The sequence below is a fragment of the Thermodesulfobacteriota bacterium genome (genome assembly GCA_025062045.1).
GTDB lineage: Bacteria > Desulfobacterota > Syntrophorhabdia > Syntrophorhabdales > JANXAF01 > JANXAF01.
The window spans coordinates 1-57,671 of the sequence record JANXAF010000009.1; the positions used below are offsets into that span (position 1 = coordinate 1).

At 42.6% G+C, this 57,671-nt stretch carries 60 protein-coding genes and 2 tRNA genes (1 of these 62 running past the window's edge); 21 read left to right on the forward strand and 41 right to left on the reverse strand.

What is annotated here, in order from left to right; translation table 11 throughout:
• From NZ583_07005 to NZ583_07050, 10 genes are all read left to right on the forward strand, one after another.
• On the forward strand, positions 1–1,939 hold a 1,939-nt coding region (locus tag NZ583_07005), incomplete at its 5' end, for an Eco57I restriction-modification methylase domain-containing protein (protein ID MCS7281358.1).
• Positions 1,940–2,516: 577 nt separating this feature from the next.
• A tRNA-Arg gene (locus NZ583_07010) sits at positions 2,517–2,590 on the forward strand.
• Positions 2,591–2,603: 13 nt separating this feature from the next.
• Positions 2,604–3,533, forward strand: coding sequence for a radical SAM protein (locus tag NZ583_07015; GenBank protein ID MCS7281359.1), 930 nt, complete (start codon positions 2,604–2,606; stop codon positions 3,531–3,533).
• Entirely contained in the window at positions 3,534–4,166 is a 633-nt protein-coding gene (locus NZ583_07020) for a lactate utilization protein (protein ID MCS7281360.1), read from the forward strand.
• A gap of 13 nt (positions 4,167–4,179) precedes the next feature.
• Complete coding sequence (locus NZ583_07025) at positions 4,180–4,770, forward strand: IMP cyclohydrolase (protein ID MCS7281361.1); 591 nt, start codon at positions 4,180–4,182, stop codon at positions 4,768–4,770.
• A gap of 6 nt (positions 4,771–4,776) precedes the next feature.
• Positions 4,777–6,057: a phosphoribosylamine--glycine ligase gene (gene purD, locus NZ583_07030; protein ID MCS7281362.1), complete on the forward strand. Its 1,281-nt coding sequence runs from the start codon at positions 4,777–4,779 to the stop codon at positions 6,055–6,057.
• 15 nt (positions 6,058–6,072) lie between these two features.
• Positions 6,073–7,149 carry a 3-isopropylmalate dehydrogenase gene (locus NZ583_07035; GenBank protein MCS7281363.1) on the forward strand — a complete coding sequence of 359 codons (1,077 nt, stop codon included), beginning with the start codon at positions 6,073–6,075 and terminating at the stop codon, positions 7,147–7,149.
• 89 nt (positions 7,150–7,238) lie between these two features.
• Positions 7,239–7,676, forward strand: coding sequence for a VOC family protein (locus NZ583_07040; GenBank protein MCS7281364.1), 438 nt, complete (start codon positions 7,239–7,241; stop codon positions 7,674–7,676).
• Entirely contained in the window at positions 7,673–8,827 is a 1,155-nt protein-coding gene (locus tag NZ583_07045; GenBank protein MCS7281365.1) for a saccharopine dehydrogenase NADP-binding domain-containing protein, read from the forward strand. The genes NZ583_07040 and NZ583_07045 overlap by 4 nt, the downstream gene beginning before the upstream one ends.
• Before the next feature lie 24 nt (positions 8,828–8,851).
• Complete coding sequence (locus NZ583_07050; protein MCS7281366.1) at positions 8,852–10,117, forward strand: aminotransferase class III-fold pyridoxal phosphate-dependent enzyme; 1,266 nt, start codon at positions 8,852–8,854, stop codon at positions 10,115–10,117.
• 77 nt (positions 10,118–10,194) lie between these two features.
• Here the strand turns inward: NZ583_07050 and NZ583_07055 are convergent, their stop codons facing one another.
• Genes NZ583_07055 through NZ583_07085 form a run of 7 tightly spaced genes read right to left on the reverse strand, consistent with a single transcriptional unit; the run spans position 10,195 to position 16,972 of the window.
• Positions 10,195–11,538 (reverse strand): hypothetical protein, encoded by a 1,344-nt coding sequence (locus NZ583_07055; GenBank protein MCS7281367.1) that lies wholly within the window; start codon positions 11,536–11,538, stop codon positions 10,195–10,197.
• Complete coding sequence (gene pilQ, locus NZ583_07060; GenBank protein MCS7281368.1) at positions 11,539–12,885, reverse strand: type IV pilus secretin PilQ; 1,347 nt, start codon at positions 12,883–12,885, stop codon at positions 11,539–11,541.
• Positions 12,886–12,910: 25 nt separating this feature from the next.
• The gene (locus NZ583_07065) at positions 12,911–13,792 is read right to left on the reverse strand and encodes a pilus assembly protein PilP (GenBank protein MCS7281369.1); all 882 of its coding nucleotides are present in this window, start codon (positions 13,790–13,792) and stop codon (positions 12,911–12,913) included.
• Positions 13,793–13,802: 10 nt separating this feature from the next.
• Entirely contained in the window at positions 13,803–14,402 is a 600-nt protein-coding gene (locus NZ583_07070) for a type 4a pilus biogenesis protein PilO (protein ID MCS7281370.1), read from the reverse strand.
• A gap of 23 nt (positions 14,403–14,425) precedes the next feature.
• The gene (locus NZ583_07075) at positions 14,426–14,959 is read right to left on the reverse strand and encodes a PilN domain-containing protein (protein MCS7281371.1); all 534 of its coding nucleotides are present in this window, start codon (positions 14,957–14,959) and stop codon (positions 14,426–14,428) included.
• Positions 14,956–16,011, reverse strand: a complete 1,056-nt coding sequence (locus NZ583_07080; GenBank protein ID MCS7281372.1) for a pilus assembly protein PilM — start codon at positions 16,009–16,011, stop codon at positions 14,956–14,958. The genes NZ583_07075 and NZ583_07080 overlap by 4 nt, the downstream gene beginning before the upstream one ends.
• A 10-nt stretch (positions 16,012–16,021) precedes the next feature.
• Entirely contained in the window at positions 16,022–16,972 is a 951-nt protein-coding gene (locus NZ583_07085; GenBank protein MCS7281373.1) for a hypothetical protein, read from the reverse strand.
• Between the two features lie 169 nt (positions 16,973–17,141).
• Between NZ583_07085 and NZ583_07090 the strand changes: the two genes are divergently transcribed.
• Together NZ583_07090 and NZ583_07095 are read left to right on the forward strand one after the other, a co-directional pair.
• Positions 17,142–17,858 carry a class I SAM-dependent methyltransferase gene (locus NZ583_07090; GenBank protein ID MCS7281374.1) on the forward strand — a complete coding sequence of 239 codons (717 nt, stop codon included), beginning with the start codon at positions 17,142–17,144 and terminating at the stop codon, positions 17,856–17,858.
• Between the two features lie 3 nt (positions 17,859–17,861).
• Positions 17,862–18,296, forward strand: a complete 435-nt coding sequence (locus tag NZ583_07095) for an NUDIX hydrolase (GenBank protein MCS7281375.1) — start codon at positions 17,862–17,864, stop codon at positions 18,294–18,296.
• A gap of 7 nt (positions 18,297–18,303) precedes the next feature.
• Here NZ583_07095 and NZ583_07100 read toward each other — a convergent pair whose 3' ends face one another.
• From NZ583_07100 to NZ583_07135, 8 genes are all read right to left on the reverse strand, one after another.
• Positions 18,304–19,494, reverse strand: coding sequence for a pyridoxal phosphate-dependent aminotransferase (locus NZ583_07100; GenBank protein ID MCS7281376.1), 1,191 nt, complete (start codon positions 19,492–19,494; stop codon positions 18,304–18,306).
• 76 nt (positions 19,495–19,570) lie between these two features.
• On the reverse strand, positions 19,571–20,980 hold the full coding sequence (gene tilS / locus NZ583_07105) for a tRNA lysidine(34) synthetase TilS (GenBank protein MCS7281377.1): 1,410 nt from the start codon (positions 20,978–20,980) through the stop codon (positions 19,571–19,573).
• 15 nt (positions 20,981–20,995) lie between these two features.
• Entirely contained in the window at positions 20,996–21,217 is a 222-nt protein-coding gene (locus NZ583_07110) for a zinc ribbon domain-containing protein (GenBank protein ID MCS7281378.1), read from the reverse strand.
• Between the two features lie 11 nt (positions 21,218–21,228).
• Entirely contained in the window at positions 21,229–22,104 is an 876-nt protein-coding gene (locus NZ583_07115) for a hypothetical protein (protein MCS7281379.1), read from the reverse strand.
• Positions 22,076–23,989, reverse strand: coding sequence for an ATP-dependent zinc metalloprotease FtsH (gene ftsH, locus NZ583_07120; protein ID MCS7281380.1), 1,914 nt, complete (start codon positions 23,987–23,989; stop codon positions 22,076–22,078). The genes NZ583_07115 and ftsH overlap by 29 nt, the downstream gene beginning before the upstream one ends.
• Before the next feature lie 44 nt (positions 23,990–24,033).
• A complete protein-coding gene (locus NZ583_07125; GenBank protein MCS7281381.1) occupies positions 24,034–26,307 on the reverse strand; it encodes a DNA internalization-related competence protein ComEC/Rec2 in 2,274 nt (757 codons plus the stop codon).
• Positions 26,298–27,803 (reverse strand): uroporphyrinogen-III C-methyltransferase, encoded by a 1,506-nt coding sequence (gene cobA / locus NZ583_07130; GenBank protein ID MCS7281382.1) that lies wholly within the window; start codon positions 27,801–27,803, stop codon positions 26,298–26,300. The genes NZ583_07125 and cobA overlap by 10 nt, the downstream gene beginning before the upstream one ends.
• Positions 27,796–28,551: a HesA/MoeB/ThiF family protein gene (locus NZ583_07135; protein ID MCS7281383.1), complete on the reverse strand. Its 756-nt coding sequence runs from the start codon at positions 28,549–28,551 to the stop codon at positions 27,796–27,798. The genes cobA and NZ583_07135 overlap by 8 nt, the downstream gene beginning before the upstream one ends.
• Positions 28,552–28,655: 104 nt before the next feature.
• On the opposite strand from NZ583_07135, the gene NZ583_07140 reads away from it, so the two are divergent.
• Positions 28,656–29,885: an MFS transporter gene (locus tag NZ583_07140; GenBank protein ID MCS7281384.1), complete on the forward strand. Its 1,230-nt coding sequence runs from the start codon at positions 28,656–28,658 to the stop codon at positions 29,883–29,885.
• Here the strand turns inward: NZ583_07140 and NZ583_07145 are convergent.
• Genes NZ583_07145 through NZ583_07195 form a run of 11 tightly spaced genes read right to left on the reverse strand, consistent with a single transcriptional unit; the run spans position 29,856 to position 37,252 of the window.
• Positions 29,856–31,589: a Na(+)/H(+) antiporter subunit D gene (locus tag NZ583_07145; protein ID MCS7281385.1), complete on the reverse strand. Its 1,734-nt coding sequence runs from the start codon at positions 31,587–31,589 to the stop codon at positions 29,856–29,858. The two genes, NZ583_07140 and NZ583_07145, sit on opposite strands and share 30 nt — an antisense overlap.
• Positions 31,582–31,785, reverse strand: coding sequence for a hypothetical protein (locus NZ583_07150; protein ID MCS7281386.1), 204 nt, complete (start codon positions 31,783–31,785; stop codon positions 31,582–31,584). The genes NZ583_07145 and NZ583_07150 overlap by 8 nt, the downstream gene beginning before the upstream one ends.
• A 2-nt stretch (positions 31,786–31,787) precedes the next feature.
• Positions 31,788–33,278 carry a monovalent cation/H+ antiporter subunit D family protein gene (locus NZ583_07155; protein MCS7281387.1) on the reverse strand — a complete coding sequence of 497 codons (1,491 nt, stop codon included), beginning with the start codon at positions 33,276–33,278 and terminating at the stop codon, positions 31,788–31,790.
• A gap of 2 nt (positions 33,279–33,280) precedes the next feature.
• Positions 33,281–34,774, reverse strand: coding sequence for a hypothetical protein (locus NZ583_07160; protein MCS7281388.1), 1,494 nt, complete (start codon positions 34,772–34,774; stop codon positions 33,281–33,283).
• Positions 34,771–35,160, reverse strand: coding sequence for a cation:proton antiporter subunit C (locus tag NZ583_07165; protein ID MCS7281389.1), 390 nt, complete (start codon positions 35,158–35,160; stop codon positions 34,771–34,773). Before NZ583_07165 ends, NZ583_07160 begins: the two co-directional genes overlap by 4 nt.
• On the reverse strand, positions 35,141–35,599 hold the full coding sequence (locus NZ583_07170) for a hypothetical protein (protein ID MCS7281390.1): 459 nt from the start codon (positions 35,597–35,599) through the stop codon (positions 35,141–35,143). The genes NZ583_07165 and NZ583_07170 overlap by 20 nt, the downstream gene beginning before the upstream one ends.
• A complete protein-coding gene (locus NZ583_07175) occupies positions 35,593–35,868 on the reverse strand; it encodes a hypothetical protein (GenBank protein ID MCS7281391.1) in 276 nt (91 codons plus the stop codon). The genes NZ583_07170 and NZ583_07175 overlap by 7 nt, the downstream gene beginning before the upstream one ends.
• Positions 35,865–36,110, reverse strand: a complete 246-nt coding sequence (locus NZ583_07180) for a DUF4040 domain-containing protein (GenBank protein ID MCS7281392.1) — start codon at positions 36,108–36,110, stop codon at positions 35,865–35,867. Before NZ583_07180 ends, NZ583_07175 begins: the two co-directional genes overlap by 4 nt.
• Complete coding sequence (gene mnhG, locus NZ583_07185) at positions 36,094–36,486, reverse strand: monovalent cation/H(+) antiporter subunit G (protein ID MCS7281393.1); 393 nt, start codon at positions 36,484–36,486, stop codon at positions 36,094–36,096. The genes NZ583_07180 and mnhG overlap by 17 nt, the downstream gene beginning before the upstream one ends.
• Before the next feature lie 18 nt (positions 36,487–36,504).
• A complete protein-coding gene (locus tag NZ583_07190; protein MCS7281394.1) occupies positions 36,505–36,771 on the reverse strand; it encodes a monovalent cation/H+ antiporter complex subunit F in 267 nt (88 codons plus the stop codon).
• A 1-nt stretch (position 36,772) separates the two neighbouring features.
• A complete protein-coding gene (locus NZ583_07195; protein ID MCS7281395.1) occupies positions 36,773–37,252 on the reverse strand; it encodes a Na+/H+ antiporter subunit E in 480 nt (159 codons plus the stop codon).
• Between the two features lie 161 nt (positions 37,253–37,413).
• Between NZ583_07195 and NZ583_07200 the strand changes: the two genes are divergently transcribed.
• From NZ583_07200 to NZ583_07235, 8 genes are all read left to right on the forward strand, one after another.
• Positions 37,414–37,686: a PGPGW domain-containing protein gene (locus NZ583_07200; protein MCS7281396.1), complete on the forward strand. Its 273-nt coding sequence runs from the start codon at positions 37,414–37,416 to the stop codon at positions 37,684–37,686.
• A 70-nt stretch (positions 37,687–37,756) separates the two neighbouring features.
• On the forward strand, positions 37,757–38,965 hold the full coding sequence (locus NZ583_07205) for a homocysteine biosynthesis protein (GenBank protein MCS7281397.1): 1,209 nt from the start codon (positions 37,757–37,759) through the stop codon (positions 38,963–38,965).
• Between the two features lie 8 nt (positions 38,966–38,973).
• On the forward strand, positions 38,974–39,627 hold the full coding sequence (locus tag NZ583_07210) for an MBL fold metallo-hydrolase (protein ID MCS7281398.1): 654 nt from the start codon (positions 38,974–38,976) through the stop codon (positions 39,625–39,627).
• A 41-nt stretch (positions 39,628–39,668) separates the two neighbouring features.
• Complete coding sequence (gene htpX, locus NZ583_07215) at positions 39,669–40,529, forward strand: zinc metalloprotease HtpX (protein MCS7281399.1); 861 nt, start codon at positions 39,669–39,671, stop codon at positions 40,527–40,529.
• A gap of 28 nt (positions 40,530–40,557) precedes the next feature.
• Positions 40,558–41,784, forward strand: a complete 1,227-nt coding sequence (locus NZ583_07220; protein MCS7281400.1) for a methyltransferase domain-containing protein — start codon at positions 40,558–40,560, stop codon at positions 41,782–41,784.
• Between the two features lie 2 nt (positions 41,785–41,786).
• A complete protein-coding gene (locus tag NZ583_07225) occupies positions 41,787–42,476 on the forward strand; it encodes a PASTA domain-containing protein (GenBank protein ID MCS7281401.1) in 690 nt (229 codons plus the stop codon).
• A gap of 1 nt (position 42,477) precedes the next feature.
• The gene (rpe, locus tag NZ583_07230; GenBank protein MCS7281402.1) at positions 42,478–43,140 is read left to right on the forward strand and encodes a ribulose-phosphate 3-epimerase; all 663 of its coding nucleotides are present in this window, start codon (positions 42,478–42,480) and stop codon (positions 43,138–43,140) included.
• A complete protein-coding gene (locus tag NZ583_07235; protein MCS7281403.1) occupies positions 43,127–43,759 on the forward strand; it encodes a DUF3786 domain-containing protein in 633 nt (210 codons plus the stop codon). The genes rpe and NZ583_07235 overlap by 14 nt, the downstream gene beginning before the upstream one ends.
• Here the strand turns inward: NZ583_07235 and NZ583_07240 are convergent.
• The 15 genes from NZ583_07240 to NZ583_07310 all read right to left on the reverse strand — a co-directional run.
• Entirely contained in the window at positions 43,742–44,893 is a 1,152-nt protein-coding gene (locus NZ583_07240; protein ID MCS7281404.1) for an acyl-CoA/acyl-ACP dehydrogenase, read from the reverse strand. The genes NZ583_07235 and NZ583_07240 overlap by 18 nt on opposite strands.
• Before the next feature lie 10 nt (positions 44,894–44,903).
• A complete protein-coding gene (ychF, locus tag NZ583_07245; GenBank protein ID MCS7281405.1) occupies positions 44,904–45,992 on the reverse strand; it encodes a redox-regulated ATPase YchF in 1,089 nt (362 codons plus the stop codon).
• Positions 45,993–45,996: 4 nt separating this feature from the next.
• On the reverse strand, positions 45,997–46,554 hold the full coding sequence (gene pth / locus NZ583_07250; protein ID MCS7281406.1) for an aminoacyl-tRNA hydrolase: 558 nt from the start codon (positions 46,552–46,554) through the stop codon (positions 45,997–45,999).
• A gap of 7 nt (positions 46,555–46,561) precedes the next feature.
• Positions 46,562–47,200, reverse strand: coding sequence for a 50S ribosomal protein L25 (locus NZ583_07255; GenBank protein ID MCS7281407.1), 639 nt, complete (start codon positions 47,198–47,200; stop codon positions 46,562–46,564).
• 20 nt (positions 47,201–47,220) lie between these two features.
• Positions 47,221–48,159, reverse strand: coding sequence for a ribose-phosphate pyrophosphokinase (locus NZ583_07260; protein ID MCS7281408.1), 939 nt, complete (start codon positions 48,157–48,159; stop codon positions 47,221–47,223).
• An 18-nt stretch (positions 48,160–48,177) separates the two neighbouring features.
• Positions 48,178–48,249, reverse strand: a tRNA-Gln gene (locus NZ583_07265).
• Positions 48,250–48,424: 175 nt separating this feature from the next.
• Positions 48,425–49,273, reverse strand: a complete 849-nt coding sequence (gene ispE / locus NZ583_07270) for a 4-(cytidine 5'-diphospho)-2-C-methyl-D-erythritol kinase (GenBank protein MCS7281409.1) — start codon at positions 49,271–49,273, stop codon at positions 48,425–48,427.
• On the reverse strand, positions 49,273–50,754 hold the full coding sequence (locus NZ583_07275) for an Rne/Rng family ribonuclease (GenBank protein ID MCS7281410.1): 1,482 nt from the start codon (positions 50,752–50,754) through the stop codon (positions 49,273–49,275). Before NZ583_07275 ends, ispE begins: the two co-directional genes overlap by 1 nt.
• On the reverse strand, positions 50,717–53,014 hold the full coding sequence (locus NZ583_07280) for a TIGR03936 family radical SAM-associated protein (protein ID MCS7281411.1): 2,298 nt from the start codon (positions 53,012–53,014) through the stop codon (positions 50,717–50,719). Before NZ583_07280 ends, NZ583_07275 begins: the two co-directional genes overlap by 38 nt.
• Positions 53,004–54,365 (reverse strand): phosphomannomutase/phosphoglucomutase, encoded by a 1,362-nt coding sequence (locus NZ583_07285; protein ID MCS7281412.1) that lies wholly within the window; start codon positions 54,363–54,365, stop codon positions 53,004–53,006. Before NZ583_07285 ends, NZ583_07280 begins: the two co-directional genes overlap by 11 nt.
• Before the next feature lie 126 nt (positions 54,366–54,491).
• The gene (gene lgt, locus NZ583_07290; GenBank protein MCS7281413.1) at positions 54,492–55,256 is read right to left on the reverse strand and encodes a prolipoprotein diacylglyceryl transferase; all 765 of its coding nucleotides are present in this window, start codon (positions 55,254–55,256) and stop codon (positions 54,492–54,494) included.
• Positions 55,253–55,879, reverse strand: coding sequence for an HAD family phosphatase (locus NZ583_07295; protein MCS7281414.1), 627 nt, complete (start codon positions 55,877–55,879; stop codon positions 55,253–55,255). Before NZ583_07295 ends, lgt begins: the two co-directional genes overlap by 4 nt.
• Positions 55,857–56,489 carry a hypothetical protein gene (locus NZ583_07300; GenBank protein ID MCS7281415.1) on the reverse strand — a complete coding sequence of 211 codons (633 nt, stop codon included), beginning with the start codon at positions 56,487–56,489 and terminating at the stop codon, positions 55,857–55,859. The genes NZ583_07295 and NZ583_07300 overlap by 23 nt, the downstream gene beginning before the upstream one ends.
• On the reverse strand, positions 56,479–57,522 hold the full coding sequence (locus tag NZ583_07305) for a bifunctional UDP-4-keto-pentose/UDP-xylose synthase (protein MCS7281416.1): 1,044 nt from the start codon (positions 57,520–57,522) through the stop codon (positions 56,479–56,481). The genes NZ583_07300 and NZ583_07305 overlap by 11 nt, the downstream gene beginning before the upstream one ends.
• Positions 57,519–57,671, reverse strand: the 3' portion of a protein-coding gene (locus NZ583_07310; GenBank protein MCS7281417.1) for a formyltransferase. 768 nt of this gene lie beyond the right edge of the window; 153 of the gene's 921 nt are visible here — the last part of the coding sequence; the start codon falls outside the window, past its right edge; it ends in the stop codon at positions 57,519–57,521. The genes NZ583_07305 and NZ583_07310 overlap by 4 nt, the downstream gene beginning before the upstream one ends.

A 57,671-nucleotide genomic window follows, 5' to 3' on the forward strand; every position in this document is an offset into this window, starting at 1 on the left:
GGTAAAAAAACTTCGCTTCTACCAGGGCGAACCCGGCATCCGCGAAGCCGAACTCAAATCTGAAGAAATCGCCATCTTTCGTGACATACTCCACGAAAAGCGCATCGCTTTGCAAAAAGCCATCACTGCACTCACCCGCCAGATCGAAGGCCCGCCCAAACAAGGGGAACTTATTGGCATCGCTCCCGCCCAGGCCAAAGAGGAACATCTCAAACTCCAAAAACAATGGCGCGCCGAGCGCGACGAACACCAGGCTCAGCTCACCCGCATCGAAGCCGCCCTCGACGCACTCGCACGCACCCAAACCGTTCCCTTTGTGTGGGATATCGCTTTTGTCGAAATCTTCGGGAGCGAACGTAGGGGTTTTGACATCGTCATCGGCAACCCGCCTTATGTTCGCCAGGAAAAGATCTCTCCACCTACACTCGATGCAACCGACTTTAGCGGCGAATCTTCTGATCGCTGGAAAGAAGAGAAAAAGACGTACAAAGCAAAACTTCAAGAGTCGATCGCTTCTTCCTGGCCTAAATTTTTCCGTTACAAACCAGGCTCTCGAACTTTCCGAAAACCGGATGGCAAAAGTGACCTATACGTGTACTTCTACTTTCACGGTCTTTCGCTACTTAATCCGCATGGCAGCTTCTGCTTCATCACATCCAACTCCTGGCTTGATGTCGGCTACGGCGCAGACCTTCAGGAATTCTTACTACGCCACAGCCACGTCAAATTCATCCTTGACAACGAACGCAAACGCTCGTTCTCACAAGCTGATGTCAATACCATCATTGCACTGCTTGCGCCGCCAGACGACCGCTCCCAAGCCGGCCTCGAAAAAACCGCACACTTCGTGATGTTCAAAGTACCCTTCGAGGAAGTCCTCGACGCCAACACGTTCAAAACACTCGAAGCGGCCAAAGCGCGCCAAACTACAGACAAATGGCGCATCTCTGTCGTATCTCAATGCGAGTTACTCGAAGAGGGCCTTGCCCACGAACAATACGAGAAAGATGATGTCGCCAAACTTAAAACCGTCCACATAAAAATTGTGCGCTACCAAGCCAACAAATGGGGTGGCAAATACCTCCGCGCACCTGAAATGTTCTTCACCATCCTTGAAAAAGGTAAAGGCAAGCTCGTCCGCCTCGGCGACATTGCAGAAGTGCGCTTCGGCATCAAGACTGGCGCAAACGAGTTTTTTTACCTTGAGCCTACCGGTAAACCCGCTCCAAAAGGTTACATCCACGTCCGAAACAGCGCAGGCTGGGAAGGCGAAATCGAAGAGGAGTTTTTGAAGCCAGTGATCAAAAGCCCGCGCGAATGCCGCACAATTCTCATTAAGCCTGAAGACCTCCGCTACAAAATCTTCATGTGCCATAGGGACAAATCCGAACTTAAACGTACTGCTGCACTCGAGTACATCGGATGGGGCGAAGCACAAGGTTTCCACAAGCGGCCGACATGCAGAAACCGGGTAAGGTGGTGGGATCTGGAATTAGTGAAAGGAAACTCCGTCTTTGTAAAAGAAGCTGACGAGACAACTGCTGTCTTTTACAATCTCAACGAATATGCGGCTGACTGCCGACTCTATTTAGCACAACTGAGCAAGTCGCAGCTAGCGTTCTTGAATTCTCCGGTTGGAGCGTTGTTTTTCGAAATTCATAGTCGCAGTGTCCTCGGTGAGGGAGCGCGAAGCCTAATGGTAGCCGATTACAAGCAGGTGCCTTGCATCGCTGCCCAAGCCCAGGAAATGGATGTATACTTCGAGATGGTACTGGGCGAAGCTCCACGGAGATTCCAATCGTCGATTCCAGATTCATGGCGGATGTTGGACCAGATAGTGTTTGACGTATTAGGGTTGACCCAGGGCGAGCGCGAGGCAGTCTATGAAGCGGTCATCAACCTCGTCCGCGCCCGCCTCGAAAAAGCAAAAAGCGTGTGAAATAGAGGATAAAACACCGAACGATTGTTCGATCGGAAAGACTGAGTTCTGTGAAAAAAAGTTCTTTGTCTCTTCGCAATAAAACGATCAGTCGAAGTTTGAGCAAAAAGTTAATAAATGCTTCTAAATAAGACGATAAAGGATGTTACGGCACATGAAGAAAAACCTTGCGTTATAAGCGCAACGATTCTTCGGCACAAAAAAGCTGCTACAAAAATATTTTGCGATTATTTGGAGTGTCGACTTTCTAGAGTTTTTAGAGAAAAAGAAACGTCCATCATTAGTCGGAGAGGCGCCAGTGGATAGGAAAAAAGGGAAAAAATTGAGACAAATTGATAAAAAGCCTTTCCAGTTGATTTATCTCTTCTTGTGATGTATAAGAATTTACCTTATAATGGCTTTTGGCATGACAGGAGCTGAAATACAGTTTAGCACTAGCCAAAATTGGATTGGACTTAACGCGAAGTCATACGGTTGGACCATTTTGCCGGCTCGTTCGATTAATCAATCACAGAAATTCCAGGCATCTGATAAAAAAATGTCAAAGGTTCCGGATAGGTTACTGAAATCTATAGTTGCCCCTGTAGCTCAGGTGGATAGAGCACAGGATTCCTAATCCTGCTGCCGCGTGTTCGAGTCACGCCAGGGGCAATAAGATCTTAAAATGGCAAGATATGTCTTTGGTCCAGTTCCGTCCAGAAGGTTGGGAATTTCCCTTGGTGTAGACGTTGTGCCATGGAAATACTGCAATTTTGACTGCATCTACTGTCAAGTCGGCAAAACCACCAATAAAAGGATTGAAAGAACCCCCTTCTTTGATAAAGAAGATATAGTCCGAGAGATAGAAGAGCAACTAAAGAGAAGCTCCAAAATTGACTACATAACATTTTCGGGCTCTGGCGAGCCAACTTTAAACGCTGATCTTGGGTGGCTGATCCGAGAAGTAAAAAAGCTAACATCCATACCAGTTGCCGTGATCACTAATGGCTCTTTTTTGTTTCACGAGGAAGTCCGTGGGGAACTTATGGAAGCAGATGTTGTTTTGCCTTCACTCGATGCCGCAAGTGAAGACATTTTTAGGTACGTAAACAGACCTCACATGGATATCGAACTTGAAGCAATAATAGAGGGTTTAAGACTCTTTAGCAAAGACTACAAAGGAAAGCTATGGCTTGAAGTCATGATGATAAAGTACGTGAACGATGAACCGGATGAGCTGGAAAAGCTAAAGGCAGTGATAGATACGCTTTCTGTAGACAAGATTCAGCTTAACACAGTAGTAAGGCCGCCCGCGGAACATTTTGTGGAGGGAATCCAAAGGGAGGATTTGGAAAAAATCCGCGAATTTTTTGGTGAAAAATGTGAGATCATATGCAGTTTCGAAAAGGCGATCTCCTTGGATGAAAAAGATAAATGGGAGGAAAAAATAATTGAGATACTAAAAAGGAGACCTCTTACACTTGAAGATGTATCGAAAATGACAGGGATTCCTATAAGGCAGGCAAAAGCCCAGTTAAAAATTTTAGAAAAGAGAGGGTCCATTCGAAGTTACTGTTTAGAAAATATGGTTTACTATTTCTTTCGGGAGGCATAAATGAAAGATTGGTTTGTTGAGAAGTTGCTCGAGAATACGGTAAAGAAACTGAACGAAAATCTCTTTAAGGCTGCCTATTTTTCTGAGAGAAAGAGTCTTATAGGTGCTATTTTAGATACCGTTCCCGAAAAAGCTACGATAGGGATTGGAGGATCTGTAACCGTAAGGGAGATCGGTATTGTGGAGATACTAAAAGAAAGAGGTCATATTGTCTTCGATCATTGGCAGGATACTCTTTCAGCCGAGGCCAAAGCTGAAGCAAGAAGGTCTCAGCTTAATTGCGACGTCTTCATAACTGGGACAAACGCCATAACTCAAAATGGTGAGCTTGTGAATATGGATGGGGTAGGGAACAGAGTCGCAAGTATGATATATGCTCCCAAGCATGTGATTGTCGTGGCCGGCTACAATAAGATTGTAAAAGACATACCTTCTGCTATTGAAAGGATAAAGTCTGTTGCTGCTCCCATGAATGCCAAAAGACTGAACCTTCCTCTACCTTGTACTGAGCTTGGATACTGCACCGACTGTAAATCTGAAAGAAGGATCTGTCGGATCCTCACAATAATCCAAAGAAAGCCTGCAGAGACAGATATCTCTATCTTTCTTTTGAAGGAGGACATAGGATTTTAAAAAGGAGGATGGAATGCCTATAAAAAGAGCCTTAATCAGTGTATCTAACAAAGCGGGACTTTCTGAACTTGCGCCCTTTCTCTTAGAGTATAAGATAGAGATTCTATCTACAGGTGGTACTAGAAGATACTTAGAAAGCCTTGGGATAAAAACGACAGATATCAGCTCATACACTGGGTTTCCTGAGATAATGGATGGAAGGGTAAAGACGCTCCATCCCAAAGTACATGGAGGCATTTTAAGTGTAAGGGATAACGAAGGACACAAACAAGCGATGGAAGAGCACGGGATCGAATACATCGATCTTTTAATAGTTAATCTATACCCCTTCCGAGAGGTTGTGGAGTCAAAATGTTCTTTTGAGGAGGCAATCGAAAACATAGACATCGGCGGACCAACAATGATAAGAGCGGGTGCCAAGAACTTTAAGTATGTAACGGTTGTTACAGATCCTAACGACTACCCAGAGCTTATTCGAAACATGAAAGAGAATAATGGTGACACGAGTTTAGACTTCAGATTTTACCTTGCGCAGAAAGTTTTCAAGTTAACTTACGAATACGATAAGGCTATTTTCGAATATTTATCCTCGAGAGGTGTCTAAGAAGAGATGAGAGTCCTTGTAGTAGGTGGTGGAGGACGGGAACACTCAATCGTATGGAAACTTCTTCAGTCGAAAAACGTTTCCAAAATCTTCTGTGCACCTGGTAATGGAGGTATCTCTGATCTTGCCGAGTGTGTCCCAATAGAAGCCGATGACGTTTTCCGCATCGTCGAATTTTCAAAAAAGGAGAAGATAGATTTTGTTTGTATAGGACCGGAAAATCCGCTTGCGAATGGAATAGTGGATGAGCTGTCAAAAAATGGGATTTTGGCATTTGGTCCTAGCGAAAAAGCCGCAAAAATAGAAACGAGCAAGGTCTTTGCAAAAAAGATAATGACGAAATACAAGATACGTACCGCCCAGTATGAGGTTTTCGAAAACTTTGAAGAAGCTTTAAATTATGTGAACGGGAAAGAACCTCCCTTTGTGATAAAGGCTGATGGGCTTTGCGGAGGCAAAGGTTCTTACGTCATAAGAAAGAGGGAAGACGCTTACTCGGTTTTGGAGGATCTATTCGTAAAAAAGGTTCATGGGAAGGCAGGTGAACGTGTCATCATCGAAGAGTACCTTCATGGACAAGAAGTCTCTTACCTCGTTTTCTCTGACGGCAAATCGATCCTGCCTCTAATTACTTCCCAAGATCACAAAACACTTTTTGAAAATGACACAGGTCCCAACACCGGAGGGATGGGTGCCTATGCCCCTGTGCCGTTTGTAAGTGATGAAATGGAAGGCTTAGTCAAAGAATCCATAATGTCAAGGGCTATTGAAGCCTTGAGGAAGGAAGGAGTGGAGTACAGGGGTATACTGTACGGGGGAATAATCCTTGTTGGCGGTCTTCCTTACGTTTTGGAATTTAATGCACGGTTTGGAGACCCCGAAACCCAAGCCATTCTTGTGCAAATGGATTCGGATCTTTTGCCTATTATGGTTTCGTGTGCTGAAGGAAATATCAAAGGTGTAACCCCCATTCAATGGAAGAAGGGTTTTGCTGTCTGTGTTGTTATAGCTTCTAGGGGTTATCCTGAAAGGCCAGAGAAGGGTAAGCTTATCGAGGGTTTGGAAAATCTAAAGGACGAAAGTGACATAGTAGTCTTTCATGCAGGGACTAAAAAGGTTGATGGCAAATACTACACAGCTGGAGGTAGGGTTTTAAACGTCGTTGCCAGGGGCGAAGATATAAATGAGGCAATCGAGAAGGCTTACAGTGCAATAGAGATGATCCGTTTTGAAGGGATGCATTTCCGTAGAGATATAGGAAGAAAAGCACAAATGGCCAAAATGTAAAGAAAGGAGACCATTATGAAAAAAACCTATAACATTGCTGTGATCCCGGGAGATGGCACAGGTCCTGAAGTAGTGAGGGAAGGTATAAAGGTTTTAGATGCGGTTTCCGCAAGGATGGGGTTCAAACTAAACTACACCTATTATGATGTTGGGGGAGAAAGATACTTAAGAACAGGTGAGACACTTCCCGATTCTGTGCTTTTAGAGCTGAAAGGACACGATGCAATATATTTGGGCGCTGTCGGGCACCCTGATGTAAAACCTGGCATTCTGGAAAAAGGGATTCTTCTTAGGATAAGATTTGAGCTCGATCAATACATAAACTTACGTCCCGTGAAACTCTTTGAAGGGGTCGAAGGGCCTCTAAAGAACAAAGGACCAGAAGACATAAATTTTGCAGTAATAAGGGAGAACACTGAAGGATTGTACGCCGGTTCGGGGGGTTTTCTAAGAAAAGGAACCCCCGACGAGATAGCGATTCAGGAATCTATAAATACCAGGAAGGGCGTCGAAAGATGTATCAGATACGCCTTCGAATATACGAGAAAAAAGGGTAGACAGAAGAAGTTAACCCTTTGCGGAAAAACGAATGTTTTGACGTATGCTTTTGACCTGTGGGAAAGAGTTTTTTATGAAGTTGCGCGCGAATATCCGGATGTGAAAACGGATTATGGGCATGTTGATGCAATCTGCATGTGGATGGTTAAGAATCCTGAATGGTTCGACGTTATAGTGACCGACAACATGTTCGGCGATATTATCACCGACCTCGGAGCAATAATACAGGGTGGCCTTGGAATTGCGGCAGGTGCTAATATCAATCCGCATGGAGTCTCCATGTTTGAGCCTATGGGCGGATCTGCGCCGAAGTATGCGGGCAAAAATATGATAAATCCCCTTGCTGCGATACTTGCAGCATCGATGATGCTCGAGAACTTAGGTGAGGAAAAAGCAGCTTACGCAATTGAAGAAGCGGTAAAAAAAGCCGTGCGGTGGGATATCAAGTCCCTCGAGGCCGGAAAGATGGGCATGGGAACGAAAGAAGTGGGGGATCTCATCGCAAAATACGTCACTGAGGTTGAAATCGCTTAACAAGCAAAAATCGAAAAAGGAAAATATTCATTGACAAACGCTTTTTCTGCCTGTAATTTTGTATACAGTATACATTTTCAGCAGCTGCAGTGAAGATAGAAAAAGTAGATCATATCTGTTTTGCAGTAAGAAACATAAATGAGATAAAGTCCAAGTACCTTGAGTATTTTGGATTGTCTCCAAGCTTTGAATACTCGGCCGAATCGGAAAAGATAAGGGTTGTAAGGTACGACATAGGGGGTGTGGGAATCGAATTCATAGAGCCAACAGATAACGATAGCGAGGTTGCCAAATTTTTATCGAGAAAAGGAGAAGGGCCATACCTTATAGCGTACAAAGTCGATGATTTAGAAAATGCTCTCGAGGAGCTTCGGAGAAAAAATGTGAAGTTGATAGATCAAAGCCCAAGAGAACTCTTTGGGGCAAAGTACGCGTTTATCCAGCACCCACGGGAATTTCATGGTATTTTAACCGAACTTGTGGAAGGTGAATTTAAGATTCCTAAGAAGGAGGGGAAGGAGAGATGAAAGTTGTGATTGTTGGTGGTGCAGGAAGTGTGGGGCAGGCTGTGGCCAGAGATTTGATCAAATACGATATCTTTGAAAGGATAGTGGTAGCAGACATACTTATCAGTGAGGAAAGGATCCACGAAAGCTTAAAGTCCGCGAAAAAAGTGTCTTTTGAAACCATGGATCTATACGATGAAGAAAAAATGGTGAATGTATTGAACGGAGCAAACGTCGTAGTGAATTGTGCAGGTCCGTTTTACAAAACCGCAATTCCTGTGGTCAAAGCTGCCATAAAGGTTAGAGCAAACTACATCGATATATGTGATGATTACGAGGCTACGGATATGCTTCTTTCGAGTCCAGAAATAGACGAATCTGCCAAAAGCTCAAACATTACGATTCTTACAGGTATGGGGTCAGATCCAGGGACTAATAATCTTCTTGTGAAACGCTACGCGCAAAGGTTGGACGAGGTTACAGACGTTTTACTCTACTGGGTAGTAAGTATCGCTGAAATTTCGGGTGCTGCTTTAGACCACAGTCTTCACATGGTGCTGGGTAAGGTTCCACAGTTTATTGATGGGAGGTTATGTAAGGTTGAAGGAGGTGATGCCCCGGAAATGGTAGAATTCTTACCTCCCCTAGGAACATGCCTTGTAAGGTACGTTGGCCATCCCCAGCCCCTTACGATTCCTAGGTACCTCCCTGGTGTAAAAAACGTAGTTATAAAAGGAGGCCTTGTCCCTTCATGGGTAGACGAGTTCATACTGAAACAAAAAGAGATGGGTCTTTTGGAAAGAAAAACCGTAAAAATAGGAGAAGTTTTCATCGATACTTATGAATTTACGTTGCATCTGTGGGATAAGATTTTGGAATCACGAGAGAAAGGTCCCAAGGCATCCGGTCTTAAGGTTGTCGTTAGAGGAAAGAGAGGGAAATCGATTGTGCAGTATACAGCAAGTATTGCGGGTAGGATGGCGCCAGGAACCGGTCTACCGGCAGCAATAGCAGCAATTATGATGGCCAAGGGAAAAATAAAGGAGAAGGGGGTGCAGGCACCGGAAGGATGTATAGAGCCGAATGAATTTCTGAGTGAATTCATTAGGCGGGGAGCAAAGATCCATGAGTCATGCGAGGAAAAAAAAGTTTTAGATATTGAGGACTTGTAACAAAAAGCTAAGGAGGAAAAAATAATGACTGAGGCTAAACCATTGAATATCAAAAGAAGTTTGGAACTTTACGAGGAAGCTAACGAGCTTATCCCGGGCGGTGTTCTTGGAGCTCGGAAACCAACCGATTTCATAATGGGTGAGTATCCAATATTTTTGGAGTATGGCAAAGGTTGCAGGCTCATAGACGTGGACGGTAATGAGTACATAGACTATATGTGTGGTTACGGTCCAATAATTCTCGGTTATCGTGAAGAAGAGGTAGATGAGGCCGTAATCAAACAGATAAGGGAGAAAGGTTTCTGCTTCACACTTACCCAACCGTACCAAAACGCCCTCGCAAAAAAAATAAGGGAACATGTTCCGTCCGCCGAGATGTGCATATTTTTAAAAACTGGATCTGATGCAACAACAGCAAGCATCCGCATAGCAAGGGCATACACCAATAGGGTCAAGGTCATGAGATGCGGTTATCATGGATGGCACGACTGGTGCGTCGAAATGAAAGGAGGAATACCGAAAAAACTCTATGAGGACGTATTCGAATTCCAGTACAACGATCTTTCTTCGCTCGAAAGACTAATGGAGGAACACGGAAAGGACACGGCTGCCATCATTATGACTCCATTTGGTCATCCTCTACACCAGAAGATGCAAGAACCAAAACCCGGATTTTTGGAAGGTGTGCGTGAACTGGCTGATAGATATGGCGCCGTCCTTATCTTCGACGAAATTAGAACGTGTTTTAGACTGAGAATGGGTGGTGCCCAGGAATTGTACGGTGTAAGACCGGATCTTACCGTTTTAGGCAAGGGTATTGCGAATGGGTATGCGATAAGCGTTGTTTGTGGAAAAAAAGAGATAATGATGGTGGTGAAAGACAAGCTCTTCATATCATCCACTTTTTTCCCCAATAGCGATGGATACATAGCTGCTTTAAAAACGATTGAAATTTTAGAAAGAGAAAATGTTATTTCGAAGCTTTGGGAAAGAGGTGGGAGGTTCCTGGAAAACATTCGCCGTGTGATTTCGAAGTATGACGTTAATGCGGAACTGAGCGGAGTTGCCCCAATGTTTTTCATCACTTTTGAGGACAAAGAGCCGGAATTGCGCAGAAGCAAAAGAAACGAGTTCTACACCCAACTGATAAGAAGGGGATTTTTCTTCGCTCCACACCATCATGCTTACATTTGCTTTAGACACACAGAAGAAGATCTCGATAAGACTGTGGAAGCTATAGATGAGGCACTCAAATGTGTCGCTGAAAAACACAAGAGGAAGCCGGCATAAGCCGGCTCGATTCATTTGTCAGACATAATTACACATAATGGATATTATGTAAACTTTTAGCCAAGCTTTCACCATAACTAGTCTTTGTACACTTCTACGTACTTTTCACCCATCCTTCTTACAGGTATGTTTTTTACCGTTCGCGATACCTTCTCTTCTTTTCGGTAAATTTCAAATCTGATCTCTTCTTTTCCTTTGTCAGTCGAAAGAATCACATCTACGTAAATTGGCATAAGTTTATCGCTGGGGTTCACATCTATAACGATATCCTTTGAGATTCTCCTTTTGGATACGTAGAGGAGTTCGTTTCCAATGTAAAATGCGGGCTGAAAAGATATCGATATGGTATGTAGTCCCTCGTCTAGATACAAAGAAAGACTCTCTTCTTCCTTTATCTTTAAAGGTTTCCCATTCAAAGACACCATTACGTTTTCGGGGCTTATCCTGTTGAATCTTAAATTACGCTCAAAAACCATGTACCTAAACCCAATATCGACTTGAGCTTCCCTTTGTGAGATCCTTTTTTGTTCACGGGAAGACGGAAAGAAGTGCTCCACCTTGTAGCTCAAAATGACTTGTTCTAGTCTAGCCCCTTTGGGAGGAACGTAACGTTCAATAACTTGAGTTACGGTCTCTGAATAAAAAGCCAAAGGAATCCTTGTTACAAATTTTTTCGGACCAAAATTTCTGTCTATAGAGTAAATCGAAAGCTTAATGTTTTGTGACTCAAGAGAGTACGTACCCATAATAGTAACATCCAAACCGATCTTCTCCATTAGATCTTTTAGGCCCTCTATTTCATCCCGGTAGAACGAATCGCTTTCGACCTGGAAGTAATAGTCGGGATGGAATATCATGTTTCTAAGCCTTTGAATCCTTAGTGCATCGGAAACCAACACGAACTGTCGTCTCTTTGAGAGGGCCTCACTAAATGCACCTATGACTCTGCTGGAGAATTGAGTCACTCTGTTTTCTCTGTCAAAAATTCCAGAAATGAAGATAGAAACCTTTCTCAAAGGTGGATATGGTTCAAGAATTGAGTTTAAAACACATGTTACTATTGGTCTTAATTTCTCATCAGAAAACGGAAAAGATGTTGCGCGTACCTCGTCTCCGGCCGTTATTTCCATGTTTGTTTTGAGGATTTCACACAAGCTAAATTCCTGGAAAGCCTCTAAAATGACACAATCACCGACAAAATTCTTAACCATACCGTCCTTTTTTGTAACCTTCAATATGTCTCCTTTTACGAGCCCCTGTCTTTGACCAAGATTAACGACTACGGTTTCACCTGTTGCGGAAAATAATTTTTTGTTATGTGTTCCAATTACCTTTCCGTAAAGGAACGTATCGCAGAATCCGGTGGATGTCGCACACAAAAGGAATGAAAAAATGAGCAAAATGAGAACAAAACCTTTCATTTATCCCCCTTCCATATAGGCGTTTTTAATTATCCTTGGGGTTATAAAAATGAGAAGCTCCGATTTTTTGTCCAGTTTCGTTTCTTTTTTGAAGAACCACTTAAGCAAAGGGACGTACCTTAAGAAAGGTAGACCGGAAACCGAATCAGAATCCTCAACCTCATAAATCCCACCGATAACCGCTGTCTCACCATCCCTTACGATAACTTCGGTGGAGGTTTCTTTTTTATCAATAGGGATACCACCAGGCACCGGAAGGAGCGGACGGTCCTTTGTAGCCCTAATCTTTAATTTTACGTTGTTATCCCTTGTCACCTGAGGGGTAACCTCAAGGGACAACACGGCTTCCTTAAACTCCGTATGTGGCGTTCCCTCCTTCGTGATGATCTGGTAAGGAATCTCCTGACCCTGTTTTATTATGGCAGGTCTGTTCTCCGTTGTTATTATTTTGGGGTTAGATATGACTCTGCCCTTTCCCTCCCTTTCTAAGGCACTTAATTGGAGATCTAGTTTCAACGAGTCCGCTACAGAGCCTATATAGATACCGAGTCTCCCACCTACACCAGGGCCTACTGCCGCGGACAAGTCAACGTTACCAGTGAGCTCTACCATTTTGTTGTCTAGTTCTTTTGCTCTCCACTTGTATGTAGCACCCCATTGGACCCCGAGTTCCTTAGAAAAATCGGACGAAGCTTGCACGATCCTAGCTTCAATCTGAACCTGTGCTGGAGGAAAATCATGTTCCTTTATCATCTTCTTTATAAGGGCCACGTTTTCCTTCGTATCCTTTATGATGATAGCATTGCTCCAGGGTACAGGAGTACAGGCACCGTACTCGGAAAGGAGCCCTCTAAGTTGAGCTTGAGGGGCCCCAGGGGTGGTTCCGACAAGCTCCCCCCTCAATACTTTGGCAACTTCCGTGGCAGAAGTGTAGTTGAGAAAAATGGTTTCGGTTACGAACTCTTCACCCTGTTTGATTCTCTCGAGTCTTTCCTTCTGGATGAATTCTCTTTCTTTTCTCTCTCTGTCCTTCTCCTCCTCATACTTTTTACGTGTAATTATCCGTATGATATTCTCCTCCTCAACTTTTACATTGTCTGTGATCTTTACAATCACATCGAGGGCTTCATCCCAAGTTACATTATCCAGTTTTAGAGTCACCTTTCCCTTCACATCTTCTGCAATGACTATATTTTTCTTCGCTATCTCTGCAAGTCCGCGTAAGACGTTCCGAAGGTCTGCGTCTATGAAATCCATTGATACCAAAGCAGGTTTATGCGGATCCTGGGCCAAAACAAAAACGGGTAAAAGCAAGAGCATAAGAATCTGAAGCAAGTACTTAATCATTTCTCCCTTCCCCTTTTGGTTTTACTCATCTTTTTGTTGGAATATCGACAACGACTGTGCGAACTTCGTCTCTTAATCTATACCCGTAAACAATTCGGTCATCAGCTATATCCACAATCCAGAGATTTTTGTTTATATAATCACCCTTTTTAAACAGAACTCCGTAACCTTGCCTGTCCTCCATTAAGGCGTATTTTTCCCTTTCTGTTTTGAGAACTCCAACGACTTTAAGTTCTTCGAGATCATAGCCCGATTTATCTTCCGTTTCCTTGATCATTCTCTTTCTCTGGCTGAGAATTAACGCGAAAAACGGATCCCTTTTGTCTTTTGAAGTGTAAGTGAAGTTATCGATCTGAAAATCTTTACCGTCATGGAGAGTTTGGACATGTTTTTTCTCATCAGACCTTGATTCCGTACCCCTTCCTTTTTCGGCGACGAATTTAGCTTCTTCCCTTTTTGTTTCACCAGGCGGGAGTATAACCGAGAAACTCTCTATCTTCCATCTTTTGTCGCTGTAGGTCAAAGCTGTCTCTAGATTAGTCCTTGCCTTTTCGTAAAGAGCATAAACTGTGTAATTTGCCTTTGCCACGGCACCTTTTGAACTCAAAGTAAGCTTTATGTTGCCTTTTAAATCGATAATACTTTTTAAGCTTCCAAGCCTTTCGGAATATAGCGCAAATGATCTCTTTAACTCGTGTATGCTCGTTTTTGTTGTAAAGTCTGGGCTAGCCCTCAAAAGGAGTTCTTTCTCACTCCAGTTCTTCGTGATACTTGCCACAGAATCTCTGACAAATTCATTGCATGAACTTTTCAAATCGTTTAGAAATCCTCGGTAAAAGTAAGCTGAGATCACAAAGAGGAAAATGAGTACGGGAAATATTAAGTATACCTTCTTCTTTAGCTTCAAATTCTATACCTCATCTTCTCTGAGAAGTTTCTGACTTCTTTTGTTCTTTCGGTTTTTCTCCCGTGTAAACATAGGTTTTCGCCGTGCATAATCCCTCCAGCATAAGAGCCTGGGATGCGGGAGTTTTGGCTTCCAAAGAGAAATTGACCACATGGATTATCCTTTTTTCCCTTCTTATCCCGTCAAAGAAGTAACCAATGTTGTGGTAAGGCCCAGAAAATCGAATTTCAAACGGGAATTCAGCATAAAAATCCTTCTGTTCCATGGCCTTGGGTTCTAATTTAGTGAGCTTAACCTTCGATTCCGCACCGATGTTAGAAACAGTTCTTAAGAGATTCGGGATGTCTTTGCTTTCCGGAAGTTCCCTTATCACGTCTTCAAACGCTTTTCTAAGTTCCGTATGTTCTCTTTTAATTTCATCGAATCTATTTGCGATGCCTATGAGCTGGCTAAGTTTTCTCTCCAATTCCTGCAGTTCCGATTTCAGTCTCACTTCCTTCTCTATCTTCGGTTTCACGACTAAACTGAAAATGCCAAAGACAATGATCAAGTTTACGAAGAAGATCACAAGGATCCTAATTAGTCTAGGAACTTTTTCTAACTTTTTCAAAAAAGCCTTCCTCTCCATAAAGCTTAAAGGGTGATCTCTCCTTGAAGAATGAATTTTTTTACCGGAAGGCCCTCCTCAACGGTCTCTTCGACGCTTAAAAGTTCCACGTTCCTTACGTATGGGAGTTTTGAAAACTGTTCCATAAAGTCTGCAACAGACTCACTTTCGATGGAACGTCCTTCAATGACAATTTGGGCATCGACTTTCTTTATGCTCCGTAACCAGATTGTTTCTTTAACAATTCCAGAAATATCGTACATGATTCGTGCGGGAAGTGCCCTACCCTTCTTTATCGTCTGTACAATGGTGAGCCTTTTTTGAATCTCTTTTTTCTCCCTTTCCATTGTTATGTATTCTTTATAGACACTATCCAAACTCTCAATCCTCTTTTTTGTTTCTTCGATTCTGGAACTTAGTTCCGATATTCTTTTATTTGTGGAGTACAAAAGGATTCCAACAATGACGAGTCCTAAAAAGAGCAAAAAAGAGAATATCTGAAGGTCTATTATTGTAGTCGGTCTTTTTTCAGGAACTGGCAGAAGGTTGATCCGTATCATTGTAAATCCCTTACGCGGGACGAGAGTTGTAGTGCAACCGGCATAAAAACAGCATACTCTTCCAAAGTGTGATCAAGTTTGTAATCCTTACCGAGAAGAAGGAAAGGATTAATGATTTCCACACTGAGCTCTGTTTCTTCACCTAACCTCTCCTTCAACCCCGGAAGGAGAGAGCTACCACCGGTGAGATAGACCTTTTCTATAATTTCTGAAGCCTTTACCGATTTATAGAACCTTATCGTCTTTGTAACCTCGCCCGTGATGTTGAATATGTAATCCTCGAAGAGGTAAGCAGTCTCTGGGTCTGAACCGATCTTCTTTTTTTCAGCCTCGCTTTGGGAAATCTTGAAGGTTTTTGCTATCTGACCGGTAAGATACTTCCCTCCCATAGCTATCTCACGAGTAAACTCTATTTTAGAGCCTTTAAGTATTGCGATATTCGTGAAAGAGGCACCTATGTCCACAACAACAACTGTTCCCTTCGGTTCGTAAATCTCCGCGACTACATTGGCAACACTTATGATGTCAACGTCTAAAATTCTGAGGTTGAGTCCTGCCCTTTCAAAAGTGTTCATATATCCTTCCACGATTTCCTTTCTCGCGGCAACGATTATCACCTCCATAAAACCTTCCCTTTCCGCTTCGGGTCCGAGTACATCGTAGCTGTAAAAGATGTCCTTTACGGGTAGAGGGATCTGTGTCTGTACTTCCGCATCTATTACGGCTGGAAGATCCTCTTCCCCGACAGCCGGGATAGATATCTTTTTTATCATGGTTGCGTAGCTACTTAGCGCACAACTCGCATCCCGTCCTTTTACGTCCTCTAGTCTCATTAGTCTTTTTATCTCCTCCGCAAGGTATGCCTCATCTACTATCACTCCCTCGTTAAGTAACTCTCTGTCGTAATCTTTTTTTGCCATTCGCTTTAGGTTGAATCCCTTTCTTCTTCTCTCCAAAACACAAATCTTAATGCTTGAACTTCCAATATCCACCCCTATGAGCTCCCTTACTGTCCTTAGGCCGATCCGCTCCAAAAAAGAACTCTTCTTCACGCGTTGCCCTTTAATTCCAATACTTCCTCAACCCTTCTGCAACTTCCTCAGGAGTAAAAACGGCAGTAGTTTCTAAGTGAATTGTGTGAAAGTAATTCGTATCGGAAGCTCCAACGGGCGGTAGAAACCTTCTTCCCAAGATTCTCAGGTTTACCCTAAAAGACTTTTCATTTCCTGGAACGGAAGAAAATAGTGAAAAATTATAACCGAATATGTTTTCGCTCACAAAGTATTTAATAACCCTTTTGAGACCTGTCTCTAAATCACAAAGATCAGTTTCATCGAGATCAAGGATGGATGATTTACTAAAGATACAGCCAATATCCATGTTGCCCTTTGGTGCGTAAGGTGTATACCAGAAGGTCTTTCCTATCGTTCCCACGAACCTTTCCATTTTTTCACTCTCACACTCTTTTAAAAGCTCCCAAAATACTTTTCCGTGGGTCCTAAAAAAGGATTTACTCTTCTCTACCATTAGCCGATGATAATTCGTACCAGTTGCTCCCGCTATTGCCTGAACATGAGGATGAAGTACACTACTTCCAGACATGGGCATATAATTACAGTTGATGGACATATATTTTACTTGCCTATCTCGAGTTGTGATCCTTCTTAAAAGCTCGACAAGGACCCTTATGCCCTTCGTTATGTAACCGTTTTCCACAATTTCTAAGATATCCGGAAAGTGTTTTTCCGAAATTATGGCAACTATACAGTACTTATCAAAGGTCAAAAGATTAGGGATAACAGTGACACCGTCTTCCCTTACCCTTTCACATCCAAATAGATCTTTTTCGAACTTAGACGTCATTTTCTCTATGTTTTCGGGACAAAAAGGGCAACTCTCCGGAGGGGCAAGCCTTGGAAAAATGTCAACTTCCTGTTTTTCAAATTTTTTTTTGGGAAAGTGGATAATCCTGGATGTAAGGTTCGTTAAAGGATCCCATCTTGTTTCTATCACACCTTCGAACGGTTGAAAGGAGTAAAGTGGGCTAAGATACGTAAACCTTTGAATTTTCTTCCTAAAGCGGATCACTGGTTCATTTTTACCAGACCACCATTTCCAAGTCAAGAACTCATCTTTGCTTCATAACAGTCCAAAGATATGATAAAAATTATCCCGAAAGAGAATGGTTCGTGGAAAGGGTCGATCTGAGATTTATGGTGTTGTGATAAGCTGGTTTAAGGATAAAAAAAGAGGGCTTGTCCTCGACTGTCCGGCCGGTACAGGATATCTCGCAATGGAACTCGCCAAGTTAGGTTATTCTGTCATGTGCGGAGAAATAGACCCAAAAGTTTTCGAAATACCGGATATTCCTTGTATTTACATTGACATGACGAAAGAAATACCGTTTTCTGACGGTTACTTCGACTATGTCCTTTGTGTCGAGGGTCTTGAACATACGACAGATCCATATAAGGCTGTTTCTGAGATGTCCAGGGTTTTAAAAGATGGAGGATATGCCATATTTACCATACCCAACTATTGCAACATGGAGAAGCGGATTAAGTACGTATTAACAGGCTACCTTACGAGACCAAAATCGATTAAAGAATACCGCGAGCGGGGAAATTTGTACGATTTTCATAACACTCCCCTCACCATTACAGTGCTTGACTTCATACTGGCGGTAAATGATCTTCAGATAGTATCAATAATGAAGGAAAAGACAAAGGTTCGGCAACTTTTGTTCTATCCTTTGGTTCTTGTGCTCTGGATCTTCAGCTTTTTCTTAAGTGAAGAAGTCAAAAATAGACGAAGAACAGATCTAACACTTAAGCCCGAGGTAATAATGGGAGGCAACACCTTAATTGTTGTTGCGAAAAAAATGAGAAAAGCCTCTTAAGTTATGGCAAGACAGATAAAGACACCTTACCTAGCCGTCGATCTTATAATTGAGCACGAAGGAGGGATAGTTCTTATCAAGAGGAAGAATCCCCCATATGGGTGGGCTCTCCCAGGTGGATTTGTGGAAATAGGTGAAAGCTTGGAAGATGCTGCAATAAGGGAAGCAAAGGAAGAAACATCCTTAAATGTCGAACTTTTAGAACAATTTTACACTTACTCTGACCCGGCAAGGGATCCTAGATTTCACGTTGTATCGGTGGTTTTTATCGCAAAAGGGGTTGGGTCTTTAAAAGGAAGAGATGATGCAGTGTCGGCAGAAGTATTCTCGGAAAATAACCTCCCTCAGAATCTAGCCTTCGACCACAAAAAGATAATAGATGATTATTTCACATACCTAAGGACCGGTATCCGTCCCTCTCCGAAAAAAGTCAAATAGATAGACCTTAACTTAAAGCCTCTACTGCTTTCTGAATCCTCTCAATCCCCTTTTGAATCACATCCATGGATGTGGCAAAAGAAAGCCTCAAATACCCTTCCTTTCCAAACTCGATTCCAGGAACGACCGCCACATGATAATCTTCGAGAAGCATCTGTGTTAGTGTCGTCGAAGAATCAATGACCCTCTCTTTATGTCTCTTCCCTATTATAGCTTTGAAATTAGGAAAAACGTAGAACGCACCCTTTGGATTGAAACATTTTATTCCTGGGATTGAATTTAGCTCCCGTACGATATAATCTCTCCTTCTTTTAAACTCCTCAACCATTCTTGTCACAGAATCCTGCGGTCCTGTAAGAGCACTCAGTGCTGCAGCCTGAGAGATCGATGTTGGATTTGAGGTGCTCTGACTCTGGATATTGCCCATGGCTTTGATAATTTCTTTGTTTCCCGCCGCAAAACCTATCCTCCACCCAGTCATAGAGTATGTTTTGGATACGCCGTGGCAGATTATGGTTCTCTCCTTTATTTTCTCATCTATCGAAGCGATACTTACGTGCTCGTATGAGTCATATGCGATTTTTTCGTAGATCTCGTCAGATATAATGATGAGATTCCTCTCCACTGCTAGTTCGCCAATTTGACGCAACGTTTCCACACTGTAAACCGAACCTGCAGGATTGGAAGGATAATTGAGGATGATGGCTTTTGTTTTGGTACTTAGTAGTGTCTTTAATCTCTTAAAGTCGATTTCAAAATTCTCTTCTTCGTGTGTCTCTAGAAAAACTGGTTTTCCACCACAAAGTTCAACCATGGGCGGATATGAAACCCAATACGGCACAGGGATTATAACCTCGTCGCCCTCATCGATTATGGCCTGGAGAAGATTAAACAATGCATGCTTTCCTCCACATGTTATTATCACCTCTTCCCTCGAGTAAGTTAGCCCGTTATCCCTTTTAAACTTTTCGATAACCGCGTCTTTTAATTCATCGGTTCCCGTTGCCGGAGTGTACTTCGTAAAATTTTCTGTTATCGCTTTGATTGCCGCTGCCTTTATATGTTCGGGAGTGGGAAAGTCAGGCTCACCTGCCCCGAAACCTGCAACATCAACACCTTTAGCCTTGAGGCTTTTTTCTATTGCCGATATTGCAAGGGTTGGAGATGGTTTAAGTGCCTTTGCACGTCCTGATATCATATCTATCTCCTTTTTTAAAATTTTGCGAAGTTGCTATTACAACATTGTGGGTTTTCTGTCAATAAAAAGAGATAGCCTACCATCCAGATGTAGCAACGCCAGAATCATCAAAAGCGTAAGCTTTTAACTCCAGAACGGTCTTTGTTCTGTCCGTGATCTTAAACCTTTCGTCAATTCTCATTCCTACCACCCAGGCGATCTCTCCATCAGAAACGACAATGGGTATTTTTCTTCTTTGCCACCTTGGGACTTTGTTTCTTATAAAAAAATCTTTGAGTTTGACCCATTCCTTTAACCCAAAAGGAATGAAACGGTCTCCCTCACGGAATGTTCTAACAGAAATATTCCTTGCCTTTTCGCCATCTAAATAGGCAACCATTTTAGAAGCACAACGCGGATCAAAATCGGGACCCTTTTCAAATCTTCTGACTTCAATCTCCAATTTGAAAACACCAAGAGGGTTCGTTCCTTCTACCAAGGGAAGCACTAGATCCACTTTCTCCTCTGGAAGAAATTTTCCAAATATCAATTTTTCATAGCATCTTCTTACTTCGAGTCCTAAGGGAAGCTTAACGAAAGCCGAAGGCCTTTGTGAAACTAGTAGTTTCTCTATTAGTTCCATATGGTTTCTCTGCACTATGAACCGATCGTTCAATTTTTCAAGTAAGATCCCTACTACCCTGAACCTTGTTTCCGGATCTAGCAAGCGAAGTTTTTCGATTTGAACTGTGTAGAAGTTATCGCTAGCTATGACGCTATTTTTAAGAAATTTATCAGCTTTTTCGTTAAAGGTCTCGTTAACTCTGGATAAGTCATCAAGAAGAGCCACAATTTTTTGCTTAAAGAGAGGATTTAACTTATAAAGAAGCGGAATTACTCTATGCCTTAAATAGTTTCTCTCGTAGCATAGCTTCTTGTTGGATGAATCTTCAACGTACCTAAACCCCTTTTCTCTTATGTATCGTTCGATTTCGAATCTTTCAACATAGAGAAAAGGACGTATTATGAGGCTCCTTCTTAGAGGGATAGATGAAATTCCACGCAATCCAGTCCCTTTTAGCACCCTAAGTAAAAAAGTCTCCACCTGATCGTCCAGTGTATGGGCAACTGCAATCCGACTATGATTTCCCCTTTCAGCAATGGCAAATAGTGATTTGTACCTCAAATCTCGAGCAGCATGCTGGACTGACATACCATGGTTCTTCATATAAGCATAAACGTCTACTCTTTCTACGTGTAAGGGAATGCGAAACTCTTGGGCAAGCTCTCTTACGAAGCTCTCATCTCTATCCGATTCCTCTTTCCGCAATCCGTGGTTTATATGGGCAAGTTCGAGCTCGAACGACAGCTCAGCTCTAAGCTCGCGAAGGATATGAAAAAGGCTGACCGAATCTATTCCCCCGGATATTGCAAGTAAGACCCGGTCACCTGGTGTTATGAGACCTTCCCTTGTGATTAGCTTCTTTACCTTTTGGGGGAGATCCATTCTTCCAAAGCTAGATCAGGAACAACCGGAGCAACTCGATGAACTACATGTAGAGCAGGAAGATTTGGAACCGGAAGAGGAAGGTCTAAATCTGTAACCCACAGAGATACCAAATGTCGACATCTTTTTTTCGGCCTCTAGCGAGCCACACTTTGGACACTCAGGTTTTTCGTCTTTAAATATTATGCATTCAAACTCTTCACCGCATTTAAGACATGAATACTCGAATATTGGCATAGCCAACCTCCTTAAATGTGTCTTTTTGTCTTCTGTTCTCTTTTTAAATCCGATATGAGACCATGTAAATTCTCGACAAGTTGCGAAGGCACAGTTTTTATGTTTGAGGCTTCTAATGCTTTCTGGGCAGATATTACCGATTGTTTAATCTTTCCCTTAAGATAGCAGGCGAACGCGGAAGCATAATGATAATAAAAAAGTGCCTCTTTCCTCAGATTTCCCGAGTCCAAGGCGTTTCTGAATGCAAGTCTAGCCTCATCGTAATAGTCACTCGAAAGGTAACTCAATCCCGCAAGAAAAAACAATTTCTTTTTCCCATCGCTAAAAAGCTCTCTCACCATCTCACCCAACCTTTTTCTGCCATATACTGAGACGAAGATCTTCTGGTTTTCTAAGATAAAGCGGGGCAAAAGCTGATTGTTTCTGTATGTCAATATGAGGTCTTTAAGCTGCTCCGAAAGTTCTTTTATCAGTTTTTTCAATTCCAGAAATCCCTCTTTCAGCCTTTTTTCGGCTTTGACGATTAGATACTCCATCTCTTTTAAAATCTTTTTCTCTTTTTCTCCCACTTTGTCCTTGACCATAAACGTTTTCGGTCTGTAATACTCCAGTTGATAGACATTTTCTCTTAGCTTCATAGCTTCATGGAAAATATATCCCACTGTTATATCGTAGAGCTTTTCTTTGTAAGATGCGGATTCGGAATTTCTGAAAAGCTCGTGACACATTTCTTTTAACCTGAATAGACAACTTTTTCCCCTATCATCGACAAATTCCTCAACCTTCGAAAATGAGAGAGCATTATTTCTATAGAGCCTTCTTAAATCGCTAAATTTTTTCATGACCAGAATCGATTCCTCAATTAGGTCTATCTGCCGTTTCTCCAAGTTTGACTTCCCCATCTTTTGCGCCGTAAATGATGGCCCGGAGCTCGTTTCCATCTAAGGACTCCTTTTCGAGGAGTGTTTTTGCTACTTTTTCTAAAAGCTCCTTATTCTTTGTGAGGGTCTCTTTGACCTTCTCGTACGCTTCGTTTATCAGCCTTTTTATCTCCTCATCTATCTGTCTTGCCGTTTCCTCACTGTAATCCTTTCCAGTAAAAGTTGGAGCCACATCAAGAAATAGAGGCTTTCTTTCCCTTTCAAATGTTACGTAACCTATCTTTTCACTCATTCCATACTCTTTAACCATCGATTTCGCAATGTCCGTTGCTCTTGCAAGATCATTCTGGGCACCTGTGGAGATTTCACCAAATATTATTTCCTCTGCAACCCTTCCGGCAAGTAGGACACAGAGCCGATCGAAGAGCTCCTTTTTGGTCATGAGGTATCTGTCCTCTGTCGGTAACTGCAGAGTGTATCCGAGAGCCGCGATACCTCGCGGAATTATCGAGATCTTGTGGACTGGATCGGTTGTTTCTAGAAATTCAGCCATAAGTGCGTGACCCGCCTCATGATACGCGACGATCTCTTTTTCTTTCTTGCTCATCACCCTCCTTTTCTTTTCGAGACCGGCAACCACCCTATCTATCGCCTCCTCAAACTCCTCCATTGTAACTTTGTTTTTGCCTTTTCGAGCGGCAAGAAGGGCTGCCTCATTCACCAAATTTGCTAAATCTGCCCCAACAAAACCAGGCGTTCTAGCAGCTATCACCTTTAAATCTACGCTTTTATCTATCTTTACGTTTCTCACGTGTACCTTCAGGATCTCCTCCCTTCCCTTTATATCGGGCCTGTCCACAAGGATGTGTCTGTCGAATCTACCCGGTCTTAAAAGGGCTGGATCGAGTATTTCGGGTCTATTGGTGGCTCCCATTATGATTACACCTCTTTTTGTGTCAAAACCATCCATCTCGGCAAGTAGCTGGTTTAAGGTTTGTTCTCTCTCATCATGGGAAGCCAAAGGATTAAGCCCCCTTGCTTTTCCTAAAGCGTCAAGCTCATCTATAAATATTATACAAGGCGCCTTATCCTGAGCCTGGGCAAAAAGATCCCGAACCCGTGCCGCTCCGACACCCACGAACATCTCCACAAAGTCCGAACCACTCATACTGAAAAAAGGAACCTTAGCCTCCCCGGCAACAGCCTTCGCAAGCAAAGTCTTTCCTGTTCCCGGCGGACCAACAAGTAGGATTCCTTTAGGAATCCTTGCCCCAAGTTCTAAAAACTTCGACGGGTTTCTCAAAAACTCAATTATCTCTTTTAGTTCTTCCTTTGCCTCATCACATCCGGCAACGTCATCGAAGGTTATCTTTATCTCGTCCTCTCCGTAAATCTTTCCCCTGCTTTTTCCAAAACTGAGCACACTTGTAGGTGCACCCCCTGCTCGCCGTAGGAGAAAATTCCATATTAGCAGAATGATGATAAAGGGTAGTATCCAAGAAAAAAAAGCCTTGGCAATCTTATTTTCGTGGCGACCCGCAAATTTGATATTGTGCATCATAAGATCTTTTACGAGGTTTGGGTCTTCAACCCTATTTGTTACAAATTTGCCTTTAGTTCCGTCGTCTTTTATGTAGGTCCCCTGAATCGTTTCCGCATTGATGACAATATCACTTATTTTACCCTGGCCAATCATCGATCGAAACTCGCTGTAAGGAATGTTTTTTACTTCCTCTGTAAAAAGGTAAGTATTAAGAATGAGGATTGCGATGAAAGCAAGGACAAAGTAAAGAAAAGTGAAGTTTTTTTTTGACTTTGGCTGATCTTTCTCTTTAAGTTCGAGAAAGATCTTTTTTTCCTTCTTTTTTGAGCGGGACATATTCTTCTTCATAGTTAAGTTTATCAGAAAAAACCCCTTTTTTAAAGTTAGCACGGCTATTTCGAGAACACGCTCACGAAAAGCTTACTTCCTTCGGTACAAACCCTTGTAAACCCAGAATCCGACGTGCTCAATACAGGGATATTTAAAATCTCGTAGGTTCTAAGAACTCTTTTCGATAACTCGCCTTCTTTCGTTCTTCCCGTGAGAATGGCCATTTTTGGCCTCACTGCAAGCAAAAAGCCGACAGAGCTCGAAGACAAGCTTCCGTGGTGTGGCACCTTAAGAATGTCCGCATTCAGTTTTTCAAATTGGCTTATTAGGCGATTCTCAACTTTTTCGGTTATATCCCCTGTAAACAGAAAAGAAACGTCCCTATAGACTAGTTTGAATACAATAGAGTTGTCATTAGCGTCCTCGTATAAGAAATCTTTGGGAGGGTTGATAACATAAATGTGGAGCTCATTACCTAACGCAAGATAATGTCCTTCCCGCCATACTTCCAAAGTAACGTTTTTCTTGTCTAGAGTTTCGAGGATCTTAGTCATCATTGCGCTTTCTGAGACAAAAGGACCTATCGCAGTACGTCTAACGTCAAAATTTTCAAGGATGCTCAAACATCCTCCTATGTGGTCTCCGTGGGGATGGGTAAGGATCAGATAGTCGAGTCTCAAAATCTTTTTTGAGAGAAGAATGGGCGTAATAATGGATCTTCCGGCGTCAAAGTCTCCGTACGCAGCTCCCGAATCCACCATTAGCCTTATGCCGTTTGGGGCCTCAACGAGGATAGCTTCTCCCGATCCCACGTCTAAAAAATTTACGCATAGCTTGTCTCCGTATATTTCGCTGTACGTGTAAAAGGCGTAAAGAGAGATAACAGGGATAAGAACGGACAAAAATAGAAACCTAACCCCTCTTTTGTCTAGGTAGAGCAGGCAAAGTAGCAGGCCATAGTAAAGAAGACTCTCAAAAAGAAGAGGTCGAAAAAAGGGGAAGATGTAACCGAACTCAGTTATTTCGAGGATTCGCAGATTGAATCTGATTAGGAGATCCGAAATCTTAAGAAGAATATCAGCATACGGAACAAAGGCTCCTAAAAGGGTGAGGGGAACTGTGATGCCACAGAGTAGAGGAACAGAAATCAGATTGTAGAGAAAAGAAAGCGGGTTAAAGCCGTAAAAATGATAGAGTGTAACAGGAAGTGTTCCCAGTAAGGCTCCTTGGCTGCAAATTATCGATCCCACTATCCATTTTAAGGCCCGGTTTTTAATTTTACGGAGGTGTAGGGAAAATCTGTTAAAGAATATAACGATAAATAGGACACTCATAAAGGATAGTTGAAAAGAAGGTGTAAAGAGAGAATGTGGAGATAAAACCAAAATCACAAGACCACTCAATGCAAGTGTCGACAGTATATGCCTTTGCCTCTCAAGCACAACTGCAAGCATGTATATGCCGATCATCAACGTCGCTCTTACTGTCGATGGGGAACTTCCGAAGAAAACCATAAAGAAGGTGAGCGCGGGAAGTGTAAGAATGGCGGAGATCCTGCTTTCATTTCCGGAAAGTCTAAGGGCTAAAGATATTCCCAAAAGCCGTTTTGTTATGAAAAAGAAAAAACTTGCAATAACACCCATGTGAAGACCAGATATTGCGAGTATATGGGCGGTTCCTGTCTTATAGAAAAGTTCTCTTACTTGGGAATCTATTGAACTTCTATCGCCTAGGGCTAACGCTTTTATTATCCCTTCTTGGGATAGCGAAAGCCTTTCTATTTTATCTTCCACAAGTCTTCTTAAGTTGGCCACAAAGCCCGGGTTTTCTTTTTTTTCTATGACATAACCAGAGATGCGATACCTGACACCTTCAAGACTTTTTAACCATCTCCAATTAACAAGATATGGGTTTTTGAGACGAGGATTAAGCTCTTGAAGCTTGCCGAGAAGCGCAATCGAATCTCCGCTTCTAATATCATCTTTTAATCCCTCGGTTTTAAAAAAAGCTTTAAGTCCTTGAAGTTCCTTTGGATCCTTTACGCTTAGGATGGCACCTCTTTCATTTTTTTCCTCAACTTTTGCGAAGAAGAAACTTATGTCCTTGTATCTTTCTGGAACTGGTTCCCAAATCGTGCTTATTGAGAGCCTTAAAATTCCTGCAAGGAAAAACGAAAAAAGGAGGAGAACGATAGACAGTAAAGGTTTTCTTCCAAAGGATAAAAGGCCAGCTAGAAAGCAGATAAAAAGGGAAAAGAAAACAAGCGAAGGCTCAAACTGAAAAATACTTTGTACGTAGATTCCAAAAGCGAAAAGAATACAGAGGATTACAAACAAGTTCCTTTAAAGAATCGCTCTATCTCTTCAACAAGGCCCAAAGCATCGTGTCTTTTGGCCTCGACATGAATCTCAATGTTAAAGCTTTTCAGTGTTTTAGTTGTTTCCGGTCCTATCGACGCTATCTTTGTCTTTGTCAAGACCTCTCTCCCGTACATCGTGACAAAGTTTCTAACAGCCGATGAGCTCATAAACGCGATCATGTCCGGAATTTCTTCAATATTTTGCTTATCTGGTGGTGCCTCCGCTTTATATACTGGAATTACGTCACAGACCCCGCCAGATGCTTGGATAAACTTAGGAATTGTCTCGTTTCCTTCCAAAGCTCTAGGAAAAAGGAACTTCTTTCCTTTAACCTCGATCTTACCCAAAATCTCAATTATTGATTGAGACAGATATCTTTCTGGAACAAAATCTGCTCTTATGCCGTATAACTTCAGCTCGGATGCGGTTTTTGGTCCTATGGCGAAGACTTTTATCCCATAAAGATCGCGAGAATCCATCCCCTTCATTGATAAGGCTTCAAAAAATACCTTAACTCCATTTACGCTAGTAAAGATAATCCCGTGGTACGAACGAAGCGACTCTAGTGCCTTGGTAAGTGCCTCATTTGGGATAATCGGGGTTATAACAATTGCAGGTATAGTGACTACGTTTGCCCCTCTTTCTTTGAGCATTGCCGCTGTCTCAAAGCCCTGATGTGGGGGTCTTGTGACGACTATCGTCTTTCCATGAAGAGGCAGTTTTTCGTACCATTTAAGCTTCTCCCTGAGTCTTACAACGTCTCCGATCACTACCACACTAGGGGGACCCATGGAAGCGTTCTTTACGTCTCGATCTACATTTTTGATATTCGATACAAGAACCCTCTGTTTCGGGGTGGCACCCCATTCGATCACACACACCGAAGTATCAGGATCCATTCCTGAATCCAATAGATTTGCTGTTATACTTCCCAAATTCTTCATTCCCATAAGAACCACGATCGTTCCTTTAAACGTGGCTAACATCTTCCAATCGATAGCTGAGTCTTTTTTTCCTTCGGCTTCGTGGCCTGTAACTATCACAACCTGGGAAGACAATCCCCTGTGGGTCAGAGGGATTCCCGCAAAGGCGGGAACTGCGAAACTGGAACTAACGCCAGGAATGATCTCGTAAGGGATACCTTGTTCTGCAAGATATAAAGCCTCCTCCCCTCCCCTTCCGAATATGAAAGGATCGCCCCCTTTGAGTCTTAAGACTATTGGGTGTTCCTTAGCCTTTCTAACCATAAGCTCGTTTATCTCGTCTTGCTCCATCTCGTGGGTAGAACCTGTTTTGCCAACGTATATCTTTTCCGCCCCGACTTTAGAATAAGAGAGCAAGTCCTTGCATGCTAGGTAATCGTATATGATTACGTCAGCCTTTTTCAGTATCTCAAAGCATTTATAGGTTACAAGACCAGGATCTCCAGGACCGGCCCCCGCAATATAGACCTTTCCTATAGGCTTACTCATTTTTCCCACAGACTGCGCACTTAGGGTTTCTCTCAATCCTTATCTCGTGAAAGCTCATCTCTAAACCTGAAAAAAATAGAAGCCTATTTTTAAGTGTTCCGCCAAGTCCGAGAATAAACTTTATCGTTTCCATAGCCTGAATTGAGGCGATAATTCCAGGGGATGGTCCAATCACTCCTATCTCTTCTTTCTTTTCGGGGTTTCTAGGAAAGATGCACTCAAAACAAGCTGTCTCGCCAGGAACGAACACTGTGACCATTCCGTTAAACCCTTCAACACCTCCAAAGACGTAGGGTATCCTCTTTGAGTATGCTGCTTTATTCATTATTCTTCTTCCCTCAATGTTGTCCATCGCATCAACTATTATCTGACAGTCTCCTATGAGGGAAAGAACGTTATCTTCATTTATCTCCGTACTTACCGTCTCTATTTTCACATAGGGGTTTAACCTTTCGAGCTTCTCTTTGGCAGACTCCACCTTCTTTTTCCCAAGATCGTAAGTTGTGTGTATAATCTGTCGGTTCAAATTTCCGAGATCGACAGAGTCCTTGTCGACGATGACAAGTCTACCAACACCCGCTGCGGCGAGATAGAATGCGGAGATAGATCCCAAACCACCCACTCCTGCTATAAAAACCGCTGCGTTTTTTAGTTTTTTTTGACCTTCTTCCCCTATTGATGGAATTATTATCTGTCTTCTGTACCTTCTGAGCTCAAACTCATCGAGATCCATAGTCGGTTGAATCATACTACGAAGCACCCCAAAAAGCAACGAGAGTGTGACTATCCTTTCCGCTCAAAAAATAAAACTCTTTCTTCCCTTTATCACTCGTTTCGCGTTATATGTCTTACATGGAAAGGAGAAGGCTTTTACTCATTTTTACTCTCCTTTCTTCTGCCTTTACGCTTTCACAGTTTTACAGAGTTTCTCCAGCAGTAATATCTTCCACGCTTATAGAAGAACTCAAAATCGAGGCTGAGGATCTTGGTATTCTAGGTGGAGCCTTTTTTTACTCTTTTGCCCTCTGTCAGGTACCCATGGGTCTTTTCCTTGACAGGGTCGGGCCAAGAAAAGTTATGTCCTTTCTTATTGCTCTTGGTGGTCTTGGTTCATTCGTCTTTGCGGCATCGAGCAAATTTGAATTCCTCCTTCTCGGAAGGATTCTTTTGGGCATAGGAATGTCCGCATCTCTTATGGGATCCTTAAAAGTTTTTGTACTTTCATTTCCGAGTGACCGTTTTGCCACATATTCCGGTTTACTTCTCTCCTTTGGAACCATAGGGAACATACTTGCTTCCTCTCCTCTTGCTTATATGAATGTTTTCATAGGATGGAGACTCACATTTGTCATTTTTGGGATCCTGACTTGTTTCATCTCATTTCTCCTTTTCCATACGCTTAAGGATGCCGAAAAGCAAAAAAGGGAAATTTCGGAATCGAAGCCAAAGCCATTGGAAGCTGTAACGAGCATAATAAAAAACCTCTCTTTCTGGCAAGTGGCAGCACTCGCATTCTCAAGATACGGAACTTTCGTTGCCATACAGGGGCTTTGGTTTGGACCATATCTCATAAATGTTAAGGGGTTTAACCCTGTTCTCGCTGGAAACATAATCATGATGCTTTCTTTTGGCACAATCATCGGATCAGCTTTTGCGGGGTATATCTCGGATAGGATTTTAAAATCGCCAAAAAAAACGGTGCTTATCGGCGTTTCGTTTTACGCACTGTCCCTTCTTTTCTTTGTTGGAGTTGTAAAAATAGAGAGTGCTTTCGCCTTTTTTGTCATCTTTTGGCTTGTCGGTTTTTTCAATAGTTTTGGGATACTACTCTATCCGCACATAAAGGGTCTTTTTCCGAGCGAAATATCAGGAACGGTTATGTCCAGTGTCAATTTTTTCACAATGGCAGGGGGGGCCTTTTTTATGCAGGTTATGGGCTCAATAATCGAGCTTTTTGGCAAAGAAAACAAAGGCTATCCTCCTTACGCCTACGAGTATGCTTTTTTCTTTCTGTTTTTGAGTGTCGTTTTTGGGCTTATATTCTACGCCTTCTCAAAAGAGAAGAAAGATGAGAGCGATTAATCCGTAGATTCCGAGAAAAGCACCTATTCCGAGACTTATATCGTATGCCTTTTTGGGAGGATCGAAATTTCGCGGTAAGTACTCTACTCTTTTTATGAGAATTCTGTAATTTTGAACCGGATTCTGGCTAAGGGTTATAACCCTATTTACAAGATCCGCAATGAAACTCTGAATTCTGAGCCTCAGGTTGTACTTATTGTGAGATATGAGGAAGAATAAAGTTCCAAACTTTCTGTAAAACCAGTCCACATCAAGATTTATCTTGGCATCGAAAGAGAATCTGTCTTTGAGCATAAAAAAGGCAAAAAAGGAGAAAGCGAAGAGCTGAAGCGTAGTAATTACATTATAAGGGTTATATGGATCGAAACCCATGGGGTACGGCAGAGTCGCGTAAAGGAGCGGAGGATATACGCCGACCATCACACAAAGAAAGGAAAGGAGAACCATTGAGATCGACATGTTTTTCGGGATCTTTACGGTTACGAATCCTCTTTCCTTCCCTAGCCAAGTACCGTATGGGAGCTTAAGGGCTATCGAGAGGAATGTGCCCAAAGACGCAAGATGTAAAAGAGTATTAACTACTGGCCTGTGCAATTCTGCAGACGCAAACATGAGTACCGTTTTAGTCGAAAAACCTGCAAAGAACGGCACTCCGGATATGGAAAAAGCCCCAACCATATAGATCCAAAGGGAAAATCTCAACGTTTTAAAAATCCTTATGTTCTTAAATTCCCACATCTCCTCTCGTCCTGTCGCATAAATCACCGATCCAACAGCCATAAGTAGGAGTGATTTATGGAGGATATTTGAAAACGCATGTGCGACGGCCCCATTTATCGACGTAAACGTTCCAAGGCCTATTCCACAGACCATGTACCCTACCTGACTTATTACGTGGTAGGAGAGTAATCTTCTTAAGTTGTTCTCTAAAATTGCGTAAAAAATCCCGTACAACGCCATTATGACTCCCAACCATACGAGGAGTTCCAACCCGGGAAAGACCCTCGCAAGTGCGTAGACCGCAACCTTCGTAGTAAAGGCAGAGAGAACCACCGTACCTTCGGGCTTTGCCTCTGGATAGGCATCGGGAAGCCAACCGTGCAAGGGAGGACAAGCCGCGTTAAGAAGGAAGCCGACTAGAATAAGAAAAGAAGCCAAGCTTAACTCAAAAGACTCGGATACCCTAATCGATTGGGTATAATCAGTGCTCATCAAGAGACCGGCAAAAAGGAGGGTTCCGCCCAGTAAGTGGAGGATGAGATATCTAAAAGCCGCATCCAGTGACCTTTTTTTCTTACCATTTAAGACGATGAGCAAACCACCTATAGCCATAAGCTCCCAGAACCCGAAAAATGTAAGCCAATCCCCTGCAAAGACAACACCAAACGAAGAAGCCTGATAAAGCTGGGTCCCTAGGTGGTAAGATTTATCTTCTATGTGGAGTCCGTAAAGGTTGACAAGGAAGGTTATGACCGCAAAGGCATACGCAAATCCAAGACTCAGTCTGTCGACCTTTCCAAGAAGAAGTTCGTTGTCCGCGAATTTTACCAGCCAGTATTCACCCTCTTCTAACCCAAAAAGATAAAAAAGCAAAAATAGGGGAAAGAGTAAAAGGACAGTCGATCTTGTAATCTTAGAGGGTAAAATCAGCAAAAGAAGGCTAGAGATCAGGAAAAAAACTACAGGATGCAAAAAGTCAATCATAGTAATTTATGTCCCTTTCTAGAAAACGTTTTCCTAATAGTTTTGCCAAAACGATCAAAGCCAGTGTCCCAAAGAAGCCAAAGGCGCAGCTAAAGATCGGGAGTCTCTCCCATACGAAATGGGCTTCCTCTGTTGGTGTAAAAAAACTCGCAAGAATGATTGCTAAGGCAATTACATGGACTCGCATTTTCTTCATTCTTAATACTCCAGTACCGATCTTGCAACTTTTGCCGAAAGTCCGTAAAAGTGGAAGAAGGAATCAGGAAATAGAAACAAAAAGATAGCACAAGAAGAAGTGACGAGAATGGGTAGTAGAAGAAGCCACTGCTCGCTATGTGCCACACCGGATACGGATCTTTCTCCGTCTTTAGAAAACCCTCGAAAAACTATGGGTAAGAGGTATACAGCATCGAGTAAGGCGCTTGTGAGAAAAACTAAAAGGTATGCGATCTCCTTTTTTTCGATTGCTCCAACACAGAGGTACCACTTACTCAGAAATCCGCAAACAGGCGGTATTCCTACAAGTCCAATGGCACATATTCCAAAGGAAAACATAGTGTAAGGCATCTTTCGTCCCACACCGACGAGTTCACTTACTAGCTCTTTTCTTGTCGATACATATATTGCGCCAGCACACATAAAAAGCGTTATCTTCATAAATCCGTGGTAGACCATGTGAAGAATAGAACCCTTTATCCCTGATGGAGTCAGAAGCAGAGTCCCGAGTATGACTATTGAAAGATTATTTATTGTGGAAAAAGCAAGCCTCTTTTTCAGATTATTCTCCGAGATGGCCAAAACGTTTGCTACAATGATCGTAAAGGAGGCGAGAATAGCTGGGATCGAAAAAAGTAAGCTTTCTGAGATGGCATCCGGTCCCACTATGTAGAGAACCGTCCTCAAAACGCAAAAGACACCGGCTTTTACCACTGCTACTGCGTGAAGGAGAGCGCTTACGGGTGTTGGCGCAATCATCGCGGTGGGAAGCCATTCATGAAAAGGCATAATCGCTGCCTTCGTTCCGAATCCTAAAAATAGCGGAAAAAAGATCAATCCCAAAATGAGAGGATCTGATCCTTTGTCGAATAGGCCTCCCGCGTAAAAATCTGTAGTCCCCTGCGTTAGATAGAGAAGGATCATGGAAAAAAGAACAAGACCGGCACCTGAAAGCAAATACGCCAAGTATTTTCTTCCCGCTTTCAGCGCCTCCTCTGTCTCCTTGTGAAGTACCAAAGGATACGTCGACAAGGACAAGATCTCGTAAAACATGTACATAGTCAAAAGGTTACCAGAGTAAGCTACCCCCAGTGCACTTCCAATCGCCACCGCAAACATAAAATAGAATCTTGTCTGGCTATGCTCTTTTAACGCACGCATGTAGCCAATGGAGTAGATTGAGACGAAGATCCACAAAAAGGACGAAAGTGTCGCAAATGTCGCACCAAGGGCATCTATTCTGAAATAGAAATCGACATTCTCAGCAAACGTTAAAACCCTCATCTCTAATAAAGATCCATCCGCCACTTTTAAAGTACACACCATTGTAAAAATGAAGGTAAAAATCGATATTACAACCGTAGAAAGATCCCTTAAATTTTCATTTTTTTGGGCAAAGACAGGAATAAGAGCGGCTCCTATAAAAGGAAGGGAGACAGAAAAAGAAAGTGCAAGTTTTTCTATGGATTCCATCGCTAAAAGACCCCGGACACTCCAGGTGATATTATCCGTTCCATGATGTATCTATTTTTGAGTCCCAAAAGAAGAAGAGATCCCGCAAGTACGAGTATAGCAAACTTATCAAGAGTAAATATCTTCTCCACCTCGACTTTTGGGCCAGAGCCATATTTATGTCCTTTTTCACTTTGGAAATAGAAATTCTCTATGAGCCTGAAAAAATATATCAGATTTAAAAGCCCGCTTAAGATTATCACCCCTGAATGAACCCATTTCTTAGAGCTCAAAAGGCTAAGGAGTATGTACCATTTACTGAAAAAACCGCAAAGTGGAGGAATGCCTATGATGGAAAGGGCGGAGATTATGAGGATAATCCCACTTAAGGGGAAGCTTTGGCTAAGTCCCTTCCACTCTTCTACCTGCGATAGACCTGTTGCTACGTAAAGAAAGGCCCATATAGAAAAGATGGATGCCATCATGAACATGTCGTTTATCACGTGGAGAATGGCGGCTTTAAGACCAAGAGAATTCAAAGAGGCTAAAGCAAGGAGTATATATCCTATCTCAGAGATGATTATATATGAAAGACCACGTACAACATCTCTTTGAGCAATCGCCATGAGTCCCGCAAAAAGAATTCCAAATGCGGCTATACCCCCCAAAAATTCGAAGACAAGAGTTAGACCTTCACCCAGTGCTGGCCAAAGGATGGCAACTACTAACCTGATCAAAATATAAGCGGCCACTTTTGTTGAAAGGCAAGAGAGAAAAACCGTAACACATGAAGGGGCATAACTATACGCATCTGGTAACCAGACGTGGACAGGAAATGATGCCATCTTGATGAGAATGCCGGTTAAAAAGAAGACTATGGCTGAGATGAGGGCCTTTGAGTGCGGAAGCTCAGGGAGTATGCCTGAAAGCTCTATCATATTCAGTGATCCTGTAAGGATATAAACGTACCCAACCCCCAAGAGGTAAGAACAGGCTCCAATAGTTCCAAATATCATGTACCTAAAAGCGAAGAATTCTGAACCCTTTTTTTCCGTTGCTACTATTCCGTAAGCTGAAAATGATAGGATCTCGAGTAATACATAGAGATTAAAAGTATCTCCAGTTGCTGTGACACCCAAAAGACCTGTCAAGTGCAAAAGTAGAAGCGAGTAGAAAAGACCTGTTTTATTGTGTGGGATTTCCTTTTCTACGATGTTCCTTGTAAAGAGAAGAAGGAGAAAAAATATAACCGATGTGGATGCAAGAATAGGTGCGTTGATGTAATCGATTACGTACTCAATACCCCAGGGTGGCTCCCATCCTCCTATAAAGTAGCGCACCCTTCCGTCTCCATTGACTACTGTTTGGAGTAGCTTTCCACTCATGAGAACAACGACGATTGATGTTACAAGACTCAAATAGTAAGGGAATCTTTTTGAAAAGACTCCAAACATATATGTAACGAAAGACATGAGGAGGGGAAAGGCTACAATCAAAACGGGATAGTGCTCACTCATCTTTCTTTCAATTTCTCTAGTATCTCGTCCTCTTCCACCGTCCCGAATCGTTTGTTCGTAAGGATGATTAATGCCAGTGCGATTCCAGTTGTGGCAACCGCAACTACAATAGCGGTCAACATAAGCACATGAGGAAGCGGATTTACGTACATTAGAGGCTCAGTTATTGGAATTTTACTATTACCCATACTCTCGAAGATTATTATCGGTACGGATCCTCCTCTCTTTCCGGATAAAGAAATGTAAAAAAGGATTATGGACCATTGGAAGATCGTCATTCCGACAAGCTTTTTTAAAAGATTCCTCTTCATCATCATCCCATAAAGTCCAATGATTATGAGGACTATATGAGTCCAGTAGTGAATCTTAGAAACTATTAGATCCACGAGAGTTACCTTTTGCCGCAAGGTAATAGAATATCGCAAACATTGAACCAGTGACCGTGATCTGCACACCGAGCTCAACAACCGCTATGGCGTAGTACCTGGCCATTACTTCACAGGACATGAAGATTTTTTTAAGATAGGCGTAGTTTAAAAACTCCCCTCCAATCGGAACCGATATCAAACCTAAAAATGCGTAAAGGAAGGCACCGAAACCCACGGTCACAAGAAAGAGTCTATATTTGATCCTTTTTATCACCTCATCGACACCAAGCACGATCGCCATGAGGATGAAGCTTGCCGCAAATATGCAACCGCCTTGAAAGCCACCTCCTGGACTTATATGGCCATGTGCATACACATAAAGACCCATAAGCTGGATAAGGGGTGAAAGGATCCGAGCAGTTGTTTTTAATATGATGTCTTCATCTCGCTCTAGCATTTGCGGATTCCCAAAAGATATATGACAACAATTGCTGCTGTGAATATAACGGATGTTTCAAAGAGCGTGTCGTAAGATCTATAATCCGCAAGCACAGCAGTAACCACGTTCGGAACCCCTGTCTCGGAGAGGGACTTTTCTATATAGCGAGGAGAGACGTGAACCGAAGCCGGCTGATACGGGTCACCCCACGGGGGAAAATCCGTAGTCGCAAAAAAAAGAAGAAGTCCAAAGAGGAATAAAAATGACAAAGAAAAGATCCTCTTCAATCCTTTGCCTTCCTTTTTAGATGTGTCAGTGCTGCCACAAAGAAGGCTGTGCTTATCGCAGCTCCCACCGATGCCTCAGTGAAGGCAACATCCACAGCTCCAAGCTCTGCCCATAAAAGACACATAAAAAAGCTAAAAGCAGAAAGAAGAGCAATTGAAGCGAGTAGATCCTTAACATGGAGAGCAAAAAAGGCAACAATCGCGGAGAAGATCAGAAAAAAAACATCAAGTATCTCGTACATTTTTTTTGTCCTCGCAATCGGTGTCCACTTTGTCGATGATCACTCTACCATTCTTAGTGTAAGGCTCGATCCCGCTTTCGAACGCGGCACGAAGTAGAGCATGAGTTGCTGTGGGACTAGCAACATACCAGAAAACAACAAGGGTCAATATCTTTACCGCTTTGATGAGACCCATCCACGAAAAATCTTTGTATAGCCCATACAAAATCAGCCCAGAAAGAACAAGGAGTATACCCAGTGTGTCGCCCTTTCCGGTTGCGTGCATTCTTGTATAAAAATCCGGAAACCTCAAAAAACCAATTGCCGCACAGAAAAAAACGAATAACCCCGATATAATAAGGACTGAAGAAACCCATGTTATGAGCTCCTCTAGCATCGTGATCCTTTAAGGATTCTACCGTTCTTTACCTTTTAAAATGTACTTCGATATCACCAATGTTCCGATAAAATTTAAAACGGAGTATGCGATTGCCAAATCCAGAAACATATCAGGTCTGCCGAATATGTACCCTATAAGGACTATGAGCACCACTGTCTTTGTTCCTATAAAACCTGAACCTATGATCCTGTCAAAGACTGTGGGACCGAAAACTGCCCTGTAAAGGGACATAAGAATCGTGATACAGAGAACTATAGCTGAGAAAACCATCAAATGGTGCATATCAGTCCTTAAAGATTCCCGCTACTTTCTCTTCAAGCTCTCCTGGAAGTTGCCCTGAGGCTTTTATATCTATTGCGTGAACATAAAGTACATTCTCCTCTATTTTAACAGTGATAGTTCCAGGCGTAAGGGTTATAGAGTTGGCGAAAGTCACAATAGGTAGGTCCTCTTTAAGTTTAGATCTGAACCTTACTATATGCGGGCTTATGAGATCCATCATCTTTGGGTGTAGGGCGAGTTTTATGATCTCGATATTCGCCAGAAATATGCTGTAGAGGAGATAGGGTATGTAGTTAATGAATCTTACGAATTCTTTTGCCTTTTTTTTGCCAGGCTTCTCTTTTAGGAAGAGATCCCCTGAGATGTAAAAGACGATAAGAACACTTAATATTCCAAGGCCCAAATGGTAGAGATCCACAAGTCCGGAAAGTGATATCCAAAACCCAAAAAGAAGAAGTATTGTTGCAAGGCTTCGCGCCACTTCTCGGATGCTCCGGACATACTTGAGGGAATTACAGTTTTAGGCTCATAACTATCATAAAGGAAATTTGTCTGTCAAGCCAGTCTCTCCTAGTTCCAAAGATCCTTTTCTTTTAGCAAGGTTGATAAAGGTGGAAAGTGGTGGTAAAAGAATAAAAGTTTATGCACTGTCTGAGGATCATAAGAAAGGTAACGGTTGCCTTCATAGGAACGATTGTTCTTCTCATAGGTATAGCAATGATAGTATTGCCTGGGCCAGCGTTTGTATTCATACCTTTAGGTTTGGCAATCCTCGCAAGTGAGTTCCCTTGGGCGAAAAAGCTCCTCAAAAAGTTAAAAAACAGGGTAAAAAGGTTAAAGATAGATCCGGAAAAAAATAAGCCAAAAGAGATAAGCGATCTTTTATCTTCCAAGATGGAAGATCGAGTCGATTAAATCTGCTTTCCGCTTAACATGGATTTGCGTTATAATCTAAGCTCCCAAGCGAATCTGTAAGGAGGCAGACTTGAGGACCATAGAAGAGATAAATGAAAAGATAAAACGGGGTAAGGTCGTCGTTGTGACCGCAGAAGAGATGGTTGAACTGGCTAAAGAAAAAGGGGTAAAAAAGGCTTCTCAGATTGTCGATGTTGTGACAACGGGAACCTTCGGTCCCATGTGCAGTACCGGAATGTTCATAAATCTTGGCCATTCGAGTCCGAGAATTAAACTTGGGGGAGGTAGATGCTTTTTAAATGACGTTCCCGCCTACACAGGTCTTGCGGCAGTCGACATATATATCGGAGCCACGGCTCTTCCTGATGAGGATCCCAGAAACTCAGTGTATCCTGGTCTATTCAGATACGGCGGTGGCCATGTAATAGAAGACTTTGTTGCGGGAAAAAACATAAAGCTCGTAGGATTTGCATATGGGACCGACTGCTATCCAAGAAGGCGGATAGAGACGTACATAAACAAGGACAACGTGAACGAGGCTTACCTTTATAATCCGAGGAACTGTTACCAGAACTACAATGTGGCCGTGAACCTCTCGAACCGGATTATCTACACGTATATGGGAGTCCTAAAACCGAACATGCAGAATGCGAACTACTGTAGTGCTGGTCAACTGTCTCCTCTACTTAAAGATCCAAATTACAGGACCATAGGCATAGGAACAAAAATATTCTTGGGTGGAGGAGTAGGGTTCGTTGTATGGCGTGGCACCCAACATAACCCAAATGTTCCGAGGGCGGAAAATGGAACTCCAAAAATGCCCGCTGGTACACTGGCAGTCATCGGGGATGCAAAGACGATGAACCCCAGGTATCTTAGAGGTGCAAGCTTTTTGGGATATGGTGCAACAATCTTCGTAGGAATAGGAATACCGATTCCAGTCCTTGACGAAGAGATGGCTTTCTACACATCCAGGGGCGACGACGAACTTTGGACCCAGGTTGTGGATTACGGGACTGACTACCCGGAAAATGTAAAAAGATCTTTGGGCGAAGTGAGTTACGCAGAGCTCAAATCAGGCGTGATAAAAGTTAACGGCAGAGACGTTCCTGCCTATCCCGTCTCCAGCTATCCTCTGGCAGTTGAGATAGCTCAGATACTCAAAAAATGGATCGAGGAGGGGAAATTCTATCTCACTAAGCCTGTTGAAAATCTTCCTGGGGTTGGGTCTGACATAAAAGTTTGTACCCTGGAAGAGGGAAGACTAAATATTCTGTGAGGTGAGCCGTGAGAATTTTAGAAGATTTGTACGTTTATCCGTGGATGTCCTTTACCGAAAACAACTGTAATACCGTATTTATCGATGGAAAGATTCCTGTTCTTGTCGATCCGGGTCACAAGCATCTTTTCAATCATGTGATCGAGGGTATGGCGAATGACGGAAAGGTTGTGGATAGCGTAAAGTTAATCATCTTAACACATGGCCACCCAGACCATTCGGAGGCAGCTGACCTTTTCGGAGACGATGTTATAAAAGCCATAAGCTTCGACGAGTTCGAGTACATCTCTAGAGAGGGAAAAGAGCTCTTTCTAGCCTCCGGTTCTCAACTACCGAAAAACAATTGGAAGATATTTTTAAAAGAAGGTAAGCTTAAAATCGGGGAAAAGACATTTAGAATAATAAGTACACCCGGACATTCTCCTGGCTCTATCTGCATTTACTGGGAGGAGAAACGACTTTTAATTTCCGGTGATACTGTCTTCTACATGGGTGTGGGAAGGTTTGACCTTCCAGGAGGAGATGAAGGGCTGTTAAAGGAAAGTATTCGTAAGCTTTCCAAACTTGATGTGGAATATCTTATTCCCGGTCACGGAGAAATACTGGCCGGCGCTAAAGTTATAAAGAAAAACTTCCGGATCATACTTGAGGAATTTTTTTGAGTGATTATAATATGATCAAAAGCGAAAAGGAGGGTTATTAGATGAACCACTTAAAAACATTCATTCTCATGACCGCACTGACGATTCTATTCGTCTTTGTTGGGAGTCTCATAGGGGGAAAAGAGGGAGCATACATAGCCTTCGCCATAGCTTTGGCAATGAACCTCATAAGCTACTGGTTCTCGGATAGGATCGTTCTTGCCATGTATGGGGCTAAAGAGGTATCCGAAAGAGAAGCTCCTGAGCTTTATAGAATCGTTTATAATTTGGCGCAGAAGGCAAATATTCCTGTCCCCAGAGTATACATAATAGAAAACGATAGTCCCAATGCCTTCGCGACAGGAAGGAACCCAGCAAATGGGGTTGTGGCTGTTACAACTGGCATACTGAGACTCCTAAATAGGGACGAACTCGAAGGAGTCCTCGCCCATGAGATCTCACATATAAAGCACAGGGATATTCTTGTTCAGACCATAGCGGCAACATTGGCCGGTGCTATTACCATGCTTGCTAATTTCGCGAGATTCACGGTGTTTTTCGGAGGCCGACCGTCTGAGGAAGAAGAAGGTGGAGGCGCTGGGAACGTTTTAGCACTCATAATCTTTTCAGTGATTGCAGCTTTCGCGGCCATGCTGATTCAGCTTGCAATCTCAAGATCGAGGGAATACTTAGCAGACGAAGGAGGAGCCAGGCTCTGTGGTAATCCGCTTTATCTCGCCTCTGCTTTGAGAAAGCTCGCTTTGGGAGTAGCAAGGGTCCCAATGGTCGATGCAAATCCATCGACAGCCCCCATGTTCATTGTTAACCCGTTACGGGGTGAGGCAATTCTCGCTCTTTTTAGCACGCATCCACCCATTGAAGAAAGGATAAGAAGACTGGAGGCCATGGCCTATCTCAGGTAATGGTCAGTCTCTTCCAAGGGACGAGCTAATCCGGATCATACAAAGGGTTGAAAAGGGATCTTTTCTGGATCAAGAGCTAGATAGTTATTTTTCCCGAAGTATTACTGACCAGTCGAAAAAATCCTTAATATACGACATAGCTGCGGGTGTTGTAAGGTGGAGACTTTATCTTGAGTGGTTAATTTCACTGTACGTCAAAAAAAGGACAAAGAAACAGTTAGAAATCCTCTTAAAGATAGCCCTTTATCAGCTCGAGTTCATGAGGAAACCATTCTATCACGTCATAAATGAGACGGTTTCCTTTGCAAAGTCGAAATGGGGGGATGAGATTGGAAACTTCGTAAATGCGGTTCTGAGAAACCACATGCGTACGAAGGACAGTTTGAATCCCCCTAATCTCTCGATAAAGTATTCATTTCCCGGATGGCTGGTTGCAAGGTGGGAGAAGAGGTTTAAGGAAGAGACGGCAACACTCCTTTTTTGTCTCAATAGACCTCTTAGGTTCGGTCTCAGGATAAACACAAAGCTCATATCTCAGAAAGAGGCCATTGATCTTTTGAACAGAAAAGGCATTTCCGTTGAGAAAGGTAAATATCTTAACTACGCTCTATACACAAAAAAGCTTATGCCCCTTCTTCAGGATGACCTTTTCAAGGAAGGGTTCATCTATGTTCAGGACGAGGCTTCCCAGCTTTCAGTGGAAGCAATGAATTTGGCCGGTGGGGAGCTTGTACTCGATGCGTGTTGTGGTTACGGCACAAAGACGAGACAAATTTTAGACTTATGGGGAAGCCGGTGTAAAGTGGTATGTATCGATAAGTCTAGAAACAAAGTGAAAAAAGTTTCAGATCGCGCACTCCGCGTAGTGGGAGATATTCTTGCCTTACCATTTAAACAGAATCTCTTTGACTCCATTCTTCTTGACGCTCCTTGTTCTTCTCTTGGAATCATTCACAAGCATCCGGAAATAAAGTGGCGTGTAGAAGAAGAAGACATTCAAAGATTAGCGGAAATTCAGCTTTCCCTCCTTGAGGCCCTCTGGGAAACACTAAAACCGGGAGGGAGTCTCGTATACAGTGTTTGCTCTTTCGAACCTGAAGAGACTTTTTGGGTTATAGAAAAGTTTCAGAAAAAATTAAATGCTAAACTTGTGAGGGCTCTTCCTTTTACGGAAGAACCATACTTCATATCTATACCCCATAAAAGCGGGATGGATGGTTTTTTCATTGCAAAGTTCAAAAAGATATGCGCTTAAAGGTGTTCCTGTATCTTATTGCCTTCTTTTCTATTTTCGCTATTTCCGTGTATCTAACAACGGGTATCCTTTTAAAATCGAAGAGGGAAGTTCTGTGCCCCGAGGTTCGAGGCCTTTATGTTTCTGAGGCAGAAAAAATCCTTGAAGATTTGGGTCTTATACTTGAGGTCTCCAAGTACGAAAAAAGGGACGATGTGGAAAGAGGGGTAATTGTGCGCCAAAGACCAGAACCGAACGTTCCGGTTAAGCTCGGAAGGAAGGTTTATGTCACCATCTCACTGGGACCTGAGCTCATATCAGTACCGGATTTGAGAGGCCTCTTTTTAGATGCTGCCGAAAATGTACTCAAAGATAACAAACTGAGTCTTTTAAGGGTGATTTTTGTGCCTAGCCATAAAGACGGTAAAGTGGTAGCTCAGATACCGGCGTACGGAGAAAAAATTAAGGAAAAAGGTGGGGTTGTCTTGATTGTGGGCAAAAGGCCTGACGATTTTTTCGTTGTACCTGATCTTAAAAGCTCCACGTTGGATGAACTCCTGGACGAACTTGATTCCAAAAAAATAGCTTTTAAAGTGGTCTCAATTAACGGAGATTCATTAGACGCAAGATGTACAATCACTAGCGAAAAAAAAGCAGGCTCCATATTGAGGCCAGGTGAGGTTTTAACATTTAATGTCAAATGTGGAGGCTGAGATGCAAGGGGTACTTATTGCAGCATCTTTGCTTTCCTGCGATTTTTTGAATCTAGAAAAGGAAATCCGACAAGTGGACGAGGCAGGGTGCGATATCATCCATGTGGATGTTATGGATGGCCATTTTGTTCCAAATCTCACCATCGGACCAATGATCGTGGAAGCCATAAGGAAAGTGACGAAAAAACCTTTGGACTGTCATCTTATGGTGAAGAACCCCGCATCGATGGTTCGGGATTTCATTGAGGCCGGTGCTGACATAGTAACGGTCCATATAGAGGCAGAGGAGCACATTCTGCGGACGATCGATTTTATCAAAAAGGCTGGCAAAAAGGCGGGTGTCACATTAAATCCTGGAACTAGTCTCTCTTTGGTTGAAGAGGTCATTCCTTATATAGACCTTCTTCTTATCATGACAGTAAATCCGGGTTTTGGCGGCCAGACATTTATACCCTCCATGTACGAGAAGATAAGAAGGGCTAAATCCATGATAAGAGAAAAAAAGGAAGAAGTCCTCCTCGAAGTGGACGGGGGGGTCAAGGCTTCCAACGCGAAACTCCTTGTTGAATTGGGAGCAGACATACTCGTTATGGGTACAGAGATCTTTAAAAGCAAAGACTATAAAAAGAAGATAGAGGAGATAAGAGAGATTGTGGCAAAGTAAAAGGCAAAAAAAATTAGCTCAAAAAAAGGAGCTTGAGACTCTAAGAAGGGAGATTCAAAAAGAAGAACTAGAAAAGCTCCTTCCAAAGACGAACCTCAAATACGAAAAAGACAAAACCTTACTTGTAGAAATACCTTTTCTCAGTGAGAAAGTAGCAGTAGAAATACCGTCTTTACTATTCAAAAAAGAAGGAACACGAACTATGGAAATGCCTTCAAAGATAATCCTCCTTAAATATCTTAAAAATTTAGGAGCCTTGGTTAGCCTATGCGAATTATCAAACTTGAGAAAACTGACCTTTTTTAACGAGGGAGTGAAAAGAAGCGTTGAAAAGGCATTCGGTAACGATCTAGATCTTTTTATAAAATGTGCCCTGTCTCTCGGTGGCCAAATCTCAAAAGATCCTTGGCATTTTGTCACTTTTTCAGTACTACCGGGTGTAAAACTCCTTATGAGGCTATCCGAGGCAAATGAGGAAAAACCGGCAAACTTGGAAGTCTACGTCCCAGAGACACTCTTTGGCATTTTTTCACCCGAAGAAATCAACTATTTGGCGAAGTACACTTTAAGGAAGCTCTTAAAAGAGGGGAAAAGGCTTGTATCAGAAGACTCTTTTTAGGAGTTCTCTCGCTATTATCGCCTTTTCCACCTCTTTTGAACCCTCGTATATCTCAACTATCTTTGCGTCTCTATAGAAGCGCTGGATGTCGTAATCTGCGATGTAACCGTAACCGCCGTGCAACTGGAGGGCCTCATTTGTGACATACACACCCACTTCCCCACCGTACCACTTTGCCATCGATATTAGCATGGGGTCGATCTTTCCGTGGTCAAGAAGATACGCCGCTCTCCAATAAAGACATCTTGCAGCCTCTATTTTTGTCGCCATCTCGGCGAGCTTAAACTGAACACCCTGAAGTTCAGCCAAAGTCTTGCCAAATGCTTTTCTTCTCTTTACATGATTTATGGCCATTTCCAAAGCTCCCTGCGCAACCCCAACACCTTGAGCCGCAACGTGTAGTCTTGTTCTATTGAAGAAGTCCATAAGCTGGTAGAATCCATAGCCCTCCTTACCGATAAGATTCGTCACTGGCACCTCCACATCCGTAAGCTTTATTTCGGCTGTATTTGAAGCCCTGATCCCCAACTTACCTTTGATCTTTTGGGCCTCAAATCCCTTTCTTTCTGTCTCCACAAGTATTACACTGAACCTTCTGTGAGGGTCCTTTTCTTCCGCCTGGGTAATGCAGAAAATAAGGATGTAATTGGCAACGCACCCATTCGTTATGAACATTTTAGTCCCATTTATTATGTACCTGTCACCCCGTTTTTCTGCCCTCGTTTTTATCGACACCACGTCGCTACCAGCGTCCGGCTCTGTTATACCGAATCCCATAATCGCATCCCCTCTGACGAGCGGAGGAAGATACGTTCGCTTTTGTTCTTCTGTCCCATACTGCTGTATCATCTCCGCCCCGAACGTACAAGACAAAATCGCCTGACCACAGCCCGGGTCCACCCTCCAAAACTCCTCCGTTATCAGAGAATGTTCAAGAAAGCCAAGTCCGTGGCCACCGTATTCTTCTTTAATGAAAGTTCCAACGAATCCATGTTCACACGCTTTCTTATGAAGTGAAAAATCAAACTCTTCTGTTTCATCAAAATACTTTGCTTTTTCTTTGAACTCCCCCTCAGCAAATTCTCTTGCTGCTTTTTTTATGTCTTTTTGCAGATCAGTAAGATCCATGAGCATCCCTCCGGAATCAAGCGTGAAATTTTATGTGCAAAATGTCACCATCTTTTACTACGTAGTCTCTTCCCTCTATATGGACATAACCTTTTTCTTTAGCCTCCTTTTCTGATCCGGTTTTTAAAAAATCTTCGTACGATAGAACCTCAGCCTTTATAAATCCTCTTTCCATGTCTGAATGGATCTTTCTTGCCGCCTCAGAGCAACGTGTTCCTTGTCTTACAGCCCATGCCCTCACTTCCTTTCCCACAATCGTATAAAAAGTGATGAGTCCCAGTACACTATAAGCGGTCCTTATTATTTTTAGGGCTCCTACTTCTTTAAGTCCGTACATCTCCATGTACACTTTCTTTTCGTCTTTGGGTAATGAGGCTAGTTCTTCTTCAAGCCTTCCACATATGTAAACCACGGTTGTTCCCCTTTTTTTTGCGTAAGCTTCCAGTTCGTCAAAAGGAGTAAAGTTTAGAGAATCCTCATCTATGTTCGCAACGTAAAAGAATGGTTTGGAACTCAAAAGATTTAAGGGTTTGAGAATCGACAATTCCTCTTCGTCAAAGTTGGACATGTCTATGAAGGTATTACGCTCAAGCAAGGACTTTACTCTCAATAGAAGGGTCATTTCTTTTTTCTGTTTCTCACCAGAGATCTTTGAAATCCGCTCCAGTTTTCTTATTCTATCCTCTATAACTTCCAGGTCCGAAATCACTAGTTCCGTTTCTACTATCTCGATGTCTCTTATGGGGTCTACGCTTCCATACATATGCGTCACATCTTTCCTGTGGAAGCACCTTACCACATGGGCCAAAGCATCGACGCTTCTTATATGAGACAGAAATTTATTTCCCAGGCCTTCCCCCTTATGGGCATCCTTTATCAGACCTGCCACGTCAAAGAATTCCATCGTTGTGGCTGTTACTCGTTCAGGTTTTAAAATGGAGGCAAGCTTATCTAATCTCTCATCGGGTACAGACACTATACCAACATTTGGCTCAATGGTGCAGAAAGGATACGGCTCGTTAGGAGCAGAAAGACCCGTAATCGCGTTAAATATTGTTGTCTTTCCAGAATTTGGCAATCCGATTATACCGCACGTAACTCCCATTTTCTCATATACTCCATTTTCTGTTAAATATGCTCATGGCCTTTGCCCTTCCCTCCCTTATTACAGTTTCAACTGCCATGGCTGCCCTTTCTAGTATCTCCGGGAGGATCTTCCTTTCCTCCTCCGTGAAGGGGGAAAGCACGTACTCTTCTGGAGGCTCATTTTTAGGCCTCCCGATGCCCACTTTTACTCTTAGAAATTCTTTTGTGCCGATATGTTCTATAACTGACCTGACCCCCCTGTGTCCTCCATCCCCTCCATCCCATTTTATTTTAAGTTCACCGAACTTTAGGTCCATATCGTCATGAACCAAAACTAGACTTTCATTCGTTAAACCTAACTTCCTAAGGAGACGCACAATCGGTCCCCCTGAAAGGTTCATAAAGCTTTGAGGTTTGGCAAGTATTACTTCATCGGAAATCCCGATGAGGCAAGATTCAAGGACTCTATCGAGAGACACTTTGAATTTTTCTGAAAGTTTTTCGATCACGAAGTATCCGGTATTATGCCTGGTATTTCTTAGGGTTAAATCACTATTTCCCAGCCCGCATACCAAAAGCACAAAAAAATCAATCCTCTTCTTTCTCTTTTCTCTCCCTTTCTATCTTTTCAGGTTCTTCTGCTTCTGCAGCAGGAATAGCTTCTTCTACGGTTGGAGGAACTATTGTGACAAGTGCAACTTCTAAGTTTCCAAGTATTCGCACACCGGGTATTTGTATCTCGTTTAAATGTATAGAATCTCCGATATCGAGATTGGATATGTCGACATCTATCCTTTCTGGGATCTGGCCTGGCAAACACTCGATTAAGACAGTATGAAGGTGTTGTTCAATGACCCCACCTTTTTTAGCACCTATCGAATCACCAACCAGATGGATACCAACTTCGACTTCCACTGGCCTCTCCATAGAGATCTGCAAAAAATCTATGTGGAGAACCTTATCTCCCAAATAATCCCGCTGAATCTCTTTCACCATAACCGGTCTTTCTTCATAACCGTCGCCACTTTTGAGCCTAAGTGTGGCTATGGTTGTTCTTTTGAGATTCCTGTGAAATCTGTTCCATTCCCTTAAATCAACAGAAATAGGAATGGGCTCTATATCTTTCCCGTAAACTATAGCAGGGATCTTATTATTTGCCCGAAGTCTCCTCGCTGCAGATTTTCCGGTAATCGACCTTCTTTCCGCATTGATATAAATTCCATCCATAGTAACCTCCAAACTTTCGCCTATACAAAAAGGGAACTTACTGATTCGTCATTGTGGATCCGTTTTATGGCCTCCCCAAGTAATGGTGCCACATCCAAAACTTTTATTTTATCCACCGCTTTCGCCTCTTCAGAAAGTGGGATCGTATTAGTCACTATAAGCTCCTTAAGGGGCGACTCTTTTATCCTTTTCACAGCTGACCCAGAAAGGACAGGATGAGTACATGAGGCAAGGACACTTAAAGCTCCGTTATTCATGATTGCTTCTGCCGCCTGAACTATGGTTCCTCCTGTATCTATTATGTCATCTATGAGGATTGCCGTTTTCCCTTTCACATCGCCAACGAGATGCATGACTTTCGATACGTTTTCTCTCTCCCTCCTTTTATCTATTATAGCTATCGAGGCATCCAACCTTTTTGCAAGCTCCCTTGCCCTTTCTACCCCTCCGGAATCGGGTGCCACAACCACAGCATTTCCCTTCAGACTTTTTAAATACTCAAGTTGAACTGGCAAAGCGTAAAGATGGTCCACAGGGATGTCAAAGAATCCCTGGATCTGCCCCGCATGAAGATCCATAGTCAGAATTCTTGAAGCTCCTGCTACAGTAATTAGATTGGCAACTAGTCTTGCGCTGATTGCGGTTCTGGGAACAACCTTTCTGTCCTGTCTTGCGTATCCGTAGTAGGGAATCACGACAGTTATTCTCTGAGCCGAGGCCCTCTTTAGCGCATCAACCATAAGCAGAAGCTCCATCAGATTGTGATTGACCGGGGGGCATGTCGGCTGGACAACAAACGTATCCATGCCTCGAACACTTTCCTCTATAACGACATTTACTTCCCCATCACTGAAAGTCGTGACTTTCGCCCTACCCATTTCTACGCCCAAATAGGCACAGATCCTTATCGCAAGATCACGGTTTGCATTCCCCGAAAATATTTTCAATTTGTCAACCATTTATTCCCCCGTAAAAAGCTGGGGCGGGAGGATTCGAACCTCCGAATGCGGGCTCCAAAGGCCCGTGTCTTACCGCTTGACGACGCCCCAAATGTCTATCTTTTTCTTTTGGAAAGTCTCTGTCTGTAGTTAAGCGGGAATACCGCTTCCGTGATAGTATTATGCACCCTTTTCCGAATAAAAATCACAAAAAGAGCACTATATTTGTCTTCGCCCATGATCCCGCCTTTCCGAAATAGACTTCTGTGAAGAGCTTTTTTTAAAATCAATCGTTTGTGCTTCTTGCAACAAAGACATTCCCAAAGGATAAAAGATTTTTCGCAGCCCTCTCCGCACTCTCTCTGTCCTCAAAACATCCAAAAACGGAGGATCCTGAACCTGTCATAGAGACACCTTTGGCTCCCTGAAGTTTTAGCATGTCTTTTATGACCTTTATCGTAGGACATAGTATCGATGCTACCTCTTCTAAATCGTTTCTCAGGATGCTTGCCACTTCGTCTAATGACTTAATATCGCTTCTCAATTTAATATCATTTTCCCCTTTTGTCAACACGATTTTAAGCCTTCCATAGACTTCCTTAGTTGAAAGTTCTACCTTTGGATAGACTATCACGTACCATATTTTAGGAAGACTCGCAGGTTCGATCCTATCTCCTATGCCTTTCACTATACAAGGTTTTCCATAAATAAAAAGGGGGACATCTGCACCAATTAAAGTTCCAATCCTTAAAAGATCCTTCTCTGAAAGCTTAAGATCCCACAGGGATGAAAGGGCCTTGATTACCGTTGCGGCGTTACTACTTGCCCCCCCAAGCCCGCTCCCAAGTGGAATCCTCTTTTCGACCTCTACAAATATACCCCTTTTTATCCCCGTAAACTTTCTTACCAAATCGATCGCTTTGTATATAGTGTTTGTAGTTGTTTCGGGCATATGGCCACTTATTCTTTTTACGACCACATTTTCATCATCCGTCTCTTTTATGCGAATTACATCATATAAAGAAACTATGTCCACAAGACTCATTATTTCATGATAGCCATCCTCTCGTTTTCTTAGCACCCTAAGGACTAGATTTATCTTGGCAGGAGAGAGAAAGCACCTTTTGCTATCCATCAAACGACTATCTCTATCCTATAATCATCAAAAGCTAAATCAGGCCTCGTATAGACGTTTATCTTTTTGCCATACTTGGACTCGAGAAACTCTATGGCCTCTTTTTCTTCCTCATATACGAGGTTTGCAAGCTCAAAAGAGAGATAAACGTTTAGAGATTTAGCATCTCTTCTTTTGCAGAAGTATTTGAGCTCCCTCAGAAGGGAATAGCAAACGGAATGTGCCGAGTTTACGAACCCAGCGCCCTCGCAATGGGGGCACGGGTCAAGTAGCATTCCTATAACATCGTTGCCCGTTCTTTTTCGTGTAAGTTGAACCAGACCAATCTCACTTATTGGATACACGGTCGTTTTAATCCTGTCCTTTTTTAGAGCTTCGCAGAGAGTGTTGAAAACGAGTTCTCTCGATTCCTTCCTTTCCATGTCTATGAAGTCTATGACGATTATTCCCCCTATGTTTCGGAGCCTTATCTGATAGGCGATTTCCTTGGCAGCTTCCAAGTTAGTTCTAAGGATTGTGTCTTCGAGATCCTTTTTCCCCAAGTATTTGCCCGTGTTAACGTCAATCACTGTTAATGCCTCGGTATAATCAAAGACAATATAGCCACCTGACTTGAGATACACTCTTTTTTGCTTGATCTTACCAATCTCCATCTCAATTCCCATTGCCTCGAAAACCGGTTCATCCCCGTCGTAAGGAATCACCTCGCATTCGAGATCTGGAAGGTAAGACTTAAGAAAATCTTTAACCGCGGTGTAAAGGGAAAGGTCATCAATCACAATCTTACGGAGATTATGGCCATATAGGTCCCTTATTACCCTGAAGACAAGCCCCATATCCTCATAAAGAAGCTTAGGTGCATGAACTTTTTCCGCTTTTTCGACTACACCCTTCCATATCCGCATAAGGAAATTTAGATCTTCCTCCAGATCTTCCTTGCTTTTTCCTTCAGAGGCAGTTCTAGCAATGAGACCAAAGCCCCTGGGACATATTTCTTTCAGAAGCTGATAAAGTCTTTTTTTTTCACTCTCGTTCTGTATCCTCCTTGAGACACCGATATGAGTGGATGCTGGCATAAGAACCAAAAGTCTTCCTGGCAAAGTTATCTTCGATGTCACCCTGGTTCCCTTGTTCCCAAAAGGTCCGCGAGATACTTGAACCATTAGCTCCTGTCCTTCCTCAAGGACCCCCTCTATTCTATCTTTTTGGTCTGCGACGTAACTGGTATCCTCAAATTCTTCGTATGTCCCAGGGTCAATAACTACATCTTTCACGTAAAGGAATGAAGGTCTTTCGAGTCCTATATCAACAAAAGCCGCATCCATTCCAGGAAGAACCTTAGTTACTTTCCCCTTGTAAATGTTACCTATGATCCCTTTCTCATTCTTCCTTTCTATAAAGAACTCCACGAGTGTCCCATTTTCAAGGAGGGCAATCCTTGTCTCACTGAACGTGACATTTATGATCAGTTCGGAAAGCACGTACCTTCTCCTCTCTAATCTTTATTACCCTTTCCAATCCTTCGCTTCTTAAGAGTTCCTTTAAATTTCTCCCCTCAAATAAGAAAAAGATTTTCCCATTTCTTTCCTTTAACGGAGTGAGGTTTTTCCCATTCAAATCCCTCTTTCCGACAACGAGAACTGTCACCGGCAATTGAGACGGAAAGTCACCTCGGAATATCTCAAAAACCTTCATACCTTTTGGTAATGCAAGATTGATATCCGAGAGAACACGTTTAAGATCGTAATCTAGGTTCATGACTTCTGCTGTTAAATACTCACAGGTACTCTCAATTCCTAATGGGATTGCCTCTGACACGGATATCTTTGGCAAAGGATGATATTTACCGTGGTACTTAAAAACTAACCCCGAAACTCTCATGGCTCTAATTAGACATCTTACGGTATCGAGATGCCCTATGTATCTTGACCTTCCCAGTTTTCCGAACCGCAGCGTAATTTTTGTTGTGCCTAGGCTCTCCAAAGCTGGGATGGATTGCAGACACTCTTTGGATTCTTTTGGTTTGACTTTTATTCTTTTAATGCAGGATATACCACAGGAAGAACAGCTGTTTTGGCAGGCAACGGTCATTGTCCCTAATTTGGCTCTTTCTTTTTCTTCCAAAAGAAACTTCCTTTCGACTCCCGAGTCGATGAAGTCCCACGGGAGAGGGTCAGTCTCTTTTCTCCCACCTAGATACGATTTCATATCGAGACTTTCCATGGCGAACCATTCGACGTATTTTTGAAAATCGAAAAACTCTCGCCACGCTTCAAACTTGACGTTTTTCTCTCTAAGATAAACAAAGAGGTCTGCGATCCTTCGATCGCCCCTAGAGATGATGGCCTCGGCCATAGCCTGCCTGATGTCTCTATATTTGAGTTTTACATTTTTCGTCCTAAGGATACCTTTTATAAAAGTTACTTTTTCTTTTAGGGTTTTCTCATCATCCATGCCAAAATATTGAAAAGGAGTGTGAGGTTTCGGGATAAAGGGCGAGAGAGCTACGTGGACGTCAATCCCTTCTCTGATTATAGGCTCAAGAAAAATCTTAAGCTCTGCCAGGTCTTCTTCGGTTTCATAGGGCAAGCCAATCATCATATACACCTTAAGATGTCTCCATCCGCATCTTTTCAAAAGAGAAATCTGTCTATGCAAGGCCTCCACATCGATGTCCTTATTTATTATGCTTCTTAACCTCTCGGAGGGAGTCTCTAAAGCAAAAGTAAAACCTGTTCTCGATATGCTTCCTATAAGTTCGATCTCTTTTTGTGAGAGTGTACCGATCCTTATGGAAGGCAAAGAGACGGAAACTCCGGGATGACACTCCTTTATGTACCTTATGAGCTCAAAAAGCTCCGGATGGTCTCCGGAACTTAATGACAGAAAAGAAACTTCCTCGTATCCAGTCGCTTTTAAAGCTTGATCTATTATACCTTTAAGAGACTCCAAACTCCTCTCCCTATAAGGCCTGTAGACGTAGCCCGCAAGACAAAAACGGCAGCCATTTCCGCACCCTCTCGAAATCTCTATATTTAGCCTGTCATGGATACTACCAACGGTGGGGATAGGCGGCCGCACAGGATGAAAAGAATCATTTAGATTCTTAACGTACACTCTTTTTACTCTAGTTTTTGGAAATAATGGCGAGTAGACACCTTCCATCCTTGATAGTTCTTTTAAAGTCTCATACCTATTTTGCCCTTTTAACTCCTTAAGTCTCTCTAAAAGTTCTGTGAGGATCGCCTCACCTTCTCCGATTACGATTAGGTCAAAGAAAGGTTCATAGGGACATGGGTTCATCATGACAGGCCCGCCACCTAGGACAATCGGCCCTTTCTCTCTTTTTTCGGCAAATTTCTCAATGCCTCCGAGCTCCATCATGTATAGAACGTTTGTGAAGTTAAGCTCATAAGTCAGGGAAAAACCAACAACGTCCATCTCGAAAAGGGGAGTTTTCGACTCAAGGGTTACAAGTTTTCTTGTGGATGCCCCAATATACTCGCCCATATCAGCCCAGGGGGCAAAACATCTCTCACACCACACATCTTCGAACTTATTCATAAATTCGTAGAGGAGAAAATATCCGTAGTAAGACATTCCGATCTCATATATGTCGGGATAGCAAAGAGCCACCCTGAGTTTTACCTTTCTGGGATCCTTAAAAACTGCATTCTTTTCGATGCCTAGGTACCTTGCGGGCTTTGAGATAGAAAAAGGAATATGATTCTCAGTAGCCATACTCTTTCATTATCTTCATTAAGTCTTCCCTGACCATCTCCTCTATTCTTTCGAGCGATTCTTTGCTTTGTGCCTCAAATCTTAAGACTATTACTGGTTGTGTGTTAGATGGCCTTGCAAGGCCCCAACCATCTTTAAAAACGACTCTTACACCATCGATGTCTATCGTTTCAAACTTCTCCCTGTAGAGCTCCTTGAGACGCTCAATTACGGAAAACTTGATTTCGTCAGGACAGTCGATCCTTATTTCAGGAGTAGCATACATTTTTGGAAGATCTGACAAAAGTTCAGACAAGGGTCTTCCCTCTTTCTCAAGCACTTCCAAAAGTCTCAGGGACGCGTATATTGCATCGTCGTAGCCGAAATACCTGTCAGCAAAAAAAAGGTGTCCACTCATCTCACCGGCAAGGACTGCGCCACTCTCCTGCATCTTCTGCTTTATTAAGGAATGGCCGGCCTTCCACATAATAGCTTTGCCTCCGTGTCTTTCTATATCTGCAAATAGGTTACTTGAGCACTTTACTTCAGACACAAAATAAGCTCCTTTTTTTTCTTTTAAGATATCCCTCGCAAAAATAATCATCAAATAGTCTCCCCAGATGATATTTCCTCTCTCATCAACAACACCGATCCTGTCCGCGTCTCCATCGAACCCTATCCCACAATCTGCACCCTTTTCCACCACTGTCTTTTTCAAAGTCTCCATGTAGCTTTCTATCGTGGGATCTGGGAAATGGTTTGGGAATCTGCCGTCCATTTCGCAAAAGAGTTCGATTACTTCCTGACCAAACTCCTTCATAATGGGGCACGCGACGTATCCACCAGTTCCATTTCCAGCATCAACTACAACTTTAAATCTTTTCGATAACTTTATGTTTTTCCTCATGAAATCTTGATAATCATCAATGATTTTTTCGTATGTTGTCAAAGTTCCCTCTCCCTTTACGAACCTCTTTTCATCTATTATCTGGCCAATGTATTTTATCTTTTCCCCAAATATGGTCGATTTCCCTAAAGCGATCTTAAAGCCATTGTATTCGGGAGGGTTATGGCTTCCTGTAACCATAATCCCACCTTCTACATCCAAGTTAAAGAGGGAAAAGTAAAAAACGGGTGTTGGGACCACCCCGAGATCGACAACTTCTAGACCACCTTCCACCATACCCCGTACCAGAAGGTCTCTATAGTGTTTTGATGTTAGCCTGCAATCCCTGCCGATAGAAGCCTTTTTTCTTTTTTCCTCTTGCATCAAAGTCGCAAAAGCCCTGCCTATGTAAAGGACTGTTTCATCAGTTAGGTCTTTCTCAACGTGACCTCTTATATCGTACTCTCGCAAAATTGCCTTATTCATAGGAAATCCTTCTTTCAGCCTTCGTTTTGGCTGAAGTTGGGGTACTTGTTATCCGCCTTTCTTGCCGTACCCAAGCCCCAACAGGCGGTATTTGGGTACCTCGAAATTATAGCACATTTTCTTTTTTCACTTCCGTCTAAGGATTGACATGAGCACAAGACCAGAGATTATCATGATGATACTTAGGGCCTGTCCCTTCGTTATTACACCAAAAACGAAACCGTCCGGTTCCCTAAAAAATTCGCAGAATATCCGGAATATTCCGTATAGAACGAGAAAAAGAGTAAAAAGTTCCCCTTCGTACCTTTTTCTTTCACGGTAAAACCATAGTATTAGAAAAAGGACAAGCCCTTCAAGGAAAGCCTCGTAAAGCTGGGAGGGATGTCTGGGAAGATGACCGCCATAAGGAAAGACCATCGCCCAGGGAAGATCCGTTACCCTTCCGTAAAGTTCCCCATTTATAAAATTTCCGATCCGGCCCAAGCCGATCCCAATGGGCGATGAGACCACTATAATATCTGCCACCGAAAAAAATGGGATCTTCGTTTTTTTTGCGAAAACGTATCCAAAAACTATGCATCCTATTAGACCCCCGTGGAATGACATCCCCCCGTGCCAGAGCATAAAGATCTCAATCGGATTTTCAAGGTAGTAATCCATGTTGTATATGAGCACATATCCAAGTCTGGCACCTACAACCAACCCCAAAATCAGATAAAAATAGAGATCATCGACGATTTCCCTTTTTAACCAGCTATATCTCCTCTTTATTTGATAGAGCGTGAGTAAATAGGAGGTTAAAAAACCGATCAAATACATAAGACCGTACCATCTAAGAGCTATAGGACCGATCCTAAAGATTTCAGGATCTATCTCAGGGTATTTTATCAATCGATATGTACCCCGTTCTGTCTTATGAAGTCCTTTAAAGATCCTGCATCGCTAAATACGACAGCCTTCATCCCTAGCTCGGAAGCCGCTTTAACGTATCGAGGGATGTCGTCGACGTAAAGAATTTCATGAGGGGAAAAACTCACATTCTCAAATATGGCCTCATATATGGCCCTTTTGGGCTTTTTGGCTCCTATTTCATACGAGAGTATCCATCTGTCCATGAGGTGAACAACTGGATACTTTGCCTTTATGTAGGAAAAGTGGAGTTCATTTGTATTGCTTAGAAGAAAGAGTGGAAAGCCTTTTAATTTTAAGGCGTGTATTATCTCCTTTACCTCTTCGTTTTCCTGAAATATTGGATTCCAAACTTCTTTGAACTCTTCGAAACTCAGCTCTAGCTTAAACCTTTCCTTTATGAGGAGGAAAAAATCCCAAGACGACATCTTTCCCTCTTCATAAGAATTCACAAGCCCATCTTCGTGAGCGAAAAGGAAATTGAATATTTCCTTCGGGGTTAGAGTATTACGGAGCAAAGATTTTTCATAAAGCTTATCCGCAATCTGAGTGTGTTCGAAAGGAAGGATCACCCCGCCGAGATCAAAAACAAAAAGCCTTATCATAAACGTAGATCTTTTTTGGGTTGAGCCTCGAAAAGTAACCGTATTCGTCTATGAGGTGTCTCCAGCCGCATATGTGAACGATCCTCTTTCCCTCATTTTCCCTCATTATCCTTTCTATTAACCTGGAAGCGTACTCGTCTCTCACTTTCATCTCATTCGAATAGCTAAAAAGTTTAAGGTTTTTTGAAAAGTAAGCATCTGCAATTTTTTTTTCAGTATATTTCCTTTCTTGATAACTGAAAGTCCTTACACCTTCGGCGTTTTTTTCGGTCAGTAATTCAAGTGCTGATCTTAAGTGAAAAAAGGAGAAAAAGTCCATGTCAGCAAAGTATACCGGTACGCCTGTTCTCTTAGAGTAATTTTTAGCGACCTCATATTCGTATGGGATTGAGAAGAATTCTATAATAGCATCAGCATGGCCCCATCGGTAAATCTTTGCCAGCTTTCTTTTTATCCTTTGAAAGTTTCTCTTTCTGAAGTTGAGCCCGAAATTTGTAAACTCGAGAGTTATTATGTCAGGCTTTATCTCTTTTAGAATCTTCTCTAAACGGTCCTTAGCTTCTCTGTCCCTGTGGATAATACCGACCATGAAAAACATACTATGAGCCATTTTTAGAGGCTCCCACAAGATCGAGGTAATAGTCGAGCGTTTTTTTTAAGGCTTCGTCCAAAGATACCTTTGGTTCCCAGCCGAGTATCCTTTTTGCCTTCTCTATGGATGGCACGCGGAAACTCATGTCCTGGTAACCTTCTCCGTAAAAATCCTTTGAGCTTACCTCCACTATCTCTGGTACTTTATCCGGTTTTTTGTTGTTAGGATGATTTATAAAAATTTCTCTCAGTTTATATGCGAGCTCCCGGATTGTTATGTCGTTATTTGGATTTCCGATGTTGAATATTTCCCCATCGCATCTATTGTCCTCATTTTCGATGATCTTCAAAAGGCAATCGAGACCGTCATCTACGTAGGTGAAACATCTTCTCTGCCAACCCCCGTCAACGAGTTTTATCGATTCACCTAAAAGTAGATTACTTATGAACTGCGTGACAACCCTCGAACTACCTTCCTTTTCGGGCTCCAGTGTGAGCTCATCGAGTTTGGGGCCAATCCAGTTAAAAGGTCTAAATAGCGTAAATTTCAAGCCCTTCTGATAGCCATACGCCCATATCACCCTGTCCAAAAGCTGTTTTGAGGCACTATAGATCCATCTCTGATTCCTTATTGGACCTAAAACGAGAAGGCTTCTATCCTCGTCAAATTCTTTGTCGGAACACATACCGTATACCTCGGAACTTGACGGAAAAACGAGTCTCTTTCCGTATTTGACACAGAGTCTCACGATGTAAAGATTGGCTTCAAAGTCGATCTCAAAAACCCGTAGTGGGTCCTTGATGTAGAGGGCTGGCGTTGCTATTGCCACAAGGGGGATTATGACATCGCACTTTTTTACGTGGTACTCTATCCATTCCTTGTTTATAGTTACATCACCTTCTACAAAATGGAATCTCTCGTGTCCTAATAGATCGCGGATTTTGTCATCCCTTATATCCATTCCATACACATGCCAATCCCTATCTTTTAGGATTCGCTCCGTTAAATTACTCCCTATAAATCCGTTCACACCTAGGATGAGAAGTTTCAAGTTATACCTCCAAGGACTTTACCTTTCATATTGTAAATTCTCGCGAAATCAGAACCTTCCATCTCCTCTTCCTTTTCCAGCTGGACCCTGTCTAGCCTTAAGAAACCCCTTCCGGTTGCCACAAAAAAAGGGGTTTCGGAAACTACAGT

What these genes read in the sequence shown, in the direction of transcription:
- NZ583_07015 (MCS7281359.1), top strand. Translation starts at nt 2,604, where the DNA reads ATGGCAAGATATGTCTTTGGTCCAGTTCCGTCCAGAAGGTTGGGAATT.
- NZ583_07020 (MCS7281360.1), top strand. Translation starts at nt 3,534, where the DNA reads ATGAAAGATTGGTTTGTTGAGAAGTTGCTCGAGAATACGGTAAAGAAA.
- NZ583_07025 (MCS7281361.1), top strand. Translation starts at nt 4,180, where the DNA reads ATGCCTATAAAAAGAGCCTTAATCAGTGTATCTAACAAAGCGGGACTT.
- purD (MCS7281362.1), top strand. Translation starts at nt 4,777, where the DNA reads ATGAGAGTCCTTGTAGTAGGTGGTGGAGGACGGGAACACTCAATCGTA.
- NZ583_07035 (MCS7281363.1), top strand. Translation starts at nt 6,073, where the DNA reads ATGAAAAAAACCTATAACATTGCTGTGATCCCGGGAGATGGCACAGGT.
- NZ583_07045 (MCS7281365.1), top strand. Translation starts at nt 7,673, where the DNA reads ATGAAAGTTGTGATTGTTGGTGGTGCAGGAAGTGTGGGGCAGGCTGTG.
- NZ583_07050 (MCS7281366.1), top strand. Translation starts at nt 8,852, where the DNA reads ATGACTGAGGCTAAACCATTGAATATCAAAAGAAGTTTGGAACTTTAC.
- NZ583_07055 (MCS7281367.1), bottom strand. Translation starts at nt 11,538, where the DNA reads ATGAAAGGTTTTGTTCTCATTTTGCTCATTTTTTCATTCCTTTTGTGT.
- pilQ (MCS7281368.1), bottom strand. Translation starts at nt 12,885, where the DNA reads ATGATTAAGTACTTGCTTCAGATTCTTATGCTCTTGCTTTTACCCGTT.
- NZ583_07075 (MCS7281371.1), bottom strand. Translation starts at nt 14,959, where the DNA reads ATGATACGGATCAACCTTCTGCCAGTTCCTGAAAAAAGACCGACTACA.
- NZ583_07090 (MCS7281374.1), top strand. Translation starts at nt 17,142, where the DNA reads ATGGTTCGTGGAAAGGGTCGATCTGAGATTTATGGTGTTGTGATAAGC.
- NZ583_07095 (MCS7281375.1), top strand. Translation starts at nt 17,862, where the DNA reads ATGGCAAGACAGATAAAGACACCTTACCTAGCCGTCGATCTTATAATT.
- NZ583_07100 (MCS7281376.1), bottom strand. Translation starts at nt 19,494, where the DNA reads ATGATATCAGGACGTGCAAAGGCACTTAAACCATCTCCAACCCTTGCA.
- tilS (MCS7281377.1), bottom strand. Translation starts at nt 20,980, where the DNA reads ATGGATCTCCCCCAAAAGGTAAAGAAGCTAATCACAAGGGAAGGTCTC.
- NZ583_07110 (MCS7281378.1), bottom strand. Translation starts at nt 21,217, where the DNA reads ATGCCAATATTCGAGTATTCATGTCTTAAATGCGGTGAAGAGTTTGAA.
- ftsH (MCS7281380.1), bottom strand. Translation starts at nt 23,989, where the DNA reads ATGAAGAAGAATATGTCCCGCTCAAAAAAGAAGGAAAAAAAGATCTTT.
- cobA (MCS7281382.1), bottom strand. Translation starts at nt 27,803, where the DNA reads ATGAGTAAGCCTATAGGAAAGGTCTATATTGCGGGGGCCGGTCCTGGA.
- NZ583_07135 (MCS7281383.1), bottom strand. Translation starts at nt 28,551, where the DNA reads ATGATTCAACCGACTATGGATCTCGATGAGTTTGAGCTCAGAAGGTAC.
- NZ583_07140 (MCS7281384.1), top strand. Translation starts at nt 28,656, where the DNA reads ATGGAAAGGAGAAGGCTTTTACTCATTTTTACTCTCCTTTCTTCTGCC.
- NZ583_07145 (MCS7281385.1), bottom strand. Translation starts at nt 31,589, where the DNA reads ATGATTGACTTTTTGCATCCTGTAGTTTTTTTCCTGATCTCTAGCCTT.
- NZ583_07150 (MCS7281386.1), bottom strand. Translation starts at nt 31,785, where the DNA reads ATGAAGAAAATGCGAGTCCATGTAATTGCCTTAGCAATCATTCTTGCG.
- NZ583_07155 (MCS7281387.1), bottom strand. Translation starts at nt 33,278, where the DNA reads ATGGAATCCATAGAAAAACTTGCACTTTCTTTTTCTGTCTCCCTTCCT.
- NZ583_07160 (MCS7281388.1), bottom strand. Translation starts at nt 34,774, where the DNA reads ATGAGTGAGCACTATCCCGTTTTGATTGTAGCCTTTCCCCTCCTCATG.
- NZ583_07170 (MCS7281390.1), bottom strand. Translation starts at nt 35,599, where the DNA reads ATGCTAGAGCGAGATGAAGACATCATATTAAAAACAACTGCTCGGATC.
- NZ583_07180 (MCS7281392.1), bottom strand. Translation starts at nt 36,110, where the DNA reads ATGTACGAGATACTTGATGTTTTTTTTCTGATCTTCTCCGCGATTGTT.
- mnhG (MCS7281393.1), bottom strand. Translation starts at nt 36,486, where the DNA reads ATGCTAGAGGAGCTCATAACATGGGTTTCTTCAGTCCTTATTATATCG.
- NZ583_07190 (MCS7281394.1), bottom strand. Translation starts at nt 36,771, where the DNA reads ATGCACCATTTGATGGTTTTCTCAGCTATAGTTCTCTGTATCACGATT.
- NZ583_07200 (MCS7281396.1), top strand. Translation starts at nt 37,414, where the DNA reads ATGCACTGTCTGAGGATCATAAGAAAGGTAACGGTTGCCTTCATAGGA.
- htpX (MCS7281399.1), top strand. Translation starts at nt 39,669, where the DNA reads ATGAACCACTTAAAAACATTCATTCTCATGACCGCACTGACGATTCTA.
- rpe (MCS7281402.1), top strand. Translation starts at nt 42,478, where the DNA reads ATGCAAGGGGTACTTATTGCAGCATCTTTGCTTTCCTGCGATTTTTTG.
- NZ583_07240 (MCS7281404.1), bottom strand. Translation starts at nt 44,893, where the DNA reads ATGCTCATGGATCTTACTGATCTGCAAAAAGACATAAAAAAAGCAGCA.
- ychF (MCS7281405.1), bottom strand. Translation starts at nt 45,992, where the DNA reads ATGGGAGTTACGTGCGGTATAATCGGATTGCCAAATTCTGGAAAGACA.
- NZ583_07255 (MCS7281407.1), bottom strand. Translation starts at nt 47,200, where the DNA reads ATGGATGGAATTTATATCAATGCGGAAAGAAGGTCGATTACCGGAAAA.
- NZ583_07260 (MCS7281408.1), bottom strand. Translation starts at nt 48,159, where the DNA reads ATGGTTGACAAATTGAAAATATTTTCGGGGAATGCAAACCGTGATCTT.
- ispE (MCS7281409.1), bottom strand. Translation starts at nt 49,273, where the DNA reads ATGGATAGCAAAAGGTGCTTTCTCTCTCCTGCCAAGATAAATCTAGTC.
- NZ583_07280 (MCS7281411.1), bottom strand. Translation starts at nt 53,014, where the DNA reads ATGGCTACTGAGAATCATATTCCTTTTTCTATCTCAAAGCCCGCAAGG.
- NZ583_07285 (MCS7281412.1), bottom strand. Translation starts at nt 54,365, where the DNA reads ATGAATAAGGCAATTTTGCGAGAGTACGATATAAGAGGTCACGTTGAG.
- NZ583_07295 (MCS7281414.1), bottom strand. Translation starts at nt 55,879, where the DNA reads ATGATAAGGCTTTTTGTTTTTGATCTCGGCGGGGTGATCCTTCCTTTC.
- NZ583_07300 (MCS7281415.1), bottom strand. Translation starts at nt 56,489, where the DNA reads ATGGCTCATAGTATGTTTTTCATGGTCGGTATTATCCACAGGGACAGA.